At 42.1% G+C, this 57,671-nt stretch carries 50 protein-coding genes (2 of these 50 running past the window's edge); 27 read left to right on the top strand and 23 right to left on the bottom strand.

The window, feature by feature from the left end:
- A protein-coding gene (locus JIG37_RS05345) for a GyrI-like domain-containing protein (protein WP_199528863.1) crosses the window boundary here: on the bottom strand, positions 1 to 53 show its start. It extends 406 nt beyond the left edge of the window; 53 of the gene's 459 nt are visible here — the first part of the coding sequence; it begins with the start codon at positions 51 to 53; its stop codon lies beyond the left edge, outside the window.
- A 191-nt stretch (positions 54 to 244) separates the two neighbouring features.
- Here JIG37_RS05345 and JIG37_RS05340 point away from each other — a divergent pair, with 191 nt between their 5' ends.
- The 6 genes from JIG37_RS05340 (at position 245) to JIG37_RS05315 (ending at position 4,945) form a co-directional block, all read left to right on the top strand.
- Positions 245 to 871 carry a fused MFS/spermidine synthase gene (locus tag JIG37_RS05340; RefSeq protein ID WP_054553353.1) on the top strand — a complete coding sequence of 209 codons (627 nt, stop codon included), beginning with the start codon at positions 245 to 247 and terminating at the stop codon, positions 869 to 871.
- The gene (locus JIG37_RS05335) at positions 856 to 1,746 is read left to right on the top strand and encodes a fused MFS/spermidine synthase (RefSeq protein ID WP_199528862.1); all 891 of its coding nucleotides are present in this window, start codon (positions 856 to 858) and stop codon (positions 1,744 to 1,746) included. The genes JIG37_RS05340 and JIG37_RS05335 overlap by 16 nt, the downstream gene beginning before the upstream one ends.
- Complete coding sequence (locus JIG37_RS05330; RefSeq protein WP_082389267.1) at positions 1,743 to 2,219, top strand: TlpA disulfide reductase family protein; 477 nt, start codon at positions 1,743 to 1,745, stop codon at positions 2,217 to 2,219. Before JIG37_RS05335 ends, JIG37_RS05330 begins: the two co-directional genes overlap by 4 nt.
- Before the next feature lie 135 nt (positions 2,220 to 2,354).
- Positions 2,355 to 2,831, top strand: coding sequence for a MarR family transcriptional regulator (locus JIG37_RS05325; protein ID WP_199528861.1), 477 nt, complete (start codon positions 2,355 to 2,357; stop codon positions 2,829 to 2,831).
- Positions 2,832 to 2,835: 4 nt separating this feature from the next.
- Complete coding sequence (locus tag JIG37_RS05320) at positions 2,836 to 3,897, top strand: HlyD family secretion protein (RefSeq protein ID WP_138599758.1); 1,062 nt, start codon at positions 2,836 to 2,838, stop codon at positions 3,895 to 3,897.
- 13 nt (positions 3,898 to 3,910) lie between these two features.
- Complete coding sequence (locus tag JIG37_RS05315) at positions 3,911 to 4,945, top strand: DUF2955 domain-containing protein (protein ID WP_138599757.1); 1,035 nt, start codon at positions 3,911 to 3,913, stop codon at positions 4,943 to 4,945.
- A 16-nt stretch (positions 4,946 to 4,961) separates the two neighbouring features.
- Here the strand turns inward: JIG37_RS05315 and JIG37_RS05310 are convergent, their stop codons facing one another.
- Positions 4,962 to 5,282, bottom strand: a complete 321-nt coding sequence (locus JIG37_RS05310; protein ID WP_138617196.1) for a hypothetical protein — start codon at positions 5,280 to 5,282, stop codon at positions 4,962 to 4,964.
- A gap of 135 nt (positions 5,283 to 5,417) precedes the next feature.
- The gene (gene arfB, locus JIG37_RS05305; RefSeq protein WP_138617194.1) at positions 5,418 to 5,831 is read right to left on the bottom strand and encodes an alternative ribosome rescue aminoacyl-tRNA hydrolase ArfB; all 414 of its coding nucleotides are present in this window, start codon (positions 5,829 to 5,831) and stop codon (positions 5,418 to 5,420) included.
- Between the two features lie 112 nt (positions 5,832 to 5,943).
- Between arfB and JIG37_RS05300 the strand changes: the two genes are divergently transcribed.
- Positions 5,944 to 6,501, top strand: a complete 558-nt coding sequence (locus tag JIG37_RS05300; protein ID WP_199528860.1) for a short-chain dehydrogenase — start codon at positions 5,944 to 5,946, stop codon at positions 6,499 to 6,501.
- A gap of 45 nt (positions 6,502 to 6,546) precedes the next feature.
- Here the strand turns inward: JIG37_RS05300 and JIG37_RS05295 are convergent, their stop codons facing one another.
- The 4 genes from JIG37_RS05295 to JIG37_RS05280 are packed head-to-tail and all read right to left on the bottom strand — an operon-like array spanning position 6,547 to position 8,950.
- The gene (locus JIG37_RS05295; RefSeq protein WP_199528859.1) at positions 6,547 to 7,281 is read right to left on the bottom strand and encodes a phytanoyl-CoA dioxygenase family protein; all 735 of its coding nucleotides are present in this window, start codon (positions 7,279 to 7,281) and stop codon (positions 6,547 to 6,549) included.
- Between the two features lie 3 nt (positions 7,282 to 7,284).
- Positions 7,285 to 7,866 carry a uracil-DNA glycosylase family protein gene (locus JIG37_RS05290; RefSeq protein WP_187489696.1) on the bottom strand — a complete coding sequence of 194 codons (582 nt, stop codon included), beginning with the start codon at positions 7,864 to 7,866 and terminating at the stop codon, positions 7,285 to 7,287.
- A gap of 19 nt (positions 7,867 to 7,885) precedes the next feature.
- Entirely contained in the window at positions 7,886 to 8,248 is a 363-nt protein-coding gene (locus JIG37_RS05285; protein ID WP_054553363.1) for a VOC family protein, read from the bottom strand.
- 9 nt (positions 8,249 to 8,257) lie between these two features.
- The gene (locus JIG37_RS05280) at positions 8,258 to 8,950 is read right to left on the bottom strand and encodes an aspartate/glutamate racemase family protein (protein ID WP_199528858.1); all 693 of its coding nucleotides are present in this window, start codon (positions 8,948 to 8,950) and stop codon (positions 8,258 to 8,260) included.
- Positions 8,951 to 9,150: 200 nt separating this feature from the next.
- Between JIG37_RS05280 and JIG37_RS05275 the strand changes: the two genes are divergently transcribed.
- The 3 genes from JIG37_RS05275 to JIG37_RS05265 are packed head-to-tail and all read left to right on the top strand — an operon-like array spanning position 9,151 to position 11,425.
- Complete coding sequence (locus JIG37_RS05275; RefSeq protein ID WP_206769705.1) at positions 9,151 to 9,495, top strand: hypothetical protein; 345 nt, start codon at positions 9,151 to 9,153, stop codon at positions 9,493 to 9,495.
- Positions 9,492 to 11,093: a PepSY-associated TM helix domain-containing protein gene (locus JIG37_RS05270; RefSeq protein WP_199528857.1), complete on the top strand. Its 1,602-nt coding sequence runs from the start codon at positions 9,492 to 9,494 to the stop codon at positions 11,091 to 11,093. The genes JIG37_RS05275 and JIG37_RS05270 overlap by 4 nt, the downstream gene beginning before the upstream one ends.
- On the top strand, positions 11,090 to 11,425 hold the full coding sequence (locus JIG37_RS05265; protein ID WP_054553366.1) for a DUF3325 domain-containing protein: 336 nt from the start codon (positions 11,090 to 11,092) through the stop codon (positions 11,423 to 11,425). Before JIG37_RS05270 ends, JIG37_RS05265 begins: the two co-directional genes overlap by 4 nt.
- Before the next feature lie 212 nt (positions 11,426 to 11,637).
- Here JIG37_RS05265 and JIG37_RS05260 read toward each other — a convergent pair whose 3' ends face one another.
- Positions 11,638 to 12,171, bottom strand: a complete 534-nt coding sequence (locus JIG37_RS05260) for a lipocalin family protein (protein WP_054553367.1) — start codon at positions 12,169 to 12,171, stop codon at positions 11,638 to 11,640.
- 104 nt (positions 12,172 to 12,275) lie between these two features.
- On the opposite strand from JIG37_RS05260, the gene JIG37_RS05255 reads away from it, so the two are divergent.
- The 4 genes from JIG37_RS05255 to ggt all read left to right on the top strand — a co-directional run bounded on the left by JIG37_RS05255 (position 12,276) and on the right by ggt (position 16,031).
- Positions 12,276 to 12,725: a YaiI/YqxD family protein gene (locus JIG37_RS05255; RefSeq protein WP_138599750.1), complete on the top strand. Its 450-nt coding sequence runs from the start codon at positions 12,276 to 12,278 to the stop codon at positions 12,723 to 12,725.
- On the top strand, positions 12,722 to 13,264 hold the full coding sequence (locus JIG37_RS05250; RefSeq protein ID WP_138599749.1) for a hypothetical protein: 543 nt from the start codon (positions 12,722 to 12,724) through the stop codon (positions 13,262 to 13,264). Before JIG37_RS05255 ends, JIG37_RS05250 begins: the two co-directional genes overlap by 4 nt.
- A 119-nt stretch (positions 13,265 to 13,383) precedes the next feature.
- On the top strand, positions 13,384 to 14,196 hold the full coding sequence (locus JIG37_RS05245) for a transporter substrate-binding domain-containing protein (protein ID WP_138599748.1): 813 nt from the start codon (positions 13,384 to 13,386) through the stop codon (positions 14,194 to 14,196).
- A 137-nt stretch (positions 14,197 to 14,333) separates the two neighbouring features.
- Complete coding sequence (gene ggt / locus JIG37_RS05240) at positions 14,334 to 16,031, top strand: gamma-glutamyltransferase (protein WP_199528856.1); 1,698 nt, start codon at positions 14,334 to 14,336, stop codon at positions 16,029 to 16,031.
- A 9-nt stretch (positions 16,032 to 16,040) separates the two neighbouring features.
- Here ggt and JIG37_RS05235 read toward each other — a convergent pair whose 3' ends face one another.
- From JIG37_RS05235 to JIG37_RS05215, 5 genes are all read right to left on the bottom strand, one after another.
- Positions 16,041 to 16,703: a class I SAM-dependent methyltransferase gene (locus JIG37_RS05235; protein ID WP_199528855.1), complete on the bottom strand. Its 663-nt coding sequence runs from the start codon at positions 16,701 to 16,703 to the stop codon at positions 16,041 to 16,043.
- 9 nt (positions 16,704 to 16,712) lie between these two features.
- Positions 16,713 to 20,366, bottom strand: coding sequence for an SbcC/MukB-like Walker B domain-containing protein (locus JIG37_RS05230; protein ID WP_199528854.1), 3,654 nt, complete (start codon positions 20,364 to 20,366; stop codon positions 16,713 to 16,715).
- On the bottom strand, positions 20,363 to 21,595 hold the full coding sequence (locus JIG37_RS05225; protein ID WP_199528853.1) for an exonuclease SbcCD subunit D C-terminal domain-containing protein: 1,233 nt from the start codon (positions 21,593 to 21,595) through the stop codon (positions 20,363 to 20,365). The genes JIG37_RS05230 and JIG37_RS05225 overlap by 4 nt, the downstream gene beginning before the upstream one ends.
- 69 nt (positions 21,596 to 21,664) lie before the next feature.
- On the bottom strand, positions 21,665 to 21,901 hold the full coding sequence (locus tag JIG37_RS05220) for a hypothetical protein (protein WP_054553375.1): 237 nt from the start codon (positions 21,899 to 21,901) through the stop codon (positions 21,665 to 21,667).
- A 137-nt stretch (positions 21,902 to 22,038) separates the two neighbouring features.
- A complete protein-coding gene (locus JIG37_RS05215; protein ID WP_054553376.1) occupies positions 22,039 to 22,272 on the bottom strand; it encodes a hypothetical protein in 234 nt (77 codons plus the stop codon).
- A 267-nt stretch (positions 22,273 to 22,539) separates the two neighbouring features.
- On the opposite strand from JIG37_RS05215, the gene JIG37_RS05210 reads away from it, so the two are divergent.
- From JIG37_RS05210 to JIG37_RS05195, 4 genes are all read left to right on the top strand, one after another.
- Positions 22,540 to 24,978: a M1 family metallopeptidase gene (locus JIG37_RS05210; protein ID WP_054553377.1), complete on the top strand. Its 2,439-nt coding sequence runs from the start codon at positions 22,540 to 22,542 to the stop codon at positions 24,976 to 24,978.
- A complete protein-coding gene (locus JIG37_RS05205) occupies positions 24,978 to 25,481 on the top strand; it encodes a DUF6702 family protein (protein ID WP_054553378.1) in 504 nt (167 codons plus the stop codon). Before JIG37_RS05210 ends, JIG37_RS05205 begins: the two co-directional genes overlap by 1 nt.
- Before the next feature lie 124 nt (positions 25,482 to 25,605).
- Positions 25,606 to 26,223 carry an HAD family hydrolase gene (locus JIG37_RS05200; RefSeq protein WP_166338222.1) on the top strand — a complete coding sequence of 206 codons (618 nt, stop codon included), beginning with the start codon at positions 25,606 to 25,608 and terminating at the stop codon, positions 26,221 to 26,223.
- Between the two features lie 132 nt (positions 26,224 to 26,355).
- On the top strand, positions 26,356 to 27,081 hold the full coding sequence (locus JIG37_RS05195) for a YebC/PmpR family DNA-binding transcriptional regulator (protein WP_054553380.1): 726 nt from the start codon (positions 26,356 to 26,358) through the stop codon (positions 27,079 to 27,081).
- 359 nt (positions 27,082 to 27,440) lie between these two features.
- On the opposite strand, the gene JIG37_RS05190 is transcribed toward JIG37_RS05195, so the two are convergent.
- Positions 27,441 to 29,618, bottom strand: a complete 2,178-nt coding sequence (locus tag JIG37_RS05190) for a malate synthase G (protein WP_199528889.1) — start codon at positions 29,616 to 29,618, stop codon at positions 27,441 to 27,443.
- Positions 29,619 to 29,845: 227 nt separating this feature from the next.
- Here JIG37_RS05190 and JIG37_RS05185 point away from each other — a divergent pair, with 227 nt between their 5' ends.
- On the top strand, positions 29,846 to 31,447 hold the full coding sequence (locus tag JIG37_RS05185; protein WP_199528852.1) for an isocitrate lyase: 1,602 nt from the start codon (positions 29,846 to 29,848) through the stop codon (positions 31,445 to 31,447).
- Positions 31,448 to 32,183: 736 nt separating this feature from the next.
- On the opposite strand, the gene JIG37_RS05180 is transcribed toward JIG37_RS05185, so the two are convergent.
- Positions 32,184 to 34,205: a S9 family peptidase gene (locus JIG37_RS05180; protein ID WP_199528851.1), complete on the bottom strand. Its 2,022-nt coding sequence runs from the start codon at positions 34,203 to 34,205 to the stop codon at positions 32,184 to 32,186.
- 162 nt (positions 34,206 to 34,367) lie between these two features.
- On the opposite strand from JIG37_RS05180, the gene JIG37_RS05175 reads away from it, so the two are divergent.
- The 3 genes from JIG37_RS05175 to JIG37_RS05165 all read left to right on the top strand — a co-directional run bounded on the left by JIG37_RS05175 (position 34,368) and on the right by JIG37_RS05165 (position 36,719).
- Positions 34,368 to 34,745 (top strand): VOC family protein, encoded by a 378-nt coding sequence (locus tag JIG37_RS05175; protein WP_138600122.1) that lies wholly within the window; start codon positions 34,368 to 34,370, stop codon positions 34,743 to 34,745.
- Positions 34,746 to 35,280: 535 nt separating this feature from the next.
- On the top strand, positions 35,281 to 35,541 hold the full coding sequence (locus tag JIG37_RS05170; protein ID WP_138600123.1) for a hypothetical protein: 261 nt from the start codon (positions 35,281 to 35,283) through the stop codon (positions 35,539 to 35,541).
- A gap of 197 nt (positions 35,542 to 35,738) precedes the next feature.
- On the top strand, positions 35,739 to 36,719 hold the full coding sequence (locus tag JIG37_RS05165; RefSeq protein ID WP_199528850.1) for a WD40 repeat domain-containing protein: 981 nt from the start codon (positions 35,739 to 35,741) through the stop codon (positions 36,717 to 36,719).
- A gap of 49 nt (positions 36,720 to 36,768) precedes the next feature.
- On the opposite strand, the gene JIG37_RS05160 is transcribed toward JIG37_RS05165, so the two are convergent.
- Genes JIG37_RS05160 through JIG37_RS05140 form a run of 5 tightly spaced genes read right to left on the bottom strand, consistent with a single transcriptional unit; the run spans position 36,769 to position 41,867 of the window.
- The gene (locus tag JIG37_RS05160) at positions 36,769 to 37,626 is read right to left on the bottom strand and encodes an aminotransferase class IV (RefSeq protein ID WP_054553387.1); all 858 of its coding nucleotides are present in this window, start codon (positions 37,624 to 37,626) and stop codon (positions 36,769 to 36,771) included.
- 2 nt (positions 37,627 to 37,628) lie between these two features.
- Positions 37,629 to 38,492, bottom strand: a complete 864-nt coding sequence (locus JIG37_RS05155; protein WP_199528849.1) for a glutamate cyclase domain-containing protein — start codon at positions 38,490 to 38,492, stop codon at positions 37,629 to 37,631.
- Positions 38,477 to 39,208: a 5-oxoprolinase subunit PxpA gene (locus JIG37_RS05150; RefSeq protein WP_199528888.1), complete on the bottom strand. Its 732-nt coding sequence runs from the start codon at positions 39,206 to 39,208 to the stop codon at positions 38,477 to 38,479. The genes JIG37_RS05155 and JIG37_RS05150 overlap by 16 nt, the downstream gene beginning before the upstream one ends.
- Positions 39,209 to 39,214: 6 nt before the next feature.
- Positions 39,215 to 40,012: a putative hydro-lyase gene (locus JIG37_RS05145; RefSeq protein ID WP_199528848.1), complete on the bottom strand. Its 798-nt coding sequence runs from the start codon at positions 40,010 to 40,012 to the stop codon at positions 39,215 to 39,217.
- Between the two features lie 46 nt (positions 40,013 to 40,058).
- Positions 40,059 to 41,867: a glycoside hydrolase family 3 protein gene (locus JIG37_RS05140; RefSeq protein ID WP_199528847.1), complete on the bottom strand. Its 1,809-nt coding sequence runs from the start codon at positions 41,865 to 41,867 to the stop codon at positions 40,059 to 40,061.
- A gap of 350 nt (positions 41,868 to 42,217) precedes the next feature.
- Between JIG37_RS05140 and JIG37_RS05135 the strand changes: the two genes are divergently transcribed.
- Complete coding sequence (locus tag JIG37_RS05135) at positions 42,218 to 45,091, top strand: FAD-binding and (Fe-S)-binding domain-containing protein (RefSeq protein ID WP_199528846.1); 2,874 nt, start codon at positions 42,218 to 42,220, stop codon at positions 45,089 to 45,091.
- A gap of 50 nt (positions 45,092 to 45,141) precedes the next feature.
- Here JIG37_RS05135 and JIG37_RS05130 read toward each other — a convergent pair whose 3' ends face one another.
- Positions 45,142 to 46,329, bottom strand: a complete 1,188-nt coding sequence (locus JIG37_RS05130) for a heparan-alpha-glucosaminide N-acetyltransferase domain-containing protein (RefSeq protein WP_138619016.1) — start codon at positions 46,327 to 46,329, stop codon at positions 45,142 to 45,144.
- Positions 46,330 to 46,524: 195 nt separating this feature from the next.
- Between JIG37_RS05130 and JIG37_RS05125 the strand changes: the two genes are divergently transcribed.
- Positions 46,525 to 48,150 carry a sensor domain-containing diguanylate cyclase gene (locus JIG37_RS05125; RefSeq protein WP_249364116.1) on the top strand — a complete coding sequence of 542 codons (1,626 nt, stop codon included), beginning with the start codon at positions 46,525 to 46,527 and terminating at the stop codon, positions 48,148 to 48,150.
- Positions 48,151 to 48,202: 52 nt separating this feature from the next.
- The gene (locus JIG37_RS05120; RefSeq protein WP_199528845.1) at positions 48,203 to 48,904 is read left to right on the top strand and encodes a M15 family metallopeptidase; all 702 of its coding nucleotides are present in this window, start codon (positions 48,203 to 48,205) and stop codon (positions 48,902 to 48,904) included.
- 250 nt (positions 48,905 to 49,154) lie between these two features.
- Here JIG37_RS05120 and JIG37_RS05115 read toward each other — a convergent pair whose 3' ends face one another.
- The gene (locus JIG37_RS05115) at positions 49,155 to 49,649 is read right to left on the bottom strand and encodes a hypothetical protein (RefSeq protein ID WP_199528844.1); all 495 of its coding nucleotides are present in this window, start codon (positions 49,647 to 49,649) and stop codon (positions 49,155 to 49,157) included.
- A gap of 127 nt (positions 49,650 to 49,776) precedes the next feature.
- Here JIG37_RS05115 and JIG37_RS05110 point away from each other — a divergent pair, with 127 nt between their 5' ends.
- A complete protein-coding gene (locus tag JIG37_RS05110) occupies positions 49,777 to 53,781 on the top strand; it encodes a rhombosortase-dependent M36 family metallopeptidase (RefSeq protein WP_199528843.1) in 4,005 nt (1,334 codons plus the stop codon).
- A 324-nt stretch (positions 53,782 to 54,105) separates the two neighbouring features.
- On the opposite strand, the gene JIG37_RS05105 is transcribed toward JIG37_RS05110, so the two are convergent.
- Complete coding sequence (locus tag JIG37_RS05105) at positions 54,106 to 56,271, bottom strand: M3 family metallopeptidase (RefSeq protein ID WP_194441170.1); 2,166 nt, start codon at positions 56,269 to 56,271, stop codon at positions 54,106 to 54,108.
- 432 nt (positions 56,272 to 56,703) lie between these two features.
- Here JIG37_RS05105 and JIG37_RS05100 point away from each other — a divergent pair, with 432 nt between their 5' ends.
- Positions 56,704 to 57,671: the 5' portion of a dihydroorotase gene (locus JIG37_RS05100; protein WP_199528842.1), read on the top strand. It continues 364 nt past the right edge of the window; the window shows 968 of its 1,332 coding nt (coding positions 1–968); its start codon is at positions 56,704 to 56,706; its stop codon lies beyond the right edge, outside the window.

The raw sequence follows: 57,671 nt of genomic DNA, 5'->3' as shown, positions 1-57,671 counted from the left end.
CCAAATAAGGTCGTAGGGTTGTCTATATTGATTTTCGTTACTTGCTGATCCATTGCATTTATCCTTGTTAGTTTGTTCCCGGTAAAATACCAGAGCATGTGTACTTTAACCTAGCCTTTTTAATTATTTATTTTAAAAAGACTATATTTTGTCAACGGCCTTTACAGCCTAAAAAACAGTCATGGCATCCTTATCTGCATCAGGTTAAGATGGGTAAAATAACAACAAAATCAGCAGGTGTTTAATGAATAAAATCAATGCGCTTATCTACTTTTTAGCCTTTAGTAGTGGCTTTTGTATTATGGGAATTGAGCTTTTAGGCGGACGAATTTTAGCGCCATATTTTGGTAGTAGTGTGCATATATGGGGCAGTATTATCACCGTCTTTATGTTGAGCTTATCTATCGGCTATTTACTTGGCGGCAAGCTCTCTACTCGCAATCCTTCGTTAACTAAATATGGACTCATTTTCTTTGTAGCAAGCATTATGGTGGTGCCAATTGTATTGTTTGCTGAGCCAATTATGACCTTTATTTTCACCCATATTGAAGACAGTCGCTACGGCTCGTTATTGGCATCAACGGCGTTGTTTTTTATTCCTACAACAATACTCGGCATGATCTCACCTTACTCAGTGCGATTATTGGTTACCGATCATGAAAAAAGTGGCCAGGTTGCCGGTGGTTTGTATTTTGTGAGCACCCTAGGAAGCGCCCTTGGCACGATTATTACCTCTTTTTATATGGTGCTAGCGTTTGATGTTAACGACATCATTAAAACCTTTGCAGCGGTATTAGGTGCGCTTGGTTTGCTTGCAATTGTTGTTAGTCAAATTAAAACAAAGGAGCGTGCTGTATGTTTAGAATCTTAATGCTTTGTTTGATCATGACCCTGCCCTTTAGCAGTTTGGCAGAAGTAATCCATAAAGAGCGCTCGCTTTATCGCAATATTTTAGTGGAGAAGTCTGGCGATTTACTATGCTTAAAATTCAACGAAAAAACACGTAAAAGTACGCAAAGCTGTATGTATGAGAGTAAGCCTAAAAAGCTGGTGTTTAATTACACCAAAATGACGTTCGCAAGCTTACTATTTATTGATAACCCTCAAAATGTACTGATCATAGGTTTAGGGGGAGGTTCACTCTCTAATACCATTCATGAGCTTTACCCGAGTGCTCATATCGAAAATGTCGAAATTGATCCTGCGGTGATAAAAGTTGCCCGCGATTATTTTAACTTTATAGAAACCGATAACGTAACGTCTAAGGTGCAAGATGGGCGTATTTTCATTAAGCGCGCCGCACTTAAAAAACAAAAGTACGATTGGATTATTCTTGATGCCTTTAATGGCGATTATATCCCTGAACATCTACTCACTAAGGAATTTTTTGCAGAAGTAAAAAGTGTTTTAGCTGATGGCGGAATTGTCGCTGCAAATACCTTTTCATCAAGCAAGTTATACCAGCATGAGTCGGCAACTTACTTCGATGTGTTTGGTGACTTTGTGAATGTTGTGACCGATGAAAACTCTAATCGTATTATTTTAGCTGGCTTCGAGACTATGCCTAGCCAGCAACAGTTAACTGAGCGCGCCAACAAGCTAGCAAGTAAGTTAAGCCCTTACGACGTTGATTTGCAGTTACTCAGCGAGCATTTGTTTTATACTAAGGGTAATCAAGATTGGCCAGCGGATACCAAGGTGCTCACTGACCAATATTCACCAGCGAACTTGTTAAATTATCAATGATCAAATACGCCTTAATTGCATTTCTTTTCATTACGAGCTCTGCTGCTAAGGCAGAGCGTCTTTCGAGCCCTCCTTTAGCTGCCAGCCAGCAGCAATTGTCTAAACTACTGAATCAATACAAAGGGCAAGTCGTGTTACTCGATTTCTGGGCGTCTTGGTGCAGCCCGTGTCGACGGTCGTTTCCTTGGTTTATAGCCATGCAGAGCAAGTATCAACAGCAAGGGCTTAAAGTGATTGCTGTAAACATTGATGTTGAGCGTAGTGATGCCGATGCTTTTTTAACTGAGTTTGCAGTGAACTTTAATATTATTTACGACCCAGACGCTGTTATTGGCAAGCAATATCAACTCAAAGGGATGCCGAGCAGCTTTTTAATCGATAAAGAAGGCATAGTACGGTTCCAACACACAGGTTTTGTTGCTGATAAATTAGACCTCTATGAAAGTCATATCAAAGAGTTAATCGCTAAATAGTGTTATCTAGCAGATAACTTTTGCAGTTGTTCGCTTTTATCGAACAAAGCTATCTATTTTATTAATTGCACTAATATTTACTTAGCATGCTAACTACACTAAAATACTTAGCATGCTAAGTAAATGGAGCGCATCATGTCTTCCACTCCCCCTTTTCACGAAACTCTTGATTTAACATTATGCGGCAGTATGGGCCGTGTGCATCGTTTATGTCGCGATGCTGTCACTTTGGCGGTTGAGCCTTTGGGGCTTACTCAATCTCGCTGGACCGCGATGATGCACCTGTTTCATCTAAACCAAGGTTGTACACAACAAGAGTTAGCAAATAGCTTAGGCATTGAAATGCCTTCACTCACTCGTACGATTAAGCAGCTTGAGCAACAAGAGATTATTGCTCGCAAAGCTGACGCTGAAGATAAACGCAGTAAACGTCTGTACTTCACTGAGCAAGGTCTACAATTGTTAGACACATTGCAGGTGATTATTGCCGATGTGAAACAGCATCTTTATGCCGACTTAACCACTGAGCAACTCGATACCATGGCGCATGGTTTAATTCAGATGGAACTGAATGCTCGTCAGTGTATCCGTCATTATTCAGGAGATAAGTAACGTTATGACACCAGATCAAAAATTTGCCCGTTACGTAAAAATCTCTTTAGCGGGTTTTATTGTTTTATTTTTATATTTTGTGATTGCCGATTTGTATATGCCTGTCACACCGCAGGCCCGTGTGTATCATCCGGTTGTACAAGTGACCCCGCAGGTAAGTGGTCGCGTGACTGACGTACTTGTCACCAATAATCAAGCTGTCGAAAAACAGCAAGCCTTGTTTAAGATTAACGACGAGCCTTTTGAGCTTGCCGTGCAACAAGCTGAACTTGCATATGATGATGCAAAACTACAAAACCAACGTTTAGATAGCAGTGTGAAGGCAATAGAAGCACAGCTTGCAGCTGCTCAAGCTAAGCTGCATGAGCAAACATTACTGTTTGAACGCGGTGAGTCGCTATTGAAAAAGCGCTCTATTTCAGAGCAAGAGTACGAAACAATTAATGCGAACTATCAATCAAGCAAAGCGAATGTAGCTGCAATTGAAGCCCAGCTTAGCGAGGCTAAATTAGCGCGCGGTAAAATAGGGGATGACAATTTAGCGCTTCGTCATGCTCAAAACCAGCTTGAACAAGCGAAACTAAACCTGTCGTACACCACAGTGACAGCCGATACCGACGGTAAAACAGCAAACTTACAGGTAACACCGGGTACTTATGCTAATAAGGGCCAACCGTTAATGGCGATAGTTGCTAATAAAGCTGATTTAGTGGCTGATTTTCGTGAAAAGTCTTTAGTTCACGTGCAAATTGGTAGTACTGCAAAAGTCAGCTTTGATGCGCTACCGGGCAAAGTGTTTACAGGCAAAATTGTTAGTTTTGAAGCGGGTGTGAGTGATGGCCAGCTTAATGCTAACGGTTTACTCAGTGCCACTGAAAGCAGCAACCGTTGGGTACGAGATGCACAGCGTCAACGTATCCATATTCAGCTAGATGAACACCAGATGCTGGCAAAATTTCCAAGTGGTGCGCGTGCAACTGTGCAACTTCTGCCTGACTCAAGCATTGGTAGCTGGTTTGCAAGCATGCAAATTCGCTTCATTAGTGTTCTGCACTTTATTTACTAAAGCTGGGTGAGTTATGTCAGTATTGCAACTCGATGGTAATGGCTTGCGCCAAGCGCTACGTATTGCCACGGGCTCAGCACTAGGGTTTACACTGGCAAAATTGATGAACTGGCCTAATGGCATCTTTTTTACTGTTTACCCTATGCTATTGCTCGGTTTAGTGCCTGTGCTTAACATGCATATTATTCGTCAGTTTTATGCAGGCGCGGTGTTCAGTGCGCTGTTCGTATTGGTTGTACAAGGTTTGTTTTCACACCTGCCTGTTGTTATGACAATGATGTGCTTTATCGCATTTGCTTTTTTGTTTTATCAAATGAGCCGTGGCGCTAATTTTTTATTTGGCGCCACAACGGTGGTGAGTTTGTCTATTCAATTGCACTTTTCGACCTACACTGGCAGTGGAGTGAGTATTTATCCGTTGATCATTAGTAACGCTGTTGCCGTTGTGGTCACAGTGGTGTTCTCGATGCTAATGCATGGTTTATTTCCTGATGTAGCACCACGCCAAGGTCGGGTAATGCCAGAAAAAGCAAAAGAAAGTGTGCGTCATGAAGTATTACTTTGCTCAACTGTAGCTACCTTGTCATTCGTTGTTTTTCAGGTCTTTGATTTACAAGATTCAATCTCTGCTCAAGCGGCCTCGGTACTGATATTGTTTTCGTTGTGCTGGAAAGCGGCAGGTATGGCGGCATGGCAACGTGCTATAGGCACCTTAATTGGTTGTAACTTAGCGTTAGTGGCACAGTTATTTTTGTATAACCATACCGATATTTTAATATTTCCTGCGTTAATTCTGTGGATTTTGACCTTTATCTTTAGTCGTTATCACATAATTGGTGGCGGTATTCCGGGTGTTGGTTTTGGTATTATCACCACATTTGGTATTTTGTTTGGCCAGTCATTAGGGCCGGGGCAAGATCTGGTTTACAGCGCGCTGTATCGTTTTTCGTCGGTATCTGTGGCAATACTATTGAGCTTGTGTGCGGTGTATATAATGCATCACATCTTAAATCGCTTTGAAATGACAAGGCATCACACGTTTGAGTAAAGATTAAAAAAGGGAGTTAATCAGAACTCCCTTTTTTATTGTTATTTGATTCGAAAATGGTCGGTAAAGACTTTAATAAATCATCTTGTTTTTTTACGACACTCTGTACGCAGGTTTTTGAGGCGACATCTGCAACCCAAGCGCCCCATTGTGAACTACCTGGTTCTTCACCTGGAGTTGCCCACCATCTGGCTTTATAAAGAATTTCGTTGTAACAGGTTTCACTACCTTGCGGATACGCGTTACCGGCTTGCCATGAATCTACAGCAAAACTCGACATAGGCAAAGCTGACAGCGTTATCATTGCTGCAGCAACAATGCGTGATTTCTGGCCCATACGCGGCTCCTTCATTAATGGTGAGATTGTATGACTATTATAGACGCGGCAGGATTAACCATCAATTAACTTTGTTAACAAGTTACACTTCTTTACAGTTCTGCTTATTTTTGACACGATCTTCTGATGTGAAAGTTAGAATTTTACATTTTTTCTTAATACTTTTGTTTGTCCTCTTTTCGTTTTAGAGTCCATGCGTTTTCTCTGAGAGCTTTTGCTTGGTTTTGTCGCTCTTCGCGCCTTTTGTACTTGAGTGGCATTAAGAATTAATTCTTTCAAACGATTAAGCGCATCCTCTTTGTTCATCTCTTGCGTGCGATGACTTTGCGACTTAATAACAATAACGCCCTCTTTGGTAATTCGAGAATCATTCAAATTAAGTAAACGTTGTTTGTAAAAGTCAGGTAACTTTGAGCGTTTAATATCAAAGCGAAGGTGAATAGCTGTGGCCACTTTGTTGACATTCTGCCCGCCCGCGCCTTGCGAGCGGATCGCACTAAAGTCGAGTTCCCATTCATCAATTGTGACGGTATTAGAAATAATTAACATCAGGTTCAGTTAGCTATGGTAAAAAAGGTATTGTAACATTTGTAATTGGCTAAACATAATAGCTCGACTATTTGCGCCGGTTGCTAACCATTTTGAAAGAAAGGAGATCACGATGAAAGCACTACTTATTTCTATGAGTCTACTTGCGATGAGTTTTTCTAGCTTCGCAGAAGATATTTCTGAAAATCAGCTACAGCGTTACATTAAAGCCCTTCCTGCAGTCTTTAATTGGTCACAAAGCCAATCTGAGTTAGATACTGTAAACCTTGGTGGTATGCTAGGTAGTTCTGATGGTGTTGATAGTTCGTCAGTGATGTCAGCATTAGGTCACATCAAAGAGCATGAGCTTTATACTGAGTTTGCAGCCCTTACCAAACAATATGGTTTCACACCTGAGCAGTTAGTTACTGTTGGTACAGAGGTATCAATGGCGTATTTAGAAAACCTTAAAGCGGGTATGTCTGAAGAGAACAAGCAGCGTGTAAACCAAGCAATGAGTGGTTTACAAAGCCTTACAGCATCATCATCTGATGCGGGTACTCGCTCAATGGCTGGTGCTTTAGAAGGTATTAAAGCAAGTACTGCAACAGCAGATGTTAGCGAAAATAACGTTAACTTAGTTAAGCAGTATATGCCGCAGTTAAAAGAATTGTTCGCAATGTTGCAGTAACTGCAAAACGAAAAGAAAGCGGCTAGGTAGCCGCTTTTTTTACGCTTACTCGAATACCACAGCGTTTTTTAGATGCAGCTTTTGTTCTGCAGTTGGTAAAAATCCAGTTTGTACAAACTCGCTAAGGCTTGGATGACGTTCAAAGTATAAAATATCAAGGGCGAAACGATTCATGCCGTACAAGCCCCGATGGATCATGTTTGCCGAAAATATCAGTAAGTCACCTTTTTTGAGTACCACACTTTTACCGCGAGTCAGTGAGTCACTATTTCGAGCGCCCTGCTGTTCTAATCTAACTGTTAACTCTTCATCTGAATCCCAGTTTTTATGGCTACCCGGTATTAGTTCTATTCCTGGTTCATCTTCAAAAGCAACGCGGCAATGTAGTACTTCAGGGCCGTTAAGAGCTACTTTTTGCGCATCAAGCTCTAAGTGATACTGCATATCTCGATGCCAATAGTTAGCTTGTTTGGGATTGTATGGGTTAAAGAATAGTTGAGTATTCATAAACTGAGGACCAGCAACAATACCTTTAACCTGTTTCAATAGTGTGTTGGCGCTGACAAACTTAAAAAGAGTAAACTTTTCCTCAGCACTTAAACATGCAGCGCCAGTCAAACCTGAGCTATTAATACCTCTAGATTGATAAAAAGATTGGTTTTCTTGCAACCAGTGTTGATGAAATTTATCGATAATTGGCCTTACTTTACTAAGCTCACTCTCTGTGTAAAGCCCCTTTACATGGTAGTAGCCGTTTTCAGCAAAAAAGTTATTTTTCATTTTCTACCTTGCTAAAATTGCACGCATTTTACTATTAAGCTCAGGCAATACTTGTTGCTCAAACCACGGATTTTTCTTTAGCCAGATATTATTGCGAGGGCTTGGGTGAGGAAGTGGCAAGTAATTTGGCCAATATTCACGCCACGATTTTACTAACTCAGTTAAGGGCAGCTGCTTAGTGTGGGGTAAATGATATGCCTGCGCGTATTTACCTAAGATAATGGTGAGCTCAATATTATTTAGTTGCGCTAAGAGCTTTTCACGCCATGCAGTCGCGCACTCTTTTCTTGGCGGTAAATCACCTGATTTTCCTTTGCCCGGGTAACAAAAGCCCATCGGCAAGATAGCAAAATTGTGGTCATCGTAAAACTCATCACTCGTAACACCAAGCCAAGAGCGAAGCCTTTGCCCGCTTGCATCATTAAAAGGTTTGCCACTTTCATGCACTTTAATCCCCGGCGCTTGACCGGCAATTAAAATACGAGCCTGTGGATTAAACTGAATAACGGGCCGCGCTCCGAGTGGTAAATGAGGTTCGCAGATCACGCATTTACTAACTTGTTCTAATAATGATTGAGTACTCATGAGTTAGTAAAAATATGATCTATGCTTGTTTTGACCAAACTGCTAACTCGTTACCACTTGGCTCTGTGAAGTGAAACCGACAGCCTCCAGGAAAATCAAACAAGGGCTTAATAATTGTTCCACCATGTTTTTCTACCTGCGCTTGCGTCTCTTTAATATTATTTGAATAAAGCACCAGTAGCGCGCCGCCATTATTGGTTAAGCTAGCTAATGGGGCTTGATAAAACCCGCCATCAAGCCCCGCAGATTCAGCGCTAAAGGCCGTGTATTCAGGGCCATAGTCGGTAAATTGCCATTTAAAAACCTGATGAAAAAATGCTTTTGTTGCGGCTAAATCTTTAGCAGCAAATTCAACATAATTTAGGCTATGGTGGTTCGACATGGTAAGCTCCTAATTTAAACTATTCTCAAGCGCCATCGCGCAGTGAAGAGCAGTACTATCAAGTAATGGAATCGATGTATCTGCTTGTTGAACTAATAAGGCTATTTCGGTGCAACCAAGAATAATGGCTTCAGCACCTTGCTGAGTTAGATTATCAATAATGGTTAAATACTCGGCTTTAGATTCTTCCTTGATAACGCCTTTACATAGTTCATCATAAATCACACGATGCACTGTTTCACGCCCCTGTGCATCAGGGATTAATACGTCTATGGCGAATTTATCTGCTAAACGCTGCTTGTAAAAGTCTTGTTCCATAGTGAATTGGGTGCCCAACAAAGCCACTTTTTTAAAGCTATGCTGGATCAGGTTTTCACCAACTGCATCTGCAATGTGTAATAAAGGAATTGTAACCGCAGCTTGTACTTGCTCAGCTAGTTTATGCATCGTGTTGGTACAAATTAATAAATAATCCGCGCCCGCGGCTTCAACTTGCTTAGCGGCCTTAATGAGTATCTCGGCCATCTGTGGCCAATCTTGTTGCTGTTGAAGCATAGCTATTTCGGCAAAATCGAGGCTAACGAGTACTATCTTGGCACTATGCAGCCCCCCAAGTTTGTTTTTAATGCCTTGATTTAAAAGCTGGTAGTAACTTTGTGTAGACTCCCAACTCATGCCACCGATTAAGCCTATTGTTTTCATTGCAGCTCCCTTTTATTTACTTAACACCATATGATATTGCACAGAACAAAGCTAGCAGATCATTATTTTACTAACAGATCGACTTAGTTGGTTCAGTTTCACTATTTAATACGTGCATGCAAATGATAACTACTATCTTTTCTGTTTGTCGGAGATATAATACGGGGTTTTCTTCTCGTGTTATTTTTTAAGGGATTATCATGCATTCTCAATCATTAGATGCAGTGACGACCAATCGCCCTAAAAATACAGCTAAAAAGCGCTCTGTGAGCCTATCTTATCGTGTTGCTGTGTTTTTGCGTTTCGTTGCAGCCATCATTGGTGGTTACGCCTTTACCAGTGTGCTTATTTCATTACTAGCTGTGTTATTACCACTTAATAAACTCGACAGCGTGCTGTTAACCACGACTCTATCGGTATTTTTTTACTGTTGTGTGTTTATTTGGGTGTTTGCAGTTAAGTCTTTAAAGACTGTTTGGATCACTATTTTACTAACAACTGGTGGGCAATTACTGGCCCTTTCATTAATTAAGGGATGGTTATGAAAGAGAGCTTTTTCCGCTCAATGACTTGGCTTCATACCTGGGTTGGCTTACTAGTATGCTGGTTATTGTTCTTAATATTCTTTGCTGGCACCATCAGCTTTTTTAAAGATGAAATCACTATTTGGGCTAAACCCGAAACACACAATGTGCAGCATCAAGCACAACGGGTTCAGTCTCAAGCCGAGCAAATTAATTATGTGTTTGCGCAATTACAGCAACAGGCACCTAATTCATTATCTTGGCGGATAAACTTACCTGAGCCACGTAACCCTGTTTTAAGCTATGGGTTTGCTGAGCCTAAACAGCCAGGCCAGCGCCGAGCACCTTTCAACTACTCACATTTAGACCCTAATACCTTAGAGCAATTACCCGAACTTCGGGAAACTAAGGGGGGTAACTTTTTCTATCGCTTACACTTTGATTTACATTACATAGATGTATTTACTGCACGGATAATTGTTTGTTTAGCCTCATTATTTATGTTGGTAGCGCTTATAACAGGCATCGTGATCCACAAACGTATTTTTAAAGATATGTTTAGCTTCAGAGCAAACAAAGGTAGTCGAAGTTGGCTTGATGCACATAATGTTTCGTCAGTGCTGGCATTACCATTTCATATCATGATCACCTACACGGGTATTATTACACTGATTTTTATGCTGTTCCCCTACCCTGCCGAGACTGTATATGAAAATGGCTTAAGGCAAATGTTTGATGAGGCATTGCCTATTAATAAACGTGCAAAGCCCAGTGAAGAGCAGCGCCCTATGGTGGCAATCAAAGATGTGTTAGATCAGATTTATACTAAGTCACCGAATGCTGATATTAGCTACGTGTTTGTAAGAAATGCGAATACTGCTTCCTCACAAATCGTGGTTTATTTGGCAACCGGCAAAGAGGTTGTAGATAACGGACCACGCTACTTATTCAATGGTGTAACGGGCGAGCTTGAAGCGAGTTCTGGCGAAGATTGGAGCGCTTCGGCGCAGTTTTATGACTCAATGACGGCATTGCATAGCGGTCGTTTAGCCGAGCCGTTGCTGCGTTGGTTGTATTTTTTCTGTGGCGTAGCTGGCTGTGCCATGATCGCTACAGGCTGCATTATGTGGGCAAAACGCTTACGCGAGAGGCTCAAAGCAGAGCAAAAACCAAGCTTTGGTTTAAAGCTTGTTGAAAGTCTTAATTTAATAACTTTAATGGGCTTGCCGCTAGCAACTTCAGCGTTCTTCATTGCTAATCGTTTATTGCCTTTAGAGTTAGCTGGGCGTGCCGATAAAGAAATACTCGTGTTTTTCTTAACTTGGCTTGCGGTGGCGCTTTCGGCTGTGAGCAGTATAGAAAAACGCCATTGGCGCTATAATGCATGGCTCAATGCAATAGCTTGCTTTCTCGTGCCCGTGGTAAATGCACTGACAACAGATGGTAATTGGATCACGTATTTACTAACTAATCAATGGGCCTTATTCGGTGTTGATAGTGCGTTTATTTGTGCTGGCGTGTTGTTTTTACTACAAAGCAAAAAAATAGCTAGTCACACAGCTGTTATTAACAAGGCAAAACCAAGTAAAAATAGGGTGTTAAAGGAGCAACAAGGATGATGGAGTTACTGCAATTTAGTCTCTGCTTTTTAGGTTTTAATTGTTTTGCGCTGGCAAAATTCAATCATTTTCGTGATGTATTTAAAAAGAAATTAACCGAAAAACAACGAAATAGCTTTTTAGCCAGTGGCTGGATCAGTATTTTACTAAGTTTGGTACTTTGTGTGCTGTCTGATGCTGGGTACGGCGCATTGCTGTTTTGCGGCTATATGGCTTTAAGTGTGCTTATGCTCATGATTTTATACAGTTTTACTGTTTCATGGGTGAAGCATGTCAGTGTATTTACTATGTCTATTTTACTGTTGAGTGGCTTTTCGGTGATGATTTTGTAGTTTAGTTAGTAAAAAACTGATCTGATAGCAATTTGCAATAATGCTTAATTGAGCAAATTTGTTTAAAAAAATGGGTAGGCAATGCCTACCCTAGCAGGGGATTAAATTAGGGGATCACATGTTGCTTCAATTTAACGACGCTAAGTTTGCCTAGCATCCATTACAGTTGTGTTGCACATTCGTGATAGTTTAAAGACAGTTGTAAAGCCCCTTTACAAGCTATTATGGTCAACATAGATAAGTTCATCTGTTTTAAAGCCATATTCTTTTGCAGTGTTTATAAAGTCCTGCATTTGCTGTTTTGTCACGGTCGGTGTGCGCGACAAAAACCATAAATACTCTTTGTTATAACCTGTGATATAAGCGTATTGATAATTTTGCTTATCTAATTCAAACACCACGTAAGAGCTGTAAAATGGTCCAAAGAATGAGACTTCTAAGTGGCCTATGTTTTGTTCCTCTGCAAACTTCGCTTTACCTTCAGCTTGCTGCCATTCTTTATCTTCAGCGCTGTAACCCTTGTTGATAACCTTCACACTGCCATCTGGGTTAATTGAGTATTCGGCGGTAATGCCCTCAAGGCCGCGTTCAAATGAATGATCTAAACGTGCAATTTCGTACCATGTTCCTGTGTATCTGTTTAACTCAAAATTATCGACGGGTTTGATGTTGTCTGGCACGCCTGTACATGCAGATAAAATGACTGTGATACATAAAACCCCGATTAATTTTAATGATGTTTGCACGTTTTTACTCCCTTTAAAAATTAAACAAATTAATACGTTAATAGCACTAATTTAGTTCAATTACGGTAAACTATTAATGTCTAAAATTAAAGATTGAGAACAGCATGAAGATTTGGGTTGATGCAGACGCCTGCCCCGTCGTTATTAAAGAAATATTGTTTCGTGCCGCAGAGCGCACACAGACCTTTACCACATTAGTGGCGAACCATGCGATGCGAGTACCACCCTCAAAGTTTATTAGCCGTTTGCAGGTATCTTCGGGTTTTGATATTGCCGACAACGAAATCGTTAAACGTATTGAGCCGAATGATTTGGTGATCACCGGTGATATTCCCTTGGCTGCAGAAGTCATCGAAAAAGGCGCACAAGCGCTTAATCCGCGCGGTGAATTATATACGACCGAAAATATTCGCTCACGTTTAAACGTTCGTGATTTTATGGAAACAATGCGCTCAAGTGGTGTTGAAATGGCCGGTGGCCCACCGCCGTTAAGCCAAGCAGACCGCCAAAACTTTGCAAATAATCTTGATCGAATCCTAGCTAAACAGTTATGAGTGTCGTTAATAGTGCGCCACTGCAGGGTTTTGGTGATGATGCGTTTAAAGTCGCTGTTTATATAGAAAAGCGCCCGCCGATGCCTGCTTGGCAACAGCTTGATCATTTGCATGCAATGCAACCCGGCCAAATAAACGAAATAAACCAAGCATGTGGAAATGGTTGGCGCAAAGTTTTTAACGTGTATGGCAAAGTGCTGTTTGCACTACCAAGTGAATATTATGATTTTGCAAAAAGAGCATCTGATTGGCAGAGCTATCGCGATGAACAACTGCTGCAAGCACACAGCCAAACTACATTACTGTTTAGTCCGCCGATATTAGGCAAACCAGAGCAATTGCATATAATTGCAGGGCGAACACATGCTAAACAGCTTATAAATGACGGACTTTTGCATTGCCAATTAACTTGGCTTGATGATGAATTTGCTATTAGTAAATCAGATAAAGTGATTGTTTGCCCCTATTTTGATTATCGCCAGTTAAGTAATATTAAAATTGCACGACTTAGCCAGCTTGTTGCCGATATTTTTTCTTAGTTTCTAGTTTATTGCGTTATTGAGTTAGCAAACTAAGCTTTAAATACTGTAGAGCTTAATAGGAGTTTAGATGAAAACTCTGATCGAATTGTTAAAGTGTGAAAAATGGAGCTAAACCGATGTTTAAGCATTTACCAATAGTGAGTTTGTTTACAGCTAGCTCTGTTATGGCGAGTGCTGAACAATTGACTTTATATACTGAAGTGTTCCCACCCTATAATTTTGTGGAGCACAATCAGCTCACTGGTATTAACACCAAAATCATGGAATCTTTGTGCGAAAGAGCTAAGTTGAGCTGTACGTTTAGTGTATTGCCTTGGAAGCGCGCAATGTCACTAACCCTCGCCCAACCGAATGCAGGAATTTACTCTACTTCACGTACCGCAAAGCGAGAAACTCAATTTTACTGGGTTGGTCCTTTGGTATCTGGGCATTCATGTTTCTATCGCTTAAATGATCGAAACGACATTAAAGTAACGAGTACACAGTCGTTGCAAAACTACACCATTGGCGTATCTCGTGGTGATGTATATCAAACCGTTCTTGCTGATTTTAACCTTACTGAAGGCCAGCAATTTTTAACTTACTCAAAAAAGTTCGAAGAACTTAAAATGTTTAAGCAAGGCAAGCATGATTTACTGATTGGCTCCTCTCTCACTCTATCAACACAATTGATGAATGTAGGTATGAGCCCAGACCAAGTCACACCTGTATTTGAGTTAAAGCACCCTGCTTTAGTGGGTAATTATTTAGCACTTAACAAAAACACATCGCCGGAGGTAGTTACTAAGCTGCAACACGCCCTCGATACCATGAAGCAAGAAAACCTGATTGACCCTTTTGTTGATCAGTTTGTCGAAGAGGATAGGCACTCTCACGGCGAAGCATCCAAAGTATCAGAGCAGTGCTTAAATGGCTCTGCCATTTATTAAATTGGAGTGATTTTAGGTAAGTTAGCCGCTATTTTTCTTATTTTTGAAGTCAATCGCGATTTTTCGCGCTCGAACGCAAAGCCATTGCCTGATCTTAAATTGCTTTTTATAGTGACAAATAAAAAGGGCAAAAAATTATGAAACCAACTCCACTCTTCAAAAGCTTAGTGCTAGCAGTATGCTTAGGCACAGTAGGTGCTGCTCAAGCTTACGATCGTATCACAGGCCATAACTTTGCTAGTCGTTCTGAAGTCATCGCACAATCAGGGATGGTTGCTACATCACAGCCGTTAGCTACGCAAGTAGGCTTACAAGTTTTAAAAGACGGCGGTAATGCTATTGATGCGGCTATTGCGGCAAATGCAGTGCTAGGCCTAGTTGAACCAACAGGATGTGGAATTGGTGGCGATTTATTTGCCATTATTTGGGATAACAAAAGCAAGCAACTTTACGGTTTAAATGCCTCTGGTCGTTCACCACAAAGCTTGTCTTTTGAAACTTTAAAAGCACAAGGTGACTACATTCCTGCTTATGGGCCATTGCCTGTGTCGGTACCTGGTGCTGTAGATGGTTGGTTTGAGTTACATAAAAAGTTTGGCAAAACACCAATGAAAGCCTTACTGCAGCCTGCTATCGACTACGCTGAAAATGGCTTCCCTGTGTCTGAACTGATTGCCTATTACATGCAAAAAAGTGTGGCTGCGCGTGGTAAATACCCAGGCTTTAAAGATGTATATATGCCTGATGGGGCAATGCCAGAAAAAGGAGAGATCTTTAAGAACCCTGCCCTTGCAAACACCTATCGTAAAATTGCCAAAGGCGGCCGCGATGCTTTTTACAAAGGCGATATTGCTAAAGAAATAGGTCGCTACATGAAAGAAAACGGCGGCTATTTATCGTATGAAGATTTAGCTGCCCACCATAGTGAATGGGTTAAGCCTGTGAGAGCCGATTATAGAGGGTATACGCTTTGGGAGTTACCACCAAATGGCCAAGGTATTGCCGCACAGCAAATTCTTAATATTCTTGAAGGTTACGATATCAAAGCAATGGGTTTTGATAGCCCAGAATACGTACACACCTTTGTTGAAGCGAAAAAACTCGCGTTTGCAGATCGTGCAAAGTACTACGCCGATCCTGCGTTTAACACTATTCCCGTACAAACACTTATTTCGCAGCAATATGCTGATGAAAGGCGTAAACTGATAGACCCTAACAAAGCTGCAAAACGTGACCACGCAGGCCCAGTAGAAGGCGATACCATTTATATGACGACCGCCGACAAAGACGGTAACATGGTTTCGCTTATTCAAAGTAATTACCGCGGCATGGGCTCAGGTATGACACCTGCAAAATTAGGCTTTGTATTGCAAAACCGTGGCGAAATGTTTGCCCTTAAAAAAGGCCACATGAATCAATATGAGCCAGGCAAACGACCATTTCATACAATCATTCCTGCGTTTGTCACCAAAGATGGCAAGCCATATATGAGTTATGGCGTAATGGGCGGTGCCACACAGCCACAAATGCACGCTCAAATACTTATCAACATGATTGATTTTGGCATGAACCTGCAAGAAGCCGGTGATGCACCACGTATTCTGCACACAGGTTCATCGCAGCCAACCGGCGAGATCATGGAAGACGGTGGTTTTGTTAGCTTAGAGTCAGGTTTTTCGATGGAAACCCGCCGTGAGTTAATGAAAAAAGGCCACACCTTACAAGACGCGGTTGGCCCATACGGTGGTTATCAAGCAATATTGAAAGACCCAAAAACCGGCGTTTATTACGGCGCATCAGAAACCCGTAAAGACGGCCAAGCCGCGGGATATTAGGCTTAGGAGCTAACTCCCAACCACATATCCAGCAAAACTAAGCACTTTAAAGTACTGTTTAGGGGTGCTGAAGCGGGTTTCATTCATTAACTCTGCAAAACGAATTCGGTCTAATGGGTAAAACTCGTGCTCTAGGTTGTGGCGCATGCGTTCTACGCCGACTTCGGTTAAACCTAACTGCGTACACAGCTGTAGTTGAGATTCGCGCTCAAAAGCGGTTTCAGGGCGCATTAAATCGGCAATGTATAAGTTGCTCGATTTTTTAAGCTTGCTGTGAATCGCTTTTAACAGCGTTTTTTTATCGCCGTTATCTTCAACAAAGTGCATTACTAGTAAACACAGTGCGGCGTCACATTGAGTGTCGATGTCGTTGATATCACCGCAGTGAACTGTCACGCGATCGCTGATGTTATGCTGGCCAAACTGTTGCTCGGCAATATCGAGCATGTCTTGTGAAATGTCTTGAGCAATAAACTGCCAGCTTGGTTTTAGCGCCGCTAATTCGATGATTTCTTTACCAGTTCCGGCACCAACCACTAAAATGCGCGCATCATCGCTCAGCGTGGTTGCTAATTGTGCTGCGGTTGCTTGATGTAATAGTTCATAACCTGGAACTAGGCGCAAAATGCGTTCGTCGTAATGATTTGCTTCTTCGTGGTTAAAAGTAGGCATGCTAATCCTTTAAATAACTGAGATGGTCGAATAACCACCTGGTTTTTTCGCCACATGCACTTGCGTGGCAACGCGTTCGGTCATTTCTGATACGTGCGAAATAACCCCTACTTTGCGGCCTTGTGCTTGTAGTGAATCAAGAGCATCCATCGCGATGCTTAACGTTTCACTGTCCAACGTACCAAACCCTTCATCGATAAACAAAGAGTTTATTTGCACTTTATTCGACGATAACGAAGCAAGCCCAAGCGCCAGTGCTAACGACACTAAAAATGACTCACCGCCCGATAATGTATTAACAGAGCGCTGCTCATCGGCCATGTCTTTATCGATAATTGCGATATCGAGCGTTTGCCCTATGGCTGTTAATTTGTAGCGTTTATTTAGTGTCTGTAAGTGACTATTCGCGTAGTGCAGCAGTATTTTTAAGGTTTGCGTTTGCGCTAAATTACGCATGGTTTTGCCGCTGGCATCCCCTAAGACCTTATTGAGTAAATGCCAGTGCTCATAGCTTTTTTGCTGCTCAACCAATTGCTTTTGTTTATCAGCCAGCGCTTCGCTATTTTGTTGATGGGTTTTAAGCTCAGTCGCAACTTGCAATAATGCGTTATTTTCTTGTACTTGTTGCTCTGTGGCTTTATTAAGCTGTAATTGCAGCTCATCTTCACCGAGAGCTGGCTTGTCTTTTTGATGCTGAGCCAATGCCTGTTGTCGTTGTTTTAAAAGAGCCTCTGCGTCTTTTAAGCTACTTTCGCTGGTGTGGAAATCTGCCAGAGTTTGTTTGATTTCAGCGGGGTTTATCGTTAATAGCTGACTAACAACTTGCTCATCCAAGCTTGGGTGCTGCGATTTAAAATCATTAAACCACAGACTAAAACGCTCATTTAGCGCAGCTTGCTCTGCGGTGAGTTCTTTTTCACGCTCGTCAAAATTGGCGATTTGAATGGCTTGTTCGTCACGCGCTTTTATCGCGTTACTATGGGTTGCTTGGGCAAGTTGCAGTGCCTGCTGCGCTGAATCTATCGCCTTTTCAAGCTCTGCTATAAACTCATCTACCGATATCGCCGCGTTACTAAATAAGCCCTCGCGCTTTGATTGTATCTGCGTTAATTCGGTTTGAGTTTGGCTTAGTTGCTCGTTGCACTGAGTTAAAGAGGCATGTGCTTCGTTAAGTTGCGGCGTTACATGCGCAAGGTGCTGCTCAATGGCTTTTAAGTTCGTTTTAAGCTCATCCGCCGTTTGCAGCGAAGCTTGATAAGCCTCAACATGCTCTGCAATAACCTCTAAAGAAACGCTTTGTGTATTGAGTGCCTGCCACCAAGGTGCACTGGTGAACTGTTGATTCAGGGTCGTATAAAGCTGCTGATGCTCATCATTGAGCTCATTTAAACGAGTTTGCAGATTATTTAGCTGTTGCTGTAATTCGTTTAACTGCTGCTCTTTGCCATGTAGCGCTTGCCCTTGCTGATTATACTCAGCTTGCTTAGCCGCAAGCGTGTTTTGCAGCTGTTGTTGCTGTTCAAGGGTTTTGTAGTATTGCTGTTTTTGCAAGCTGAGCTGTTGTTGACGCTCGTTTAACTGATCTTCGGTTAAATCATTTAGCTCAGTACGATTAGCCGCCATGGTTTCTTTGAGGTTCTGTTGTTGAGCGCTCAGTTCCGAGATTTGCCCGCTTAACGAGCTTATCTGTTGGCTGCATGCCGACAGCTCATTACTTTTAGCTTGCTGTAATGCTTGCTGAGCTTTTAAGTGCTGTTTGGCGTTAGTTAGTTGGTTGGTAAAGTCGTTAATAAGTTGACTAAATTGCTCGTTTACCATTTCTTCATGCATAAACGGGTGCTCTTTTGAGCCACATACAGCACAAGGCTCCCCAGCCTTTAAAGTGGCGCGTAACTGGCTGACCCCTTCACTGGCTCTTAACTGCACTTGTTGTAAGTTTTGCTCACAAAACGAAACCTGCTGCTGTGCTTGCTCTGCCCCTTGCTGCGCATCTTTTAATGCTGTTTGTAGTTGCTGCTCAGTTTGGTTTAATGTGTTTAACTGGGTTTGCCAACTTTTTAACTGCTGATGATTAGTTTGCCATACTTGGCGCTTTTCAATCAGGTGTTTAATCGCCTCAAGCCTAGCGTCGATATCTGCCATTGATTGGGTGTTTAAACTCGATTTAAAGGCAGTATCTTGCTCATTTAGGCGCTTAATTTCTTGCTCAAGGGCTTGGTATTGAGTTTTACACTGTTGCGCAGCTGTTTGCTGCTCATCAATTTTAGGTTGAAGAGCTTTTACGTTTTGCTGTGATTGGCTAATTGTGTGCTGTTGCTGGCTAAAGCGGCTTAACTCACTTTTAAAGAATGACCAGTCTTTTGCTAATGGTTGCCATTGTGCATGTGTTTCTAAATAGCTATTTATTTGCGCTTGTTGATCGAGCTGTTTTTGCTGCTCTGCTTTATGGCTATTTAGTGTATTAGTCAGCTCTTGATGATGGTGCTTAGCTTTCTCTGCTTGTACTTTTTGCGCGGCTGTTTGCTGGTTTAATACAGCAAGTTGCTTATCTAACTCTCGGGCCTGGCTAATAATAGGCTGCGCGTCTTTTTGTGCTTGCTTTGCTTGGTTTAGTTGCGCGGTTTGCTTCTCAAGCGTTTGCTCAGCGTCTTTGATCACTGTTTTATGATCAACATTTAAAAGCTGCTCACGGTTTTTAATAAGTTGCCCATGTTGAGCAGCAATCGAAGTAACGCGCTCGCGGTTATCTTTTATTTCTAGGCATTGCTGGGCTTGTTTCGCTTCAGTGGCTTTTTCAGCAAGCGCGTGCATTTGTTGCTGTAATTCTTGCTTTGCTTGCTCTGCCTGGTTTAGCTGTTGTTGCTGCTGAGATGCTTGCTTGTACCACCCTTGGTACTGTTCAAATTGTTTTATTTGCTTTTGCAACTCAGCAAGTTTAGCTTCAAGCGCTTTTTGTTCTGCTTGTTTCGTTTCGACCTGTTCAGGGCTTAAAACCTGATAATTACTTAAACTTAACTTTAACTGCTCTAATGCTTGCAGCTGCTCACGATGGCGTTCAAAAATTCGCTGACCAATACGGCTAAATTTATCGGTGCCTGTTAAGCATTCAAGTAGTTGCGCACGCTCATCTCCGGTCGCTTTTAAAAATGCCGCAAATTCATGTTGCGCAAGAAGGACTGCTCGTGAGAACTGCTCAAAGCTCAAACCGATAATACGCTCGATTTCTTTACCTGCCGCGCTTCGATCGGCGATTAGGGTTTCATCGGGTAATGAGTGCAGGCTATGTTGTACAGGTTGTAACTTGCCATCGGCTTTATTACGCGCTCGGCTAAAGCTTAACCTTGCTCGGTACTGTTGTTTATCTTGGCCAATAAAGTCGACTTCGGCATAGCCCTGCCCTGCCCCGCGGCGTAATAAGTTTCGCGAGTCATTGAGTTTGATATTGTCGCCGTTAAAGTCAATTTTATTGCCTGTATCGCCGCGTAACCTTGCTGTTTTGTTATAAAGTGCTAAGCAAATGGCATCGAGTAATGTGCTTTTACCGGCGCCGGTATCACCGGTGATAGCAAACAACCCTGCTTCTTTTAAAGGCGAAGCGCTAAAGTCGACTTCGGCGTCTAAGATAGAGGCTAGTTGGTGAACACGAATCGCTAAAATTTTCATAGTAGGTCCTCTGCATTCAATTCATCGATCACTTGGCTTAGTAAGCTTTCTAATTCTTTTGGCACCGCCTGCCCTGCCATATCTTTATTGTTTGCAAATGCTTGCTCTAAAAGTGAATGTGGATTTAGCGCTTCAATTTGCGAGACATCTTCAAATAGGGTTTGTTCATCGTCTTGCTGGTTGCTTTGCTGACGTACTCTTTCAATGCCACAAAACTTAACCTGCTTACCTTCAAGGGCTTGTTCTATTTGTTCTCTGAAAGTGGTGTCAGTGTCATGGGCGCTCAATTTAACCCGCAGATAGGGCGCTAAATCTTCATCTGTTAAATCGAGCTGTTTTATAAGCTCACAGAGTTCGTTCAGTGGCACACAGTCTTTTTCTGGTAGTAACATGACTTTACAGAAGCTAGGAATGTAAAGGGGGTTTACAGAAGTACCTGAGTCAGTAAGCTCGACTATTACAACTTGATGTTGGTAACGCCTTTCAGAAAATGACATCGGCATTGGCGTGCCACTGTAGCGAATGGTCTCTTTCTTCGCGACGCTTTGAGCCTTATGAAGATGCCCTAGTGCGACATAATCAGGTTGATCAGTAAATATGCTTGCCGATATCGCATCTTCACCACCAATCACTAAGTTACGTTCAGAATCAGATGAGATGTCTCCACCTTTTGCATGCAGGTGGCCCATAGCAATTAATGGCGCGCTTGGTAATTCGCTTGCTGTTTGTAATGCATCTTTGTAGGCAAGGGCAACGCCTTGATTGTATGTTAGCGGCTGCTCTTGTTGACGGTTATAACTGCTTAAATCACTACTTCGTAAAAACGGCATAGCAACAACATTCGCATCGCCGTTTTTTGTGCTGATTGGCAGTACTACTTCATGAGGAGCATTACTATCAAAGCGGCCAACAACATAGGTATCAAACTGAGCCAATAAAGGCTTTGCCGCCATAATGCGATTTGCTGAATCGTGGTTACCAGCAATAATCACTATGTGTAAGTCAGGGCAATGCTGCTTAGTGGTTTTAATAAATTGGTAGAGTTGGTTTTCTGCGCTGGCAGGAGGTGTTGCCGTATGATAAATGTCACCCGCAACCAGTAGTAAGTCAATCTTCTCTGACACAAGCGTATCGGTTAACCAAGCTAGAAATGCTTGATGCTCATCGAATCGGGAATGCTCGTAGAATTGTTGGCCTAAATGCCAATCAGATGTATGAAGGACTTTCATTAAACGCTCTTATTATATATTAAGAGCGTCAATATACCTAAGCTGAGCCAAGATGCCCAGCCTGGTTTGTTAACTTAAGCTATACCAAGCAAAAACCACCATTGGCAAAGCTAACAATGCCATTATCATAGGTACTTTAAGCGCTTTAGTTTGCTTAGCTTGTAAAATCTTAAGGGCATTTGTTTCATTACATGCCGCTACTTTGTCGATATAAAAATACCCTGAATCTAGGTACTGTTTACAATTTTGTTCGTCCGCTGGAATTGCAATTAGTTCTTGTTGTTTTTTTAGGATATAGAAATCCATACGCTCACCGAATTCTATGCTGATTACCAAACATTTTGGGGTTAAAATGCATGCTGCGTAGACCCCAAAATCAAAAAAGTGGGCGATTTTAAATATAAATGGCAGTAAATTTCAATAGCAAATGCTACAAAAATTACTTAATTGCAAAAAATAATTATGGATAGGGTCAAAATAACCAATGAAGATGACCAAATTAGCCATTTGTTAGCTCTTTTAATCTCTGGTTTTGTTCGTGATAGGGCGTCTGACTCATCACATGCATTGATGACCTCAACAAACTTAAAACCACGTTCTTGGTACTCATTTAAGATTGATTCTTGCGCAGGAATGGCTGCTAAACGAGAGTCTTTTTTTACAATATAAAACTTCATCTAATCACCCTTTCATCATTAACTAGAATTTAAGTAGATTACCTTCTCTTTAACTGTAATGCTTTGGAATGAATTAGTGCTGAATTAAAATTAATCAGTTTTTGTAAACCCCCTTTACAAGATATTAATTAAAAAAAGCAACAATTAATCTTGATTAGTAATAACCGATGAATACTACCTGAAAAATACCGCAATTTATCGTGATAATGTTGCAACTTTGTTTTTAGTTTGCGATGTTACGGTTGCAAACTAATTACAGGATAAACAATGAAAAAAGCAGTTCTCAAATTGAGTGCTTTGGTATTGCCTTTAGCAGTATCTTCAGCTGTTATGGCGTCATCTGTTGAGCAAACTAAAGGCTCATTCGTTGACAAGTTCCGTCAGCTAGATGAAGCACTTCCAACTCCAAACGTATACCGTAGTGCGGCCGGTGAGCCTGCTGAAAATTACTGGCAACAGCAAGTAAACTACGACATCGATGTAAAGCTAGATGAAAAGAAACGTCGCTTAACAGCAAGCCAAACTATCGAATACAAAAATAACTCGCCGCACACCTTAAAGTATCTTTGGTTACAGCTAGACCAAAATATCTTTAAATCTGACTCAATTGCTGAAATGACATCTACTTTCAATGGTAAAACATTGCAAGGTGATCCTCAGCCAAAATCAACTAAATTGAGCTTAGGTCAGTTACGTCGTCAGCAATTTATGGCCGACAACGAGCTGGGTTATCAAATCGCCAATGTTAAAGACGAAGACGGAAAAGAGCTTAAAGTTACTGTAGTAGATACCTTAATGCGTATCGACTTAAACGAGCCGCTTAAACCGGGAAAAGACGTTGAGTTCAGCATGGACTTCGCCTTTAACATTGTTGAAGAAGACGCCGTTGGTGCACGTTCAGGTTATGAACACTTTGAAGAAGATGGTAACGATATCTTCTTATTAGCGCAATGGTTCCCTCGTCTTGCTGCATACACTGATTATGAAGCGTGGACTAACAAAGCTTTCTTAGGCAGCGGTGAGTTCACACTTGAGTTTGGTGATTACGATGTAGAAATTACAGTACCTGCTGACCATATCGTATCGGCAACGGGTCAGCTTGATAACCCAAGCAGCGTTCTGACTAGCACACAGCGTAAGCGTCTTGAACAAGCTGAAGATGCTAAGCGCCCTGTTTTCATCGTGACTGAAGAAGAAGCGTTAGAAAACGAAAAAGAAGGCACAAACAAAACGAAAACATGGCATTTTAAAGCTGAAAATGTACGTGACTTTGCGTGGGCTTCTTCACGTAAGTTTATGTGGGATGCAAAAGGCTATCATCAAGGCGGTAAAGATCAGCCGTTAGTAATGGCGATGTCTTTTTACCCTAAAGAAGGTGGTGACCTTTGGAAGAAGTATTCTACTGAGTCAGTAGTTCATACAATGGAAGTGTATTCACGCTTCTCGTTTGACTACCCTTACCCAGTTGCTCAATCTGTAAATGGCCCTGTAGGCGGTATGGAATACCCTATGATCACCTTCAATGGCCCGCGTACAGATCTACAAGAAGATGGAACTCGTACCTACTCCCAAGCAGAAAAACGCTTCTTGATCGGTGTGGTTATCCATGAAATTGGCCACATTTACTTTCCTATGATCGTCAATTCTGATGAACGTCAATGGACGTGGATGGATGAAGGCCTTAACAGCTTCTTAGATGGTGTTGCTGGTCGCGAATGGGACCACACTATTCCTTGGGGTGTTGAGCCTCGCGACATCGTTGAGTACATGAAGTCTGAAAACCAAGTGCCTGTTATGACACAGTCAGACAGCGTATTACGTTTAGGCCCTAATGCTTATACTAAGCCTGCTGCTGCACTTAACATTTTACGTGAAGTGATCCTTGGCCGTGAGCTATTCGACTTTGCATTCAAAGAATATGCACAGCGTTGGAAATACAAGCGCCCTACTCCTGCTGATTTCTTCCGCACTATGGAAGAAGCGTCAGGTGTTGACCTTGATTGGTTCTGGCGTGGTTGGTTCTACACCACAGATCACGTTGATATCTCGCTAGACAAGGTTTACCAACTTCGTTTAGATACCAAAAATCCTGATATCGACTTTAATCGTTTACGTGATATCGAAGCTGACAAGCCAATGCCGTTATTCGTAAAACGTAATAAAGAAGAAGGTAAAAAACTGTGGGTTGAAGAAAACCCAGATGTAACTGACTTCTACGACGAAAACGACCGTTTCACAGTAACTAACAAAGAGCGTAACGCGTATAACAAATTCCTTAAAGGATTAGAGCCTTGGGAGCGTAAAACGTTTGAGCGTGCAATCAAAGAAGATAAAAACTACTACGTACTTGAGTTCTCAAACTTAGGTGGTTTAGTCATGCCTATCTTATTAGAGCTTACTTATGAAGATGGTACGAAAGAAGAGCAGTACATTCCGGCTGAAATCTGGCGTCGTAACCACAAGCATGTACAAAAGCTAATTGTTACAGAAAAAGGTAAAAACCTAGTGTCTGTTACAGTGGACCCTCGCTGGGAAACAGCGGATGTTGATGTAGAAAACAATAACTACCCGCGTCGTATTATTCCATCACGTATTGAAGTGTACAAACGTGAGAAGAGTAAAGCGAAAGTCAGCCGCGATATCATGCAAGATATTAAAACTGAGCTGAAAAAAGACGACGAAAATGATGCCCAGGAGCAACAATAATGCGCTTTATAGCCATTATTTTTGCTTTATTACTGAGTGCGCCAACCATGGCGCACCAGTTAAAAGCGTCTGTGACTACCGTGTTATTTAACAAACGCACCAACAATATTGAGCTGATGCATCGTTTTTATTTACATGATACAGAGCACGCCGTTGAATATTTGTTTGACGGCAATGCTGATATTTTATCAAATAAAGAAGATCAGAAGCGTTTTGCTGATTATGTTGAGTCACATATTGCTCTACAAACTTTAGATGGCAAGCCGCTTGAGCTTAAAGATGTGGGTGCGCAAGTTGATGGTAAATTCTTTTGGGTTTACCAAGAAGTCATGATCCCTGAGGGAATTCATGGTATTCGAATGAGCAACGGAGCACTTCGCGACCTATGGCCAACACAAGTGAATATGGTAAATATTGAGGGTAAAGGTAAGGTAAAAACGCTGACCTTTAGCCAAGATGATACTTGGCTTGAGGCTAGATTTGAGCCGGTCAATCCAGAGTAATAGCAGTCCTAAAGGATTAAAAAAGTTACTTTTTTAATCCTTTGATCCTTTAATAAACCCATTTCGTAAACTATCTTATTAATGGGCATCAACATTTTCCCACTTCTCATATACAGGGATTTATATGACTATCCATGACAACAATATCCGTGGCGTAATTTTTGACTTAGATGGTACTTTGGTTTCATCGGAGTTGGATTTTTCACTGATCAAAGCACAGGTAGGCTGTCCGCTTGATAATGACTTACTTGCTTACATTGCTTCGTTACCTTCGCCTTACATGCGTGAAGAAGCGATGAATATTGTTCATCAGCATGAACTTATTGATGCGCAGCATGCGCATTTATTGCCAGGCGTTGCTGAGGCAATTAAGAGGCTGAAAGAAAATAACATCCCGATGGCGATTGTGACTCGCAACTACGACCGTGCAGCTGCCATTAAATTAAAGAATAACCCCTTACCAATAGAAACCGTGTTGACTCGCTCTGATGCGCCTGCTAAGCCTGATCCAAGTGCTTTAAATGCGATTGCGACATTATGGGAGCTTGATCAGTCTGAGTTACTGTATGTCGGCGATTACTTATTTGATATACAAGCAGCTCACAATGCCAACATGCGTGCTTGCTTGTACGCGCCAGATGAAATTCCTGAGTATGCAAATCAGGCCGATTATGTAATGCATCATTTTTCAGAACTACCTACTTTGGTTGACTCATTCCAAGAAAATAAAGTGTTATGTTAAATAGCTTTGTTTTTTATTTTTCCTGAGATTTATTGTTAGTTTTTTATTTTTCAAAATGCCCTAGTACTAGCCCAAGCTGTCATGAGTTGCTAAAATATCGGCAATTATCAAATGTATTCATAGAGGCATAAGATGGGCAGAGCATTTGAAGTCCGCAAAAACGCCATGGCTAAAACAGCCAATGCAAAAACTAAAGTAAATTCTAAGTATGGTAAAGAAATCTACGTTGTTGCTAAAAATGGCGAACCAGATCCAGAAGTAAACCAAGCGCTAAAACGTATTATTGAGCGTGCAAAAAAAGACCAAGTTCCAGCACACGTAATCGACAATGCGATTAAAAAAGCAGCCGGTGGAGCAGGGGAAGACTACTCTCCAGCACGTTACGAAGGCTATGGCCCGGGTAACTGTATGGTTATTGTGGACTGTTTAACTGATAACCCTAACCGTACTATTAAAGATGTACGTTTACCGTTCACTAAAACAGATTCAAAAATTGGCACACCGGGTTGTGTAGCGCATATGTTCGACCACTTAGCTGTTTTAGGCTTTGAAGGCGATGACGACGAAGTTGTACTTGAAGCGCTAATGATGGCTGATGTAGACGTAACAGATGTAGAAGTAGAAGACGGCAAAGTATCTGTATTCGCTCCACATACTGAGTACTACAAAGCAAAAACAGCTCTTGAAGAAGCATTTGAAGGTATCAACTTTGAAGTAGACGAAATCACGTTTGTTCCACAAGTTCATACTGACATCACTGATCCAGATGATATCGCAAACTTTGAAAAGTTTATTTCTATGCTTGATGACTGTGATGACGTGCAAAACGTTTATCACAATGCGATTGTTAAAAACTAATTTTTAAAAAATTAGTACGTATTAGTACGTAAAAAGGGGCATTTGGTAACAAATGCCCCTTTTTTAATAGATTTTCATTATGCCATGAATGGTGGCTATTCACTGTCGTTATGAGTTTATACCAATACGCTTAATTTAGTGGTCTATTTTGAGGCAATAAAACCTCGTTGATAACAAGGCAAAAGTTTCGTTATTTAGTTGTTCTAAATCAGAAATTTTTAACGCAGGTAGCGACAGGTTTAATCCCTCAAAATAATTAAGTATTATTGCGGATTGGTATCAGTTGATATTAGCAAAAAAAAGCAGCCCTTGGGCTGCTATGAACGACACATGAAACTCGAAGGGGAGTTGTGTAGTGGCTAATTTAACGATTTATACTTTATACGGAACGCATGCAATAATGGTTCAGTATAGCCACTAGGTTGTTTAACTCCCTCTAATACAAGGGCTAAAGCTGCTTGATAAGCAACACTTTGTGCTAAAGTTTCGGCTGAATCAGCCATATTATTGTAGGCCGGATCACCTTCATTTTGACCATCAACAACTTTCGCCATACGTGCCATGGTTTTTCTAATTTGCTCTTCAGAACAAACGCCATGATACAGCCAGTTGGCCATGTGCTGGCTTGAAATACGCAGTGTGGCACGGTCTTCCATTAAACCGACATGGTTGATGTCTGGTACTTTTGAGCAACCAATACCTTGGTCAATCCAACGCACAACATAACCTAAAATACCCTGAGCGTTGTTATCAAGTTCGGCTTGAATATCTTCTTTGCTTAAGCTGCTGGCATCTTTCATAAGCGGTGGAGTGAGTAAGCTAGTAAGGCTTGCTTCTTTGCGGTCCATAAGCGCTTTTTGGCAGGCAAATACATCAATATCGTGATAATGCATTGCATGTAGGGTTGCAGCAGTAGGAGAGGGCACCCAAGCGGTATTTGCACCACTTTTCGGGTGACCACTTTTTTGTTCCATCATTAACGCCATTTTATCTGGCATTGGCCACATACCCTTACCAATCTGTGCTTTACCACTAAGGCCAGTTGCAAGACCAATATCTACGTTGCGATCTTCGTATGCGCTGATCCAAGGTTCAAGCTTAATAGCGCCTTTTGGCAGTACTACACCTGCTTGCATTGAAGTATGAATTTCGTCACCAGTGCGGTCTAAGAAGCCGGTATTGATGAATACAACACGCTTTTTAGCTTCGAAAATACAGGCTTTTAAGTTAGCTGAAGTACGACGCTCTTCATCCATAATACCCATTTTAATGGTGTTTGCAGGCAAGCCTAACAGCTGCTCAACGCGGGTAAACAGGGTATTAGTGAAGGCAACTTCTTCTGGACCATGCATTTTTGGCTTAACAATATTAATACTATTAGCCGTTGAATTTTTAAGGCTACCTGTAGCTTTTAAGTCATGAAGTGCAGCGGTGCTAGTGATAATGGCATCCATAATGCCTTCAAACACGTCATTGCCCTCACTATCTTGGATAGCTGGATTAGTCATTAAGTGGCCAACATTACGCACAAACATCATGCTACGACCTTTTAGCGTGATTGTTTCGCCATTTACACCTTGATATTGGCGATCTTCTGCTAAACGGCGTTCAATGGTTTTACCTTCTTTGTTAAATGCTTCTACTAGGTTTCCTTGCATTAAACCAAGCCAGTTTTGATAGACGTTTACTTTGTCTTCGGCATCAACGGCAGCAACGGAATCTTCACAGTCCATAATCGTTGTAAGGGCTGCTTCTAGTAGTACATCTTTAAGGCCTGCTTTATCTGCTTGGCCTATTGGGTGATGATGGTCTATTTGTAGCTCAATATGTAAGCCATTATTTTTCAATAAGATAGCGCTTGGATTTTGCGCTTCACCTTGGTAACCAATAAGTTGTTCAGGGTTTGCTAGGCGAACCTGACTACTATCACGTAATGTGATTAAAAGCTCATTATTAACCACTGCATAGCTGGTGCTTTCGATGTGTGAGCCGTTTGCTAAAGGCAGTGCTTTATCAAGGAACTGGCGGGCATAAGCCATGACTTTAAAGCCACGCACAGGGTTGTATGTAGAGCCTTTCTCAGCGCCGTCGTCTTCACTTAATACATCTGTGCCGTATAGCGCATCATACAGTGAGCCCCAGCGCGCATTTGCGGCGTTTAAGGCAAAGCGTGCATTACTCACTGGCACAACAAGCTGTGGCCCAGCTGTGTTTGCGATTTCAGGCTCTACTTGCTCTGTTTCTATGCTGAAACTAGCTGGCTCAGGAACAAGGTAGCCAATGTCTTCAAGGAATGCTTGATAGTTAGCAGCATCCCATACCGGCTGCTGCTTATGGTAGTCATCAATCTTAGCTTGTAGTTGTTCGCGTTTTTCTAAAAGCGCACGATTGATTGGCGTTAGTTCATTGACGATATCAGCAAAACCTTGCCAAAAAGTGTCTGTGCTAATGCCTGTTCCTGGTAAAAGTTGCTGTTCAACAAACTGTGCAAGTTGTTGATCAACGCTTAAACCGTTAAGTGAGAGAGTGGTCATAATAATGTCCTTTAAACGAGCTTAAATTGATCATTCATGGTTCAACCATATCGTAAAAAAGGCTAATAAGCAGGCTATTTACCATTCACTAAAAATATAGTGGTAATAACAACTATAAATTTACTAAATTCCAAAAATCCGCCTAATGTTGAATTAAGCGTTACGAAGCAAACGCCAAGTAGCCACTCTCACTAACAAAAAATAGATAACCCGTTCGAAGGATTTTTATTATGACAACATATCAACGCGAAACCGATAACTTAGCTACTTTATGTCAATCACAAGGCAAAACGTGGCAGTCAATCAACCCAGAATACGCAAGCCGTATGCGTTTACAAAACCGTTTTCGTACGGGTCTAGACATTGCTCAATATACTGCAGACATTATGCGTGCAGACATGGCTGCTTATGATGCTGACCACAGCCAATACACACAATCATTAGGTTGTTGGCATGGTTTTACTGCACAGCAAATGATGATGGCAATTAAACGTCATAACAAAACAACTAAACGCAGCTATGTATACCTAAGTGGCTGGATGGTTGCGGCACTTCGCTCTGAGTTTGGTCCATTACCTGACCAAAGTATGCATGAAAAAACATCTGTTCCAGCGCTAATCGAAGAAATCTACACTTTCTTAAAGCAAGCTGATGCACGTGAGCTTGACCACCTTTACAAAGACCTAGACGAAGCGAAAGCAAACGGCGGTGACGTTCAAGCAGTGCTAAATAAAATCGATAACTTCGAAAGCCATGTTGTGCCAATTATTGCTGATATCGATGCGGGTTTCGGTAACGAAGAAGCAACTTACCTACTTGCTAAAAAGATGATTGAAGCGGGTGCATGTGCTATCCAAATCGAGAACCAAGTATCTGACGCAAAACAATGTGGTCACCAAGCTGGTAAAGTAACTGTACCGCATGAAGATTTCCTAGCAAAAATTAACGCGGTTCGTTACGCATTCTTAGAGCTTGGCATTGATAACGGTATTATCGTTGCTCGTACTGACTCATTAGGTGCAAGCCTTACTCAAAAAGTGCCAGTATCTAAAACTCCTGGCGACCTTGCTAGCCAATACACGTCGTTCCTTGAAACAACACCAGTAAACAGTGTGGATGACTTAAACGAAGGCGACACTGCAATGAAGCTGAATGGTCAGCTTTGCAAACCAACACGTTTAGATAATGGTTTATACCAGTTCCGTGAAGGTACAGAGAAAGACCGCGTAGTTCTTGATTGTGTAACTAGCTTACAATCTGGCGCAGACTTACTGTGGATTGAAACAGAAAAGCCAAACGTTAAACAAATCGCTGAGCTTGTTAACCGCGTTAAAGAGCAAGTACCCAATGCTAAGCTGGTATACAACAACTCACCATCGTTCAACTGGACACTTAAATTCCGTGAGCAAGTTTATGCTGAATGGCAAGAACAAGGTAAAGACCTATCTGCTTACCCAAGCATTGATGACAATAAGGCATTAATGGCGCCAGAAATGGATGACACAGAGCTTGCTGCGGCAGCAGACGTACTTGTACAAAACTTCCAAAAAGATGGTGCACGTGAAGCGGGTATCTTCCATCACCTAATCACGCTACCAACTTACCATACAGCGGCGCTAAGCACTGATATTCTATCAGAAGGCTATTTCGGCGACCTAGGAATGCTGGCGTATGTTCGCGACGTACAACGTCAAGAAATCCGCCGTGAGCAAGCATCAGTGAAACACCAAGACCTAGCAGGTTCAAACATTGGTGATACTCATAAAGAGTACTTTTCTGGTGATAATGCGCTTAAAGCCGGTGGTGAAGCAAATACCATGAACCAGTTCTAACCAAGTTGTAATTTCCTTTATAGCTATTCAATAATGTTGTTAGGGGCCTTCGGGCCCTTTTTCATTTGAAGCTGCTAGCTTTCAGCCGTCAGCCATCAGACTCGCACCTCGTATCTCGTATCTCGTAGTTCGGATCACTCTTTAACCAAGTCTTGGATCAGCCATTTACTAGCTTTATAAAAATACAGATCACGCATTTACCAGCGTTAGAATTTTAGATCAGTATTTAACTACCTCCGCCGTATAAGTCTTAATTTAGGGCCTATTGCCTTATTACAGCCTATAGAATGGTTAAAATTGGCTCATATAAATGGCAATTTAATGTTGTTTTGTAGAATCTTGTGATTTACAAACCGATTTTTTATTAACTCACTCAAGCCATAAACCGATTTTTTACCAACTCAACACCCTTACAAACCAAAATTTTACTAACTGAAGCTAGGTTTTTAGCGGCGCAAACCGGTTTTTTACTAACTCAAGTTACTGATTTTGGCTATAAACCGATTTTTTACTAACTGCTTTTGGATTAATGTCCGATATTTGAGAGGTGTATGTAAGGAGTTACTCACATTTTGACTGTAAAGGGGGTTTACAGAAAAGAGAGCTGTCAGCTTTCAGCCGTCAGCTATCAGATTGAAATTCAAAAGTTAGAAAATAGCAGCGGGTTTATCCCGCGTTATGGTTTATATATGGCGCGGCATAAAGCCGCACCTAAACTATTGCTCGCAACCCGCAACTACTTACTATGTTTATCAAACCACCATTGAATATAGGCGACTTTGGTCATCAGGTTTGATGGGCGCGCGGTAATACCATGTGAGGCATTAGGAATACGCACCATCGCTGTATCAACGCCTTGAAGCTTTAACGCTTGGTAAAATTGCTCGGTTTCAGAAATCGGCGTGCGATAGTCTGATTCACCAGTTAACAGCATAGTGGGTGTTTTTACATTGCCCACATAGCTAATTGGAGAGCGCTTCATATAATGCTCAATATTGTCCCATGGTTTACCTGGGAACCAATAGTCAGCAAAGAAAGGGTAGAAATCAGCAGTTAGTACAAAGCTGATCCAATTGATTACAGGTTTAGCAACAACAGCGGCTGCAAAGCGGTCTGTATGACCTACAATCCATGCAGTTAAAACACCGCCACCTGAACCGCCGGTGACAAACAACTTACTCTCATCAATAAAGCCCTTATTGATGACAGCATCAACACCTGTCATCAAGTCATCAAAGTCATTACTTGGGTAGTTATGATGAATTGTTTGCGCAAACTCTTTACCGTATGAGTCACTGCCGCGTGGGTTCATATACAGTACAACATTACCTTTGGCTGCGTATAATTGTACTTCAGGGCTAAAGTGAGGGCCGTAGTTTGCAACAGGACCGCCGTGGATCTCTAAAACAAGTGGATACTTTTTGTTTTTATCAAAGCCCGGCGGGTAAGCAATCCAACCTTGAATAGCCAAGCCATCGTGGCTTGATTTAACCCAAATTTCTTCAACCTTAGCCAGCTCTTTGTCGCCCAGCGCATCTTCGTTTAATTGCGTTAAACGTGCGGTTTTACCACGCTTAATTAATGCTACATCAGCTGGACGCTGGGTATCTGCAAGTGTGAATGCAACTTCACCATCTTCGCTCACATCAAAGTCACCACCTGAATATGGGCGACCAAAGGCGACACTACCAATCTCTGAGGTAATCACCTTATGTTTACCACTACGCGGCTGGTAAGCTAGGTGAGTTTTACCTTCACTATCGTAGCTAAAATAAAGACCTCTGCCGCTATCATCCCATTTAATGCTTTCGACACTACGGTCTAAATCAGCAGTGAGTACTGAGGTTTTGCCTGATTTTAAATCAAGTAAATAAATGTCGTTATTTTCATAGTTAGTTTTTTTGTCGTCGTAGCCTGTGTATGCAAGGTAACGACCATTTGGCGAGACTTTAGGGCGTGAATCTGGGCCTTTACGGTCTGTTATTTGGGTAATTGAACGATCCGCTAAGCTAAGTTTATAGATATCAGATTCAGTTGGGTGTAATTCATTGTCTTCATAGCGATTAGCCGAAAAATAAAACGCATCGCCTTGTTCGTTAAAGCTAATAGCACCACCATGATCAAAATCACCAGAACTTAATTGACGTGCATTGCCGCCCGTTGCACTGATGATAAAAAAGTGACGATAACCTTTTTCAGAGTAGCCACCGCCATCGGCACGGTAATAGGTATCGTCAATATATTTAGCTGGCTCTGCCCACTTAGCGCCTTCAGGCTTGCCCGGTAAAGACACTGGGCTTGCTGATTTTGCTGGCACAAACTGGCTAAACACCAATTGTTTGCCATCTGGCGTCCAAGTTAATCCGCCAGGGCTTTGCGTTAGGTTACTAATTTTTGCTACGTTACCGGTTTTTAACCATTTTACATAGATTTGGCTGCTACCATCTCGGGTAGAAATAAACGCTAAACGAGTTTCATCTGGTGACAATACCGGAGAGTAATCCATATGCACGCCAGACGTTAGCGGTAGCATGGTTTTACCATCTGGGTTTACTGACCAAATATTACTGACTTTACGGTCGCTTTTAATATCCATGCGATTACGCACAAAGTAAATTGTATCGCCATTTTTTGTCATTTCTATTTGGTTGGCGTATTCAAGATCAAAAACATTTTCAAGTTGAAAGGTATTGCTAGCTCCTGCATGGCTGTAAAAGCTGGCTGCTGCAAGCAGTGCTAAAGACGTTTTAAACTTCATTTTATTTCCTTGTTAGTGAGCAGAAATTAGGGCGTGTTAACCTGTTATAAAGTAACAACCATCAGAAATATAGTCCATTGCGATGAATGGAGAAATCAATAGACAGATGGTCATTTCCCTTTTATGTTGAGTACAGACACTTTTAAACGTAAGGAGCACACAATGATAGGTTACATCATGTTAGGCACTAACAACCTAGCTAAAGCAGTAAAGTATTACGATGAATTGTTCGCCACTCTAAGCGCCGAGCGCTTTTTAGAAACTGACCGCTTTGTGGCATGGAGCACAGGCCAAGATAAGCCCGGTTTTGCGGTTACCAAACCTTATAACGATGAAAAAGCCACAGTAGGTAACGGCACTATGATTGCTCTGGCAGTCGACACCCCAGCCCAAGTAGATGCCTTTTATAAAAAAGCCATAGAACTAGGTGGCACAGATGAAGGTGCCCCCGGCCCACGCGAAATGCCCGGCTTTTATGCGGGATACTTTAGAGACTTAGACGGTAACAAACTTAATGTGTTTTGTTTTACGCATGGGTGAGGGGAGTGAGCGAGGGAAAGTGAGCTGTAAACTTTCAGCCGTCAGCTATCAGATTGAAAGTTAACAGGCGCTAGGCTCTAGGAAACAGGGCCTAGCTTATGTAGCTTTATGCCGCGTAACTCTTAACTCTTCTTTGCGCTATGCTCACATGGCACGCCAGTAACATCGCATACCTACCGGCTCTTCGCGCGAAATAAATTTCACGCCTACAAGAAAATTGTAGGGTAATCTTAAGCTGTGATTAGGAAGTTGTTGTTCGGCGCTAAAGCACCTCCTACCTCACATCTCGGTCCTCGCATTTCGCACCTCGAATCTCATACTTCGCATCTCGAATCTCGTACTTCGCACCTTAAAAACACACATCACAATACGGTTGTATTTATTTTAGGAAATAGTTGTCTTTTTCACTATTTATTGGTGGAAATATCAACTATGCTTTTGCGTGAATAATCCATTTTATTGATTTATATGAGGTTATATTGTTGGTTCGATAATTGCTCCAGTCTTTTTACCAACACTTTTAAAGGAAATAAAAATGAAAAATACACTAACGCTTACCCTTCTTGCTGTACTGCTTTTGGTTCTGTATTCACAGTTCACAGAATTAGCCTATAAATTTGGTTTTGCTGAGCTCAAACTAAATGCGGTTTTGGAAAACAGTGAACATATGAAAGTAAAGTGTGATGCATACTCACTAGGCTTTTTTGATGAAATAAAACTTCAAAATAAATTTCAAAAATGCATCAATGATTATGAAGCCAAAGGCTACGAAATCGTGAGCAGAACAGACCAATAATCGTTTCGAGTAAGCGCCATGCTCGCATGGCGCGCCGCTGCACCGCACAACTGCCAGCGCTTCGCGCGAAATAAATTTCACGCCTACAAAAACTGATGGCTGACGGCTGAAAGCTGACAGCTAGTTCCCCTACCAACTTCCGCTTATTTTCATTACACTGCGCCAATACAAAAATAATTATAAAATTGAGAATAATCATGACGTCGAAACTGTTTAAACCTCTGTGCTGTGTATTTGCACTGAGCCTTTTGGGCTGTGGGGGAGGTGAGGTGTTTACTGCCCCTGCTAGTAGTGAGTTTGCCCATGGCAATGAGTTACTAAGTGCCACGGCACTAACCGAGGATGCTAGTCACGCGTTAGTGGCAACCCAATCTGAGGTGTGCGTTTGGGATAATCAGTTAAAAGCGCGTCTATACGATTGTATAACAGGGCAGGGCGCTGAACATGTTGAGCTTGTGGGCTTTAGCGCTAACAAATCTCGTTTTTTCATTTCAAATCGATTATCGGTGACTTTATACGATACTCGCACTGGGCGTAGTATTGGTACTTGGCTCACCGGGCAAGAAATCGCAAGAGACATCGCTATTTCAGCCGTAGGCGATACCTTGGTTATCGCTTATCGTAGCGGCAAGGCTGAGGTAATAAATACTCGCACAGGTGATACTAAGCGTTTTGATATTCATCGCTTAGATATTAATAGCGTGGCGTTATCGGCTGATGGGCAGTGGGCGTTTACCGGCTCAAGCGACAAGTACGTTAAGCTTTGGTCAACAAGTGATGGCAGCACTCGCTTTGAAGAGCGTTTAGCGACTAGAGTGAATCACGTTACTTTAAATAAAACAGCAAGCTTGGGCTTTGCAATTGACTCGGTTGATGATCGTGTATTCTTTGATTTAGCCAATAAAAAAGAGTTATCAGAAGTGGCTTCATACTCTAACTTTATTGAGTTCACCGCATCGCAATTTATTAATCGAGATAAATGGCTATTAACTGGGTCGCCAAAAATGAAGATGCGTTTATATCGCGTTGCAGATGGTGAACTAATCGCTGAGTACGAAGCTAAACAACAGCGCCAGCGAACGTCAGTACTGAGTGTGGCTTACGATGGTAAGCAGCTATATTCAGAAACCAGTGACGGCCTATTGCAAGCTTGGCCTTATAAAGCAAATAAAAGCTAAAACAAAAACGCCTACTTGCAGTAGGCGTTTGTTTTTGAGTCCGATTAAATTAGTAATCAAACTTATGCTTGGTAAACAAGCTTTGCACTTGTTGCCAAACTGCACCAGGCTTACCATCGCCAACTAACTTGCCATTTACTTTTACAACTGGGCCAACTTCTTTAGTGGCGCTAGTGATCCATACTTCGTCGGCATCAAGTAACTCGTCTTTACTAATAATGCGCTCTTGCACTTTAAAGTTACTATAACTGTGAAGAATATTGAGGATTAACCAGCGGGTGATCCCCGGTAAAATTTGGTTATCAAGTGGTGGCGTACTGATCACACCATCTTTAACAATAAACACATTACTTGAACTAGCTTCGGTAATTTCTTCTAAGCGGTTAAATAGAATAGTTTCTTTGTTGCCCGCTGCTGCACCGTGCTGGTAATGGATCACGTTGCCAAGCAGTGCCGTTGATTTTATATGGCAGCGTTGCCAGCGACGGTCTTGCTCAAGCGATACAGTGTAAGTTGTTGCATTGTCGATATCGCCTTTTGGCTCTGCCGGAATTTCAAAAGCAAACGCGAATACGGTCGGGGTAATATTAGTTGGGTAACCGTGGGCTCGTTTAGTATCAGCGCCGCGGCTAACGTGCAAATAAATCCCTAGATTATCACCTTGGTTTTTCTCGCATAAATCATTACAGATTTTACGCCACGTATCGGCACTGTAATCGAGCTTAATTTCAAGTTCGTTTAAACCGTTATTCATACGCTCAATATGTGCGCCAAAGCCAAGCATTTTGCCTTGGTATGATGGGATCACTTCATAGATGCCATCGCCAAATAAGAAGCCGCGATCCATGGGTGAAATCTTTGCTTCATCAGCGCCAAGGTATTCACCGTTTAGGTATACCGTGCCCATTGTTAAACCTCATTCTCTGTCGTAAAGCCGCCAATTTGGCGAAGCCGAGTTATTAATTGTTGACCATGCATTGCATGCAGGCCGTCTTCGGTGAGCTCATTTTTATGGGTGACGCCATCGACACTACCGCGCTCACTTAGGTAATGTAAAATGTTGAGTGGCTCAATATCAGCCAACAAATCAGTGTTATGCCAGCGACTTAAAAAGGCAATGAGCCCGTATGCTGCCCAGTTAGATACATCGGCGAGTAACAGCTCATCACAGGTTGTTAAACAAGGAGTGATGTTTAGCGCTTGCATATGCTGTGCAAGGTTACCCATGCCTATTTCGTTACCGCCATCACCAATCGCTATGGTGGGGCAAGGTGCTTCTGTCACAAAAAAATCAAAGCAGCCGCAATGCTCCGAAATATCAATACCGCGCATATTATAATAACGCTGATGCTCGTTAAGCCCCGGGCGTTCTATTGATAAAACACACTCAGGTTTTAGCTGCTCAAGGGCTTTAATGCTAAAAGTGTGCGCATTATCAATGCTATTAATTGGCAGCTCAAAACAGTTAAAGTCATTTTTCAGGGCACTGTAAAGGGGGTTGCCAGTAACCAAAATAGGCTGTTTACCAAGCTTTTCGAGTACCTTGTAAAGTGCAATTGCACCAACCGGACCATCAGTCTCGAAGGTATTGTTGACCGCAAAGCCGGTACCTATCAACACAGTACCTTGTGCTTTATAAAGGTATTTTGCTGCGCGTAAATACGTCCCCGTTAGTTGTTTTGCGTATAAATGCTGCATACCACGTGGGTTTTGTTCAACCATCATGGTTTCAATGTGTTGGCTGAGCGCTGCGTCGCTTAGGCTTGCTGACATAGTGCTTTGATCTCTTGAATGAGCGCAATACCTGCTTCATTATCGCCGTGTACACATAGGCTGTCGGCATTGAGTGCCAGCTGCTGGCCACTTCGCGTTGTAACTGTGCCATGTTCAATTAACTGTTTAACCTGCGCTATTAGCGCCTGTTTGTCGTGTACACTGCCCGCTAAAGAACGTGAAACAAGCTTACCTTCGTCTGTGTATTGACGGTCGGCAAACGCTTCTAAAATGAGTTCTAGTTGCAGATCGTTGGCTTGTACTTTGTGTTTGGCAGCTTGGTTGGTAGCTAAAATCATTAATTTTAATGGTTTTGCATAACTTGCCACTGCGCGCATGACAATATTCAGCGTTTGCTCGTCACTCATCATGTCGTTATACAGTGCGCCATGTGGCTTAACGTATTCGAGCGTTAAACCATGCACTGCAGCCATACCGTCAATTGCAGCAATTTGATAATGCAGGCAATTGGTCAGCTCTTTTTCGCTCATAACCATTGAGCGGCGACCAAAACCTTGCTTATCTGGGTAACTTGGGTGCGCGCCAACCATTACTTTGTGCTGCTTGGCTAGGGCTAGGGTGTTTGCCATCACATCGGCATCGCCAGCATGAAAGCCACAAGCAATGTTTGCCATATCAATATGTGGCATAACTTGCTCGTCTAAGCCCATTTTCCACATACCGAAGCTTTCGCCAAGGTCGCAGTTTAATTTCATCGTCATTTATAACGCTGCCATTTTACTATTTGGAATATCAGTGATCAGCATGTGTCCTGGACTATGCGTGATACAAAAATCAGGAGCCGCGTTGGCAATCGCGACTTGTGGAGTAACACCACAGGCCCAAAATACGGGCACTTCGCCTTCTTTAATGGTCACCGCATCGCCAAACTCAGGTTTGTTAATATCTTTTATGCCAATTGCAGCAGGGTCGCCAAAATGCACTGGCGCACCATGTACATTTGGAAAGCGGCTGCAAATTTGGATAGCACGAATGGCATCGGCAGGTTTCATCGGGCGCATACTCACAACCATATTGGCGTGGAAAATTCCCGCACTCTGGCACGCCATATTAGTCACATACATAGGCACATTCTTTTGCTCGCTGATGTTTCTGATTTCAAGACCTGCGGCAATCAGCGCTTCTTCAAATGAGAACGAGCAACCAATTAAAAAGGTGACTAAATCGTCGCGCCAGTGACGGGTAATATCGGTTACTTCTTCAACCATTTGGCCATGTTTGAAGACGCGGTAACGAGGTAAATCGCTACGAATATCAATGTCTTCACCAACACTTGGCATATCGGCAACGCCCGGTAAGCGACTAGAGGCAATAATTGGGCACGATTTTGGGTTTGCTTGACTAAACTGCAAAAAATCAAACGCGTACTGTTTGGGTAAAATGACTAAATTAGCCTGCACAAAGCCCGGTGCAAAGCCCGATGTATTACCACTGTAATCTCCTGCGCGAACCATTTTTCGTATAGCTGCGGGAGTGGTTAATGATGCATTTTTTTGCATATACCGATCCTTACCAAATGCTTAACTGATAGTTTTACAATAACACTCAGTTCAGATCATTAATAGTAACGGGTAGCTGTCCTTTTGCAGGAGCTTTTCCTAGTAATACTTTTGCCAGTGCTGTGAAAGCTGGCCCTGCAATTTTCTCATCAGTATCTACATCAATATTGTAAGCATAAGTAGCAAGTACAGCGTCGCTAAATTTCCCGAATTGGGCAATATCGTAAGGGGCACGTAAGCTTACAAATATAGTCTTCTTATGGGCTAATTTTGCTTGTTTTAGCAATGACTCTAATGCCGCAGATTGGTCGGCTTTAGCAATTGCAAACTCCGGGTTGTCAGCTAAGTCATCCATCCCGCCGACTTCAACAGCACTTTGTTTTGGTGACGCATTGGCGGCAATGATTATATCCGCTTCGTTAATTTCTTTTAATGTTGCAAGCGGCTCATAACCTTGCAAACTTGTGCAGCTAAAGCTGATTAACTTATCGGTGGTGTCAATTAACGCCTGCTGCAGAGCATAGCATTTACGGGTATCTGGCATAATAATATGCACTTTGCTGTTCGATTTAATGCTAAGCGGTAAGGTGTTTTTCTCGTTTTTCACTTCAGTGATAGCAGCTAATGCTAATTCGGCTTCTACTTTTCTATGGCTTTGATCACCGAGTAAAAGCTGCGCTTTTTTGATGGCTGCTTTGTCATCAAGCAACGAAGTGAGCTTAAACTTTTCTTTAAGTTTTAAAATGCGTGTAGCAGAAGCACTTATTTCGTTGGCATTTAACGTGCCGCGTTGTACTTCTTGTTCTAATCGCTCAATCAGGGCTTCAAGCACAGCTAAGTCTTTAGGGCTTCTGATTTCGATTGGCATCAGAGCAATATCAACACCCGCTGCAAAGGTATTTACGACCGCTTCAATTGGTTCAAAAAAGTGGCTGATCCCCGCCATATCAAGAGCATCTGTGATCACCACACCTTGATAACCAAGTTCGTCACGTAATAAGTCGGTGATGATTTTGCGCGACATCGTTGCAGGCTTGATCATGGTTTTGCCTTCTTTACTGACAAACGTGCTGTCGTCGAGGGCGGGGTATTGGATATGTGCAGTCATGATCATACCCGGTTGTTGGTTTTTAATAATTTCTTTAAAAGGTGGTAAGTCTTGCAGCCAAATGGTTTCTTTATCATGCATTACTTTTGGCAGACCTGTGTGGCTATCTACATTGGTATCGCCATGCCCCGGAAAGTGCTTTAACGATGAAATAACGCCGTTGTTTTCAAACCCAGCTACTTGGGCACCACCTAGTTTTGCAACCAATTGCGGATCTTCACCGTAAGAGCGCACGTTAATAACGGGGTTATCTGGGTTCATGTTTACATCAACCGTGGGTGCATAGTTAACATTAACACCCAGTGCTAATAGCTCGTCGGCAATAATGCGGGCAGACTCAGTCGCGAAGTGGGTACCATGTTCTTTATAGGTCGCGCCAATCGACATGTTACCGGTAAACGATGTACCTACATCACGAGGAATACGGGCAACTCGGCCGCCCTCTTGGTCTATCGAAATAAACAGTGGTAAGCCTAACTCTGACTTAGCAGCGGCTTTTTGTAGGTCATTATTAAGTTTGATCACTTGCGGCACAGTATCGATATTTTCTGCAAATAAGATCACCCCACCAATGTTATGTTTAGTGATGATATTCGCTAAATCGGCCGGCAGCTCTGTCACCGGTGTACGGCATTTTTGCTCACCCGGGTCTTGCTCGCAGTAATAACGTAGGTCAAGCATGAGCTTTTGCCCTAACTGTTGTTTTAAAGTTAATGCAGACTCAGCAAATGATGATTGTAATGGCATGAAACATCCTAATCCGATAACCAGTGACGATAGTGCAAACTTATTTAACACAGCAAGCTCCAAAGCAAAACGCTTATTTAGTTTTTAGAATAAATTATTCTTGATGTTAATGGGTTTTTAAATATAAATACAGTATTTTTTTGCTACCCTAGCGGTTTTTGAGTCCGACTGCAAAAAGCTAAGTTAGATCACTAAATAGGGCTAACAAGCTTAAGTAACCAAACCTTTATACTGATGAAAAGCGTGGCAAGTTGATAATTTATCAATTTAATGGGTCGCTTTTTAGTACAATTTAAAGTAATAATATATTCCATATTCATCAGCGTAAATATGACAAGCCTGGGGGCGAGATGGCTTTTACTCGATTGCACGCATTTAAACAGCAAATTAAACCTTTTTTACCAGAGTCTGCATTAATAGAAGATTACTCGCGCCGTTATGCGTACGGGACAGACGCCAGCTTTTATCGATTAATCCCTGAATTAATTGTATTAGTGAGCAATCAAAATCAAGCACGGCAAGTGATCATTGCTGCCAACGAGCAACAGGTTCCCATTACTTTTCGCGCCGCTGGCACGAGTTTATCTGGGCAAGCAATTACCGATTCGGTATTAGTTTTATTGTGCGATAGTTGGAGCAAGTTTGAGATTATTGATGACGCCGAGGCAATCCGTTTACAACCGTCGATCATTGGTGCTCGAGTAAATCAAGTATTAGCCCCGTTTGGTAAAAAAATTGGCCCTGATCCCGCTTCAATTAATAGCTGCAAAATAGCCGGAATGGCGGCAAATAATTCATCGGGTATGTGTTGTGGGGTGGCGCAAAACAGCTACCACACAGTAAAAGATATGACCCTCATTTTTGCCGATGGCACTGTGCTAGATACGGCTGATAGCCAAAGCTGTAATGCCTTTTTACAAAGCCATAGTCTTTGGGTTGATGAGCTAATGAGCCTTGTTGATAGGGTAAAGCAAAACCCCGATTTGAGTGAGCGCATCGCCCATAAATACCGTTTAAAAAATACCACGGGTTATGGTTTAAATGCACTGCTGGATTTTTCTGATCCAATCGAAATCATTAAGCACTTAATTATCGGCTCTGAAGGCACCTTAGCTTTTATCGCCGATATCACTTACCACACCGTGGTTGAGCATAAGTACAAACACACAGGTTTCTTTATTTTTGACGATATCAGCAAGGTGTGTGAGCTGGTACAAAGGCTGAGTGAAGTTGATGTTGCGGCCGTTGAGCTGCTAGATAAACGTGCCCTGATGTCGGTATCTGAACACGCCATAATGCCAAAAGAAGTGGCCAGCTACCCAGAGCAATCAGCGGCACTGTTAATTGAGTTAAGAGCTGAAAATGCACAGGCTCTCGATGTGCTCACTAAGGTCACCGAACAACTTCTTGCTGAGTTTAAGCAAAGCCAACTGGCAGCGATTGAGTTTTCAGCAGACAGCGCCCGTAATGCGGCACTTTGGAATATCCGCAAAGGCACCTTTCCTGCTGTTGGCGCAGTGCGCGAAACTGGCACTACTGTGATTATTGAAGATGTTGCCTTTGCTCTTGATAAATTAGCTGAGGGCGTAAATGCGCTGCATCAATTATTTATCAAATATGGTTATGATGAAGCCATTATTTTTGGGCATGCCCTTGCCGGAAATCTGCATTTTGTATTCACCCAAGCTTTCGATACACCAGAGCAAGTAAGCCGATACGAGCAATTTATGGCTGATGTGGCGAACTTAGTGGCGGTTGAACTAAAAGGGTCATTAAAAGCTGAGCATGGTACTGGGCGTAACATGGCACCGTTTGTTGCCACCGAATGGGGAGACGATGGCTTTGCGGTGATGGTTGCGCTTAAAGCATTATTCGATAAACAAAATATTCTTAACCCTGGGGTTATTATAAATCACGACAAAAATGCTCACACTCAGCATTTAAAAGTCATGCCAAAAAGTGATGATATTATCGATACCTGTATTGAATGTGGTTTTTGCGAAGTTGTTTGCCCGTCAAAAGGGCTTAGCTTAACACCGAGGCAGCGTATTACTTTATGGCGACACCGCACCGAGTTACACAATCAATTGCTAACAACCGAAGATTTAGCAAGCAAGCAGAAGTTAAATCAAAAGCTCAGTGTTATCGAGGCCGACTTTAAATACTTAGGTATAGATTCATGCGCGGCAACGGGCCTTTGTGGCCTTAAATGCCCGGTGGGAATAAACACGGGCGAATTTATAAAATCGCTCAGAGCAGAGCAAGCCTCATCGAACAAAGTTGCGCGATCATTATCACGTTTTGCTAGCAAGCATTTTGCGGTTGTTGCTAAGGGTGCACGGTTTGGTTTAACTGTGATGCAGGTGCTCGAAAAAGCAATCGGCAGCAGTAACCTAAGAAGCCTAAGCAAGCCTGCCAATAAGTTGCTTGGTACACCGCTTTATTACTCGGCATGGCCAAGAGCTGAGCAACCAATTAATAAGCAATTCAAGCAGCTCCAACAAACGAAAAAGTTGGTGTATATGCCAAGCTGCGCCAGCCGGATTTTTGCCCCCGATAAGTTTGCGGATGATAAGCGCCCACTGCTAGATGTTATCTATTCACTCGCTGCCAAAGCAGGCTATGAAGTGCTACTTCCGCAACAAGTAGATTCACTTTGTTGCGGTATGCCATTTGCTAGTAAAGGCTTTAATGAAGAGTTTAAAAATAAAAGTAAGCAGTTACTTACTGAGCTCGAGGCGCTTTCAAATAATGGCCAATATCCCATTGTTTTTGATGCCAGCCCTTGTGCACTTACTACTCTTAATACCGCGCAAAATACGGCACTCACAATTTATGAAAGTGCTGATTTTGCAGCCCAACATTTACTGCCTAATTTGCAGGTAACCCCCGTGCAAGAGCCGGTGATGCTCCATGTTACTTGTAGTTCTAAGCGATTAGGTAAAGAGCAAAGCCTAGTATCACTTGCCAAGGCATGTAGTAATGAGGTGATTATTCCAGCTGATATTGAGTGTTGTGGTTTTGCAGGTGATAAGGGCTTTAACTTGCCAGAACTCAATGGCAATGCGTTAAAAACCCTTAAACAACAGGTACCAAAGAACTGTAATCGCGGCGTGTCTAATAGCCGTAGTTGCGAAATTGGTTTAACTGAACACAGTGGCATTAGTTATCAGTCAATTTTGTATCTACTCGATAAGCAAAGCCATGCAATAAAACAGGCTTAATTGCTAATTTGATGAGCCAGTTGCTGACTGGCTCATCTATTTTTTAAAGCTTACACTTTCCAAAAAATGCCTTTGCGGTAGCAGCCGTACATCACACCATAAGACACCATTAAAAACAGCAGTGAAAAGCTAAATGAAGCGAGGTGATCATTACTGATCACTAATTGTATTAAGCCATAAATACTGCCTTTTAAACTGCTATCGCCGAGCGGGATCATAATTAATAGCCGTGCAAACACGCCCGCAAACATAAAAAATAATATCGCATTCGCACCAAATACAATAAACGGAGCGCCCCAACTACGCAGCTTATAAATATCTAAAATAGCACTGCACAGTGCATAGAAAATCGCTGCAAGCCCTGAGCTGAGTAGCACATAGCTCGGCGTCCATAAGGCTTTATTGATAGGTGTTATTAGTGCAATCGCATAGCCAGCAATAACGGCTAATGTGCCCAGTAAGATAAGTGTACGGGCTTGTTTTTTAAGGTCGGGTTGCTTAGTTAAATAAACCGCAGCCAATATGCCGCTTAGCGCACTTGCAATGGCAGGCAGTGTTGAGAACAGTCCTTCAGGGTCAAATGGCAGTGGCTTAGCATTGGCATAATACAGGTGATGACTACCAAGTACGGTATTGTCTATGAAGGCACTTAAGTTATTGCCATGTAACCATAAACCACTCACTACCTCGCCGTTTGGCAAGGTATACGGGATATAAAGCATGGCGGCACCATAAAATAATAAAAGAGCGATGCAAGTAATGGCTATTTTCTTAGGTGATAAATAAAGATAACAACACAGAGCTACTAAATAGACCAAACCGATACGTTGCAGCACACCTAACACGCGCAGCTGTAATAACTTGTCATCAACCCAGCTAAAAGAAGGATCTCGAAAGTTGTAATAAAACAAGGCTAAAAACCAACCGAGAGCAATGAGTTTAATGGTACGAATAACCCCTGCTTTTAGTATGTGTTGATCACTGATCCCTTTAGCACGCAAGCTATTTACTGATAGCGTGATAGACATGCCGACAATAAAAATAAAAAACGGAAAAATTAAATCGGTAGGTGTCCAACCATGCCAGTCAGCATGCTTTAAAGGCCAATACATCGCTCCCCAGCTGCCAGGGTTATTCACTAATATCATGGCGGTAATAGTCAAACCGCGCATTACATCTAACGCCATCAGGCGGTGTGAAGGGAGTTTATTGATGATCGCAGAACTATGTTTAAACATGAAAAATTTCTATATTTTTTCTTTATTGTAATAAATTATTCCTTTTGGGCAAGTTTATTTGTCAATATAAATTTTGATTTTATTGCATCATCATTGAGCTAAATCAAATTATGACGAAAGTTTTATAGAGGCTGTAGTGATAAATTGCTAGTATAAATGTATTAGATGTACCCGATATGGACATTGGGCTTTGATGTGAGAATTACAGTGCTTAATGGTCTTAAGGCAGGTTTAAATCTGCGCCGCTTAATTTTATTATTAGCGTTTTCGGCAACGCTAATCACCTTTCTAAACAGTTATTACTCGAGCTATCAAGTTCAAAAGCAACAACTAATAGATAAAACGCTTGAAAATCACAAAGCTTACGCAGCTAAACTGGTATCGGCTACCGATAATTTTTTATTGGCGGCGCAGCAGCAACTGGCTTATGTAGGTAAAATTCTTGAAAATGACTTTAATAATCAAGGGTTGATAAATGCTGAAGCAGAACGATTGAGGTTACAAACTAACAGTTTTAACTCGACCATTATTGTTAATAAACAAGGTGATATCTTAGGGGTATCACCGCAATCCTTAAAACTTAAAAATCGCAAAGTTGATAGTTTTGGGACTAAAGCTGCGCTTTCTTATCGAACCCCGATGATCAGCGAACCGTATATTTCGATGGCGGGAAATTTGCTGATTTTTATTTCTCAGCCTTTATTTGATAAGCAAGGTGAATTCATTGGCTATGTCGGCGGTACATTATATTTGAAGCGCACAAGCATTCTAAACCAGCTTTTACAAGTTCACTATTATCGCGATGGTTCATATTTATATGTTGTTGATGAGAATCATCGCTTGCTTTATCACCCTGATACAAAAAGGATAGGGGAGCAAGTTTTTGAAAACCCTGTGATCAAGGCTGTTTTGAAAGGGCAAGCCGGAACTGAACTATTAAGTAATAGCAAAGGGGTTGAAATGTTGGCTGGCTTTGCTCCTTTAACCGTTGCTCCTTGGGGAGTCATTGCACAACGACCCCTTGAAGACACATTAGCACCGCTTGATAATTTAATGTGGCAAGTCTTCATAAAAACGGCGCCTGTGGGTGTCATCACTTTAATATTAATTTGGGTATTAGCTAGAAAAATAGCGAGCCCATTGAGGCAACTTGCTGAAACCGCAAATACGCTGGATAGGCCAACCACAACACGCGAGTTAATGCTAATCCGCTCATGGTATTTTGAAAGTAATGAGCTTAGAAAAGCAATGTTAAAGGGAGTTGGTTTATTACACAGTAAAATTGGTTTGTTACGTCAAGAAGCACAGACAGACTCACTAACAGGGTTACACAACCGTAGAAGCTTTGATGCGCAGTTAAGTCATTTTATTGCACAGCGCTGCCCGTTTGCAGTTTTGGCAATCGATATTGATCACTTTAAGCGGGTTAACGACGAGTTTGGGCATGATATTGGTGATGTGGTATTACAGTCGCTTGCTAAAATTTTGTTAGATGTAACTCGTGATAGCGACGTTGTTGCTCGTACTGGTGGAGAAGAATTTATTGTGATCATGCCAAGAGTTGAGGTCAAACGGGCGTATCAGCTTGCAGAGCGCTTGCGGATGCGGATATCTGAAAGCTACATTGACCCTGTTGGCTGCATTAATGTATCTATTGGTATATCTGGTTGGCCGATTGAGCAACTGAACATTGATGAAGTACTTAAGCTCGCTGACCAAGCCTTATATCAAGCTAAAAAAACGGGCCGCAATCGTTCTGTAGTTAATGCAAGTTATGGCCAAGATTTCACAACTATTTCTGAGTCTCCAATCTTGGAATAAGTTATTTAATGTGCAATAGTGAATGTTATTAAGTTATTTATGGAAAACCAAAATGGCATTCACTTTTTTGACTCGTTTACCTAAATCCATTTCCTTGTTAAGTATTGCTGTTATTTTAACAGGCAATGTTTATGCAGACTCAAGCGATGATAAACGTAGCGAATTTGTGGATGTTGGTGCTTTGCTACCTAATGCTGTGTTAGATATTCGTTATTTTGGCCATCACAACTTTGTTGGCAAACCAGTTGATGGTTACAACGCGCCAAAATGTTTATTGCACAACAGTGCTGCTACAGCCCTTAAAAAAGTGCAAGTAGCAGCGCAAACCCAAGGCCTGAGCTTGAAAATATATGATTGTTATCGCCCGCAGCGCGCTGTTGATCACTTTGTGCGTTGGGTAAATGATTTAGAAGATACCCGCACTAAAGCTGAGTTTTATCCAAACTTAGGCAAAGACAAACTGCTTGGTGATTACATCGCTGCTAAATCGGGTCACAGCCGTGGTTCAACGATTGATTTAACGTTAGTTGATGCAAAAGGCAAAGAGCTCGATATGGGCTCACCATTTGATATGTTCGACACTCTTTCTAACACCGACGACCCACGCATTAGTGCAGAGCAAAAAGCCAATCGATACAAATTAAAAAGCCTGATGACTGAGGCCGGCTTTGCGCCTTATTCAATGGAATGGTGGCATTTTACTTACAAACCGCAAGCATACCCCGCAACCTATTTTGATTTTGTGGTGGAGTAGGTAAAACAGCTTTCAGCTGTAAGTTTTAAGCCGAAAAGTGTTGTTTTTGAATGTTGAATCAGCTTGATTAAATGGCGTTGAATGTTAGACACGCCATGTAAGCATGACGCCTACGGTTTGATGTAGGCGTGAAACTTGTTTCACGCGTCTGACAGCTCCTTCTAGAACCTAGCGCATGATGACGCGGGATAAACCCGCTGCTACAGGCTGACAGCTTCTTCACGATGGGTTTCGCTGCGCTCTACCCAACCTACATCACCTCTTTTATCGGTGAATAATCAACTTTAATTTCAACAACATCGACATTGACATTTTGTTTAAAAGCGTTTTGCACTTTTAATAAATCAGTGTCTTTTTCAGCAAGGTAGCGGTAGCTTTTGTTGGTCATTTTTTTCAGCGCATATTGACTGCTAAGCTCTACCGGTAAGCTATTCTCTTTTAGCGTTAAGTAAATTGCACCCGTTGCAATGCCGCGCTCTTGCATTGCGTGATTAAAGACTTCTGTGCCCTTGGTTAAAGTAGGTGCATCAAAGGTAATTTTTTCGCCATTATTACTAAAAGCGTTCGTAAATTTTTGCTTGTTGATTTCGACTGATTTTTTAACATCTTTAACTGAGATTTGTTCTTTTTGTGGACTGGTTGTTGGTTGTTGTACTGTATCTTGCTCGCTTATTTCATTTTTTTGACAGCCAGTCATTAGAGCTAAAGTCAATATAATGAATTGTATTGTAAGTGTTTTTTTCATACCTCACCTGTTTTTTTGTTACTTTTTTTTACAATTAATTCTGTTTTTTAATTGTTCTATTAGGTACATTGGAATTGGTTATGATTGTTAACCGAAAATAAAAATATAACAATAGGGAACGTAAATAATGTCACAATTTAAAGTAACAGCAGTTGCTACTATGGTAACGGCTATTTTGGCATCATCTCAAGTACAGGCAAGCGAACAAACTCGTTTTTATAATACTTCAAGCGTTAGCTCACAAGTGCAATTCAACCCCCAAGTATCTCAACAACGTGCATTAGCTGAGCGAAGAACTGTTTCGGGTCACAAATCAATTTTCGATGAGCAGTTAGGTAAAGCTACGTTCTTATGGAAAGCAGTTGGTCAAGCTAAACCTGATATGGCGATGGTGCTTCCTGAGCAACGTAATGCCTATGCTGCAGATTTTTATTTAAATGCCTTAACGGGTGTTAGCACTGCGAAAAAAGGTTTTTCAAGTGCTGTATTAACAGATTTATCTGAGCAAAAACTTGGCTCAATCACAGCTAAATACAAGCAAAAAGTACTCGGCGTTGAAGTTTTCAACCGTGAATATAACCTGATTATGGACAAAGAGCATAATTTAGTTGCTGGCTCTGGGTATTTCGCAAATAAAGTGACGAGTTCAGTTGCTCCTCTAGGTGAGTTCACAAGTGCTGAGCAAAGCATTAAACGTGCAATTAAAGAACTTGCTGATATCAATGTGTCTTTAACTAAATCAACTGAGCAAGGCGACTATGTTAAGTACACTGTGTCTAACCAAAACGGTGACAAAGTTGTATTAGGACAGCCACGTGCTAAGAAAGTATTCTTTGAAGTAGCGGGTGAGCTGCAATCTGCATACTATGTTGAAGTAGAAGTTGCTGATAAAAACAGCCTAGAAAGCGATTACTTCAGCTACGTTATTGGTGCGCAAAACAGCAAAGTTTATTTCAAGAAAGACTTAAAAGCACACGCGGCAGACTTTAACTACCGTGTATGGGCTGACGAAGATGGTTACCCGTGGGAAGGTCCACACGGTGACGTGATCCCAGCTGATGGCCCAGATCAAATTGATGAAACTGAAATCCTAGATGCACCACTTGTAAGCCTGTCTTACTACAAAAAATTAAGCACGATGGATCCATGGCTTGCTGATGATGCTACAACAACATCAGGTAATAACGTATTTGCTTATGCTGATGTTATCGCACCACAAGGTTTTACAGAAGGTGACTTCACAGCTGAAACCACATCAGATTACACATTTGACTACCCTTATCAAGTTGATCAAGTAGCAAACAGCTACGACAACCGTAAAGCAGCTATCGTTAACTTGTTCTATATGAACAACTTCTTACACGATTTCTTCTATGACCATGGTTTTGACGAAACATCAAATGTTGCGCAAGTATCAAACTACGGCCGTGGTGGTGTAGAAGGCGACCCTATCGAAGCGCAAGCGCAAGATAATAGCGGTTTAAATAACGCTAATATGGCAACCCCTGCTGACGGTGCAAGCCCACGCATGCAAATGTATTTATACAACTCGAAAGATGCGAAAGTGGGTGTAGATTTTGGTGTGGTTGTTACATCTGACGAATCAATTGGTCTTCTAGAGTCTTCTAAAGTATCAGGCTTTGGTCAAATGCAATTTGCTGATATCGCAGGCGAAGTTGTTCGTCTAGTTGATGGCGATGATGCCGATTCTGGTAGCGTAACAGATGGTTGTCAACCAGCAACAAATGCAGCTGAACTTGCTGGCAAAATTGCGCTAGTTGATCGTGGCTCTTGTAACTTCACAGCAAAAGTACTACACGCTCAAGAAGCGGGTGCAATTGGTGCAATCGTTGTAAACAACAACCCTGATACAGATGAACCAGCGCCGATGGGCGGTGAAGATGATGCCGTTATCATTCCTAACATGGGTCTGAACTATGCTGACGGTCACGCACTTTACGATGGTATCGCTGCAGGCGACACTGTTACTGTGAACATGTTCAACAAAGCAACGTTAAAAGACGGTACGCTAGATAACGGTATTATTGCTCACGAATGGGGTCACTACATCAGTAACCGTTTAGTGGGTAACTCATCAGGTCTTATCAACTTCCAAGGCCGTGCGATGGGTGAAGGTTGGGGTGATTTCCACTCACTTATGTTCATTGCTAAAGCTGATGACATTAACATTCCAGGTAACGACAAGTTCCAAAAAGCCTACGGTAGCGGTACTTTCGTAGAAGATTTCTACTACGGTATCCGTCGTGTTCCATATTCAACTAATATGGAAGTAAACCCGCTGTCTTTCCGTCACATTACTGAAAATGAAGGTGCTGATGTAGGCATTGCACCAACAAGTGTTGCATCACCACACGCAGCAGGTGAAATTTGGGCAACTATGCTTTGGGAAAGCTATGTAGCACTTATCAACGAGCACGGCTTTGAAGACGCACAAAACCGCATGGCTAACTACTTAGTTGCTGGTTACAAGCTAACTCCTGTTGCTCCGCTATACACAGAAGCACGTGATGCTATCTTAGCTGCAGCGTACGCAGTTGATCCTGAGGATTACAAACTAATCTTAGGTGCATTTGCTAAGCGTGGTATGGGCTTAGGTGCTGTAGCACCAGAGCGTTTCAGCGAAGATTTAACCGGTGTTGTTGAATCAGACAAAATGAAACTTGCTAGCTTCACATTGAAAGATGTGGCAATGAATGCAAACTACAACGGTGCTGAATTAGGTTATTGTTCAAACGATAACGTGCTAGATAAAGGTGAAACAGGCACATTAACTGTTAGCATCATGAACACAGGTAGTGAAGTACTAACGGGTACACAAGCACAGTTAACAGTTGTTAGTGGTCACGATGTAACGTTCGAAAATGATGGTTTAATTACATTCGACGATACAAACCCGTATGCTTCACAAACAAGCGCGCCTATCACGTTTACGCTAAATGATGCAGGCACTGCTGATACACTTGAAATCGAAGTGTCATTCCCTGAACTGTCTGCTGATGACGAAATTGTTGAAGCAGCAACCGATAAAGTATCTTATCTTGTGAACATGGACTTTGAAGATAAAGCACCAGTTAGTTCACAAACTGCTGACGATATGGAAATTGCAGGTGCATCATTACGTGACTGGAAAGAAAACGTAATGACAGGTGATGACCTAGCCGTTGGCACGCAAAGCATGGCAAAAGGTGGTTACGTTCCATTTTTTGATAGCTTTGGGTTTGGTCTTGGCGAGCAAACCATGTACCTAAATAATAATGACTTCCAGTCTGATGTTGCAATCGAATCAAGAGAGTTTGATATCGGTTTTGCGGGTGACTTTGAAGTTTCATTCTGGCACTTCTACCTAATCGAAAACGAGTGGGATGGTGGTGTTGTAGAAATCAGCGTAAACGGCGGTAACTGGGTTGATGTTACTGAAATGGGCGGTACATTTGATGTTGGTTACGATGGCCCTCTAATCGAAAACGACGCGCAAGCACTACAAGATCGCGATACCTTCACAGGTAACAATGTTGATGAAAACGATGTGTATGGTAACTACGAAACAATTCGTTTCGGAACTGAACTAAACGGTAACCGTGCCAAGCTTCGTTTCCGTATTTCATCTGATAATGCCGTTAGTAGCTTTGGCTGGTGGATTGATAACGTAACTGTGAGCAATGTAACGACACCAATCTTCTCAAACGTGATTGCTGGTGATACATTCGCTTGTGATAATGCACTACCATTACTTTCGGTATCAGGTGATGCGACAGTGTCTGAGTCAGCTTCAGGCACATTAACAGCAACAGCGTCAGACCGTAACAGTGATGACACACTAAGCTATGCATGGACGCAACTAAGCGGCACAACTGCAACACTTACAGGTGCTGATACTGCGACTCTAGGCTTCACGCCTGGTGCTATCTCAAGTGATGACGAGTTAGTATTTGAAGTAACAGTGAGCGATGGTACAGACTCTGTATCTGAGCAGTTCACTGTTGCCGTAACTAACGAAGCTGAACAAGAAGAAAGTAATGAAGAGAAGAAATCTAGTAGCGGTAGCTTTGGTTTCTTAACACTACTACTTGCACCACTAGCGCTTATCGGCCGTCGCCGTAAACGTAAATAAGACTTTTAAATAGTGATAACAAAGCCCTTACAGTTCGCTGTAAGGGCTTTTTTGTTTATAAGTTAGCGAGAGTAAAGTTAGCGAGGGGAAAGTTAGCAGCGACTTTACATCGCGTCCTAGAGCCCAGAACCTAGCACCTTTTCGTAGGCGTGAAACTTGTTTCGCGCGTCTGACCGCTGATAGCTGAAGGCTGACAGCTTCTTAATGTTGGGTTTCGCTGCGCTCTACCCAACCTACGTGGAGAGTCAACAGGTTGAATGCTGTGGGGTTATAAACACTCGATAACCCCACACTTCTGACTTACAGCTTAAAGCTTAAGGTCAGCTATTGAACGGTTGCTTTTAGGCCGCGGCGTTTTAATAATGCTGATGTGTCTGGCTCTTGACCGCGGAATGCTTTGTACGATTCCATTAGGTCACGTGAGTTACCGACTTCTAAAATTTCTTTACGGTATTTATCACCGATTTCACGTTTTAGACCGCCTTGCTCTTGAACAAAGGCAAAGGCGTCTGCCGCTAAGATTTCACTCCACATATAAGCATAGTAACCCGCTGAGTAACCGCCGCCCATTGAGTGTGAGAAGAAGGCTGACTTATAACGAGGTGGTACAAATGCTACATCAACTCCATGTTTTGCAAGCGCTTGTTGCTCAAACTTTTCAATGTCTTGTAAAGGAGCATCAGCTGAGAGTGAATGCCATTCCATATCAAGTAGTGCAGCAGCAACGTATTCTAGGGTATCAAAACCTTGGTTGAAGCTACGTGATTGAATTACTTTTTTCAGTAGCTCATCAGGAATTGGCTCGCCAGTTTTATGGTGTTTTGCATAGTTAGCGATAACTTCAGGGTACATGGCCCAATCTTCTTCAAATGTTGATGGGAACTCAACGAAGTCGCGTGATACTGAGGTGCCAGATAGAGTAGGATACTTCACGTTTGAGAACATGCCGTGTAAGCCATGGCCTAGCTCGTGGAAGATCGTTGTTGCTTCATCATAACTGATAAGCGTAGGTTCGCCATTCGCGCCTTTTTGAATGTTCATTACGTTTACGACAACTGGCTTTTGTTCCTTTAGGCCAGATTGTTTAACGAAAGAAGTCATCCATGCACCACCACGTTTACCTTCACGCGCGAAGTAGTCAGCAAAGAAAATGGCTAAGCTTTTACCATTTTCATCAAATAACTCATAGGCTTTTACATCCGGGTGATAAACCGGAATATCGTTACGTGGTTTAAAGGTGATACCGTATAAACGGTTCATGGTGAAGAATACGCCGTCTTCTAAAACACGGTTGAACTCGAAATATTCTTTCACTGCATTTTCGTCAAGGTTGTATTTATCTTTACGCACTTGCTCTGCGTAGAATAACCAATCCCATGGCTGTAATTTGAATTGCTCACCTGACTCATCAATCTTAGCTTGAATTGCAGCGGCCTCAGCGTTGACGTTCTGCATTAATGCAGGGATCATACTCGCAAACATATCAAATACAGCTTGTGGTTTTTTCGCCATTTGCGACTCTAAACCAAAATCAGCCCAGCTATCGTAACCTAATAGTTTCGCTTTTTGAGCACGTAAGTGAGCAAGTTCTGCCACGATATCACGGTTACTATTTTCGCCCGATAATGCACGCTCAGCTGATGCACGCCATACTTTTTCACGTAAATCGCGGTTTTTCAGTGTTGCCAGAATAGGCTGACGCGTGGTGTTTGTGATCTTAATTAGGTATTTGCCTGGATGGCCAGCTTCTGCAGCGGCATTGGTAAGCTGCTCAATTTGACCTGCTGGTAAGCCCTCAAGCTCTGCTTTGTCATCCACTAAAACAACATTTGTTTTAGTCAGCGCTAATAAGTTTTGTGAGAACTGAGTTGTTAAGCTCGAGTGCTTTGTATTGATATCACGAATTTGTTGTTTTTGCTCTGCACTTAATTTTGCACCAGCACGCACAAAACGTTTGTAGTAAACGTCTAATAAACGCTTTTCTTCAGCAGTTAAGGCAAGGCTGTCAGCTTCGCTGTGAATAGCCGCTACTTTCTCAAAAAGTGCTTTATTTAAGAAAATGTTGTCGCTATGAGCCGCTAGTTTTGGCGCTAACTCTTTTTGTAATTCACGACGTGCCGGGTTTGAATCCGTACCCGCTAAGTTATAAAAAATACTGCGTGTGCGTGTTAATAGCTCACCACTTTTCTCAAGCGCAACAATCGTATTGGCAAAATCAGGCTTTGCTGGATTGTTGATAATAGCTTGCACTTCAGCCATTTGCTCAGACATGCCTTTATTAAATGCCGGCATGAAATGTTCATCTTTAATCGCACTGAAATCAGGCGTTTCGTATTGTAATACGCTTTTCACAAACAGTGGGTTAGCTTGCTCATTTGCAGCAACAGGCGCTGATTGCTCTGATTTAGGCGTTGATGTTGTTGTTTGCGGTTCTGAACAGGCTGTGAGTAACAGCGCAGAACTGATCGCGGTTGCGATTAGGTGTTTCATAGTTTTTCTCTTGTCATTTTTAAAATTAAATTGTGTCGATATAACCTTGCACATACGTTTTATAAGCTCTTGATTTGCATAGCGGTTAAAACGAATTACAAAAAGTGCTACAAAAAAGCACTTATATGAGGCAGGTATCACCATGTGATCAATGAGCCCAGCATACTGTGTCTTATTACAATTGACCTCATACGTTGCGATAAGGTGATTATTGGCTGCGATAAGCCGTTAAAATTCTCTAAGATCGGAAAGCCACTTATAACTTTACAGCTTAAATAGCTCGACCCAATTGATCTTTTTGACTCATAACAGTGTCCAAATAAAAACTTTGTGGTATGTTATATTGTAACAATTTAGTCTGCAATCAATCTTGCCATGGAGTGCATTTTTTTACGATAAGTTGCAAATGTTGCTGAATAAGCAAGGAGTCATATGGCTATCATAATCAAACACGCCTGCGTTGTTAATGAAGGACAGCGCGAATTAAACGATGTACGAATTGTTGGTAATCGAATCGCTGAAATTGCCAAAGATATCAGTGCCAAGGCCAATGATGAGGTAATTGATGCAAGCGGTCTGTTGCTATTACCAGGCATGATCGACGATCAAGTTCATTTTAGAGAGCCAGGCCTTACTCACAAAGGCACGATTGCCAGTGAATCTGCCGCTGCAGTGGCCGGTGGCATTACAAGTTTTATGGAAATGCCCAATGTCTCACCTTCGACTACCACGGCAAAAGCACTTGCAGATAAATACGCGATAGCGGCGCAAACGAGCGCTGCGAATTATGCGTTTTACTTTGGCGCAACCCCAGACAACCTTGATGAAATTAAAGCTCTTGATGCTAAAAATGTATGCGGCGTTAAAGTGTTTATGGGAGCATCAACAGGTGATTTACTGGTTGAACACCCACATGCTCTAGAGGCCATTTTTCGGGAAAGCCCAGTACTCATTGCAACCCATTGCGAGCAAGGGGAGGTTATTCAACAAAACCAGCGCCGAATAGAAAAACGCTATGGTGAGTTACGAATAGAACATCACCCGTTAATTCGTGATGAGTTAGCGTGTTACGCATCATCATCGTACGCCGTATCGCTGGCAAAACGCTATGGCTCGCAGCTGCATGTTTTACACCTTACAACAGCAAAAGAGCTAGAGCTATTTAGTAACGCACCTATAGAGCAAAAACACATAACCGCCGAAGCTTGTGTGCATCATTTGTGGTTTAACCAAGATGATTACACATACTATGGCAATCAAATTAAATGTAACCCTGCCATAAAATCTGAGCAAGATCGCCAAGCGCTACTCGCAGCAGTACGCGATGGTCGCATTGATATTATTGCCACCGATCATGCACCTCATACTTGGCAAGAAAAGCAGCAACAATACAGCGCTGC

Origin of the sequence: Pseudoalteromonas sp. bablab_jr010, from assembly GCF_016464105.1 — a bacterium.
Lineage (GTDB): Bacteria > Pseudomonadota > Gammaproteobacteria > Enterobacterales > Alteromonadaceae > Pseudoalteromonas > Pseudoalteromonas simplex.
Note: the sequence above shows the minus strand (reverse complement) of the source record. Positions and strands in the feature narration are given on the sequence as shown.

Excerpts from the sequence above, each read along its gene's own strand:
- JIG37_RS05255 (WP_138599750.1), top strand. The coding sequence starts at position 12,276 with ATGAAGATTTGGGTTGATGCAGACGCCTGCCCCGTCGTTATTAAAGAA.
- JIG37_RS05230 (WP_199528854.1), bottom strand. The coding sequence starts at position 20,366 with ATGAAAATTTTAGCGATTCGTGTTCACCAACTAGCCTCTATCTTAGAC.
- JIG37_RS05215 (WP_054553376.1), bottom strand. The coding sequence starts at position 22,272 with ATGAAGTTTTATATTGTAAAAAAAGACTCTCGTTTAGCAGCCATTCCT.
- JIG37_RS05330 (WP_082389267.1), top strand. The coding sequence starts at position 1,743 with ATGATCAAATACGCCTTAATTGCATTTCTTTTCATTACGAGCTCTGCT.
- JIG37_RS05105 (WP_194441170.1), bottom strand. The coding sequence starts at position 56,271 with ATGAAACACCTAATCGCAACCGCGATCAGTTCTGCGCTGTTACTCACA.
- JIG37_RS05205 (WP_054553378.1), top strand. The coding sequence starts at position 24,978 with ATGCGCTTTATAGCCATTATTTTTGCTTTATTACTGAGTGCGCCAACC.
- JIG37_RS05315 (WP_138599757.1), top strand. The coding sequence starts at position 3,911 with ATGTCAGTATTGCAACTCGATGGTAATGGCTTGCGCCAAGCGCTACGT.
- JIG37_RS05175 (WP_138600122.1), top strand. The coding sequence starts at position 34,368 with ATGATAGGTTACATCATGTTAGGCACTAACAACCTAGCTAAAGCAGTA.
- JIG37_RS05145 (WP_199528848.1), bottom strand. The coding sequence starts at position 40,012 with ATGCAAAAAAATGCATCATTAACCACTCCCGCAGCTATACGAAAAATG.
- JIG37_RS05245 (WP_138599748.1), top strand. The coding sequence starts at position 13,384 with ATGTTTAAGCATTTACCAATAGTGAGTTTGTTTACAGCTAGCTCTGTT.
- JIG37_RS05130 (WP_138619016.1), bottom strand. The coding sequence starts at position 46,329 with ATGTTTAAACATAGTTCTGCGATCATCAATAAACTCCCTTCACACCGC.
- JIG37_RS05110 (WP_199528843.1), top strand. The coding sequence starts at position 49,777 with ATGTCACAATTTAAAGTAACAGCAGTTGCTACTATGGTAACGGCTATT.
- JIG37_RS05210 (WP_054553377.1), top strand. The coding sequence starts at position 22,540 with ATGAAAAAAGCAGTTCTCAAATTGAGTGCTTTGGTATTGCCTTTAGCA.
- JIG37_RS05290 (WP_187489696.1), bottom strand. The coding sequence starts at position 7,866 with ATGAGTACTCAATCATTATTAGAACAAGTTAGTAAATGCGTGATCTGC.
- ggt (WP_199528856.1), top strand. The coding sequence starts at position 14,334 with ATGAAACCAACTCCACTCTTCAAAAGCTTAGTGCTAGCAGTATGCTTA.
- JIG37_RS05250 (WP_138599749.1), top strand. The coding sequence starts at position 12,722 with ATGAGTGTCGTTAATAGTGCGCCACTGCAGGGTTTTGGTGATGATGCG.
- JIG37_RS05280 (WP_199528858.1), bottom strand. The coding sequence starts at position 8,950 with ATGAAAACAATAGGCTTAATCGGTGGCATGAGTTGGGAGTCTACACAA.
- JIG37_RS05265 (WP_054553366.1), top strand. The coding sequence starts at position 11,090 with ATGATGGAGTTACTGCAATTTAGTCTCTGCTTTTTAGGTTTTAATTGT.
- JIG37_RS05150 (WP_199528888.1), bottom strand. The coding sequence starts at position 39,208 with ATGAAATTAAACTGCGACCTTGGCGAAAGCTTCGGTATGTGGAAAATG.
- JIG37_RS05270 (WP_199528857.1), top strand. The coding sequence starts at position 9,492 with ATGAAAGAGAGCTTTTTCCGCTCAATGACTTGGCTTCATACCTGGGTT.
- JIG37_RS05120 (WP_199528845.1), top strand. The coding sequence starts at position 48,203 with ATGGCATTCACTTTTTTGACTCGTTTACCTAAATCCATTTCCTTGTTA.
- JIG37_RS05135 (WP_199528846.1), top strand. The coding sequence starts at position 42,218 with ATGGCTTTTACTCGATTGCACGCATTTAAACAGCAAATTAAACCTTTT.
- JIG37_RS05335 (WP_199528862.1), top strand. The coding sequence starts at position 856 with ATGTTTAGAATCTTAATGCTTTGTTTGATCATGACCCTGCCCTTTAGC.
- JIG37_RS05155 (WP_199528849.1), bottom strand. The coding sequence starts at position 38,492 with ATGTCAGCAAGCCTAAGCGACGCAGCGCTCAGCCAACACATTGAAACC.
- JIG37_RS05180 (WP_199528851.1), bottom strand. The coding sequence starts at position 34,205 with ATGAAGTTTAAAACGTCTTTAGCACTGCTTGCAGCAGCCAGCTTTTAC.
- JIG37_RS05310 (WP_138617196.1), bottom strand. The coding sequence starts at position 5,282 with ATGGGCCAGAAATCACGCATTGTTGCTGCAGCAATGATAACGCTGTCA.
- JIG37_RS05185 (WP_199528852.1), top strand. The coding sequence starts at position 29,846 with ATGACAACATATCAACGCGAAACCGATAACTTAGCTACTTTATGTCAA.
- JIG37_RS05200 (WP_166338222.1), top strand. The coding sequence starts at position 25,606 with ATGACTATCCATGACAACAATATCCGTGGCGTAATTTTTGACTTAGAT.
- JIG37_RS05220 (WP_054553375.1), bottom strand. The coding sequence starts at position 21,901 with ATGGATTTCTATATCCTAAAAAAACAACAAGAACTAATTGCAATTCCA.
- JIG37_RS05225 (WP_199528853.1), bottom strand. The coding sequence starts at position 21,595 with ATGAAAGTCCTTCATACATCTGATTGGCATTTAGGCCAACAATTCTAC.
- JIG37_RS05165 (WP_199528850.1), top strand. The coding sequence starts at position 35,739 with ATGACGTCGAAACTGTTTAAACCTCTGTGCTGTGTATTTGCACTGAGC.
- JIG37_RS05300 (WP_199528860.1), top strand. The coding sequence starts at position 5,944 with ATGAAAGCACTACTTATTTCTATGAGTCTACTTGCGATGAGTTTTTCT.
- JIG37_RS05285 (WP_054553363.1), bottom strand. The coding sequence starts at position 8,248 with ATGTCGAACCACCATAGCCTAAATTATGTTGAATTTGCTGCTAAAGAT.
- JIG37_RS05320 (WP_138599758.1), top strand. The coding sequence starts at position 2,836 with ATGACACCAGATCAAAAATTTGCCCGTTACGTAAAAATCTCTTTAGCG.
- JIG37_RS05295 (WP_199528859.1), bottom strand. The coding sequence starts at position 7,281 with ATGAAAAATAACTTTTTTGCTGAAAACGGCTACTACCATGTAAAGGGG.
- JIG37_RS05340 (WP_054553353.1), top strand. The coding sequence starts at position 245 with ATGAATAAAATCAATGCGCTTATCTACTTTTTAGCCTTTAGTAGTGGC.
- JIG37_RS05140 (WP_199528847.1), bottom strand. The coding sequence starts at position 41,867 with ATGCCATTACAATCATCATTTGCTGAGTCTGCATTAACTTTAAAACAA.
- JIG37_RS05195 (WP_054553380.1), top strand. The coding sequence starts at position 26,356 with ATGGGCAGAGCATTTGAAGTCCGCAAAAACGCCATGGCTAAAACAGCC.
- JIG37_RS05275 (WP_206769705.1), top strand. The coding sequence starts at position 9,151 with ATGCATTCTCAATCATTAGATGCAGTGACGACCAATCGCCCTAAAAAT.
- JIG37_RS05170 (WP_138600123.1), top strand. The coding sequence starts at position 35,281 with ATGAAAAATACACTAACGCTTACCCTTCTTGCTGTACTGCTTTTGGTT.
- JIG37_RS05235 (WP_199528855.1), bottom strand. The coding sequence starts at position 16,703 with ATGCCTACTTTTAACCACGAAGAAGCAAATCATTACGACGAACGCATT.
- JIG37_RS05160 (WP_054553387.1), bottom strand. The coding sequence starts at position 37,626 with ATGGGCACGGTATACCTAAACGGTGAATACCTTGGCGCTGATGAAGCA.
- arfB (WP_138617194.1), bottom strand. The coding sequence starts at position 5,831 with ATGTTAATTATTTCTAATACCGTCACAATTGATGAATGGGAACTCGAC.
- JIG37_RS05325 (WP_199528861.1), top strand. The coding sequence starts at position 2,355 with ATGTCTTCCACTCCCCCTTTTCACGAAACTCTTGATTTAACATTATGC.
- JIG37_RS05115 (WP_199528844.1), bottom strand. The coding sequence starts at position 49,649 with ATGAAAAAAACACTTACAATACAATTCATTATATTGACTTTAGCTCTA.